General features: G+C 66.4%; 58 protein-coding genes (2 of these 58 only partly in view). 21 read left to right on the top strand and 37 right to left on the bottom strand.

Annotation, left to right across the window (positions count from 1 at the left end; translation table 11 throughout):
* The 4 genes in view from ACAM55_RS16780 to ACAM55_RS16765 are tightly spaced (at most 45 nt apart) and all read right to left on the bottom strand, a layout consistent with a single transcriptional unit that may run on beyond the window.
* On the bottom strand, positions 1–18 hold the 5' end (the start) of the coding sequence (locus ACAM55_RS16780; RefSeq protein ID WP_369652635.1) for a UxaA family hydrolase. The gene continues 1,530 nt to the left of window position 1, outside the view; the window shows 18 of its 1,548 coding nt (coding positions 1–18); its start codon is at positions 16–18; its stop codon lies beyond the left edge, outside the window.
* Between the two features lie 14 nt (positions 19–32).
* On the bottom strand, positions 33–1,205 hold the full coding sequence (locus tag ACAM55_RS16775; protein ID WP_369652634.1) for an L-rhamnonate dehydratase: 1,173 nt from the start codon (positions 1,203–1,205) through the stop codon (positions 33–35).
* Between the two features lie 45 nt (positions 1,206–1,250).
* The gene (locus ACAM55_RS16770; protein ID WP_369652633.1) at positions 1,251–2,300 is read right to left on the bottom strand and encodes a 4-hydroxythreonine-4-phosphate dehydrogenase PdxA; all 1,050 of its coding nucleotides are present in this window, start codon (positions 2,298–2,300) and stop codon (positions 1,251–1,253) included.
* A gap of 10 nt (positions 2,301–2,310) precedes the next feature.
* A complete protein-coding gene (locus tag ACAM55_RS16765) occupies positions 2,311–3,252 on the bottom strand; it encodes a Bug family tripartite tricarboxylate transporter substrate binding protein (RefSeq protein ID WP_369656415.1) in 942 nt (313 codons plus the stop codon).
* A 134-nt stretch (positions 3,253–3,386) separates the two neighbouring features.
* Here ACAM55_RS16765 and ACAM55_RS16760 point away from each other — a divergent pair, with 134 nt between their 5' ends.
* The 8 genes from ACAM55_RS16760 to ligD all read left to right on the top strand — a co-directional run bounded on the left by ACAM55_RS16760 (position 3,387) and on the right by ligD (position 12,677).
* A complete protein-coding gene (locus ACAM55_RS16760) occupies positions 3,387–4,340 on the top strand; it encodes a LysR family transcriptional regulator (protein WP_369652632.1) in 954 nt (317 codons plus the stop codon).
* A gap of 113 nt (positions 4,341–4,453) precedes the next feature.
* The gene (locus ACAM55_RS16755; RefSeq protein WP_369652631.1) at positions 4,454–4,633 is read left to right on the top strand and encodes a DUF3606 domain-containing protein; all 180 of its coding nucleotides are present in this window, start codon (positions 4,454–4,456) and stop codon (positions 4,631–4,633) included.
* 42 nt (positions 4,634–4,675) lie between these two features.
* Positions 4,676–5,602 carry a cation diffusion facilitator family transporter gene (locus tag ACAM55_RS16750; RefSeq protein WP_369652630.1) on the top strand — a complete coding sequence of 309 codons (927 nt, stop codon included), beginning with the start codon at positions 4,676–4,678 and terminating at the stop codon, positions 5,600–5,602.
* Positions 5,603–5,699: 97 nt separating this feature from the next.
* Positions 5,700–5,882, top strand: a complete 183-nt coding sequence (locus tag ACAM55_RS16745) for a hypothetical protein (RefSeq protein ID WP_369652629.1) — start codon at positions 5,700–5,702, stop codon at positions 5,880–5,882.
* Between the two features lie 183 nt (positions 5,883–6,065).
* A complete protein-coding gene (locus ACAM55_RS16740; protein WP_369652628.1) occupies positions 6,066–7,565 on the top strand; it encodes an ATPase domain-containing protein in 1,500 nt (499 codons plus the stop codon).
* Positions 7,562–9,112 carry an ATP-binding protein gene (locus ACAM55_RS16735; RefSeq protein ID WP_369652627.1) on the top strand — a complete coding sequence of 517 codons (1,551 nt, stop codon included), beginning with the start codon at positions 7,562–7,564 and terminating at the stop codon, positions 9,110–9,112. Before ACAM55_RS16740 ends, ACAM55_RS16735 begins: the two co-directional genes overlap by 4 nt.
* Positions 9,109–10,125, top strand: coding sequence for a lysylphosphatidylglycerol synthase domain-containing protein (locus ACAM55_RS16730; RefSeq protein WP_369652626.1), 1,017 nt, complete (start codon positions 9,109–9,111; stop codon positions 10,123–10,125). The genes ACAM55_RS16735 and ACAM55_RS16730 overlap by 4 nt, the downstream gene beginning before the upstream one ends.
* Complete coding sequence (ligD, locus tag ACAM55_RS16725) at positions 10,104–12,677, top strand: DNA ligase D (protein WP_369652625.1); 2,574 nt, start codon at positions 10,104–10,106, stop codon at positions 12,675–12,677. Before ACAM55_RS16730 ends, ligD begins: the two co-directional genes overlap by 22 nt.
* 40 nt (positions 12,678–12,717) lie before the next feature.
* Here ligD and ACAM55_RS16720 read toward each other — a convergent pair whose 3' ends face one another.
* The 5 genes from ACAM55_RS16720 to ACAM55_RS16700 all read right to left on the bottom strand — a co-directional run bounded on the left by ACAM55_RS16720 (position 12,718) and on the right by ACAM55_RS16700 (position 16,450).
* Complete coding sequence (locus ACAM55_RS16720; RefSeq protein WP_369652624.1) at positions 12,718–12,960, bottom strand: hypothetical protein; 243 nt, start codon at positions 12,958–12,960, stop codon at positions 12,718–12,720.
* Positions 12,961–13,188: 228 nt separating this feature from the next.
* Positions 13,189–13,710: a dihydrofolate reductase gene (locus ACAM55_RS16715; protein ID WP_369652623.1), complete on the bottom strand. Its 522-nt coding sequence runs from the start codon at positions 13,708–13,710 to the stop codon at positions 13,189–13,191.
* Positions 13,711–13,727: 17 nt separating this feature from the next.
* Positions 13,728–14,570 (bottom strand): thymidylate synthase, encoded by an 843-nt coding sequence (locus ACAM55_RS16710; protein ID WP_369652622.1) that lies wholly within the window; start codon positions 14,568–14,570, stop codon positions 13,728–13,730.
* Between the two features lie 48 nt (positions 14,571–14,618).
* Complete coding sequence (locus ACAM55_RS16705) at positions 14,619–16,046, bottom strand: FAD-binding oxidoreductase (protein ID WP_369652621.1); 1,428 nt, start codon at positions 16,044–16,046, stop codon at positions 14,619–14,621.
* A complete protein-coding gene (locus ACAM55_RS16700) occupies positions 16,043–16,450 on the bottom strand; it encodes a DUF2069 domain-containing protein (RefSeq protein ID WP_369652620.1) in 408 nt (135 codons plus the stop codon). The genes ACAM55_RS16705 and ACAM55_RS16700 overlap by 4 nt, the downstream gene beginning before the upstream one ends.
* A gap of 64 nt (positions 16,451–16,514) precedes the next feature.
* Here ACAM55_RS16700 and ACAM55_RS16695 point away from each other — a divergent pair, with 64 nt between their 5' ends.
* Positions 16,515–17,726: a YihY family inner membrane protein gene (locus ACAM55_RS16695; protein ID WP_369652619.1), complete on the top strand. Its 1,212-nt coding sequence runs from the start codon at positions 16,515–16,517 to the stop codon at positions 17,724–17,726.
* Between the two features lie 6 nt (positions 17,727–17,732).
* On the opposite strand, the gene ACAM55_RS16690 is transcribed toward ACAM55_RS16695, so the two are convergent.
* Positions 17,733–18,071, bottom strand: a complete 339-nt coding sequence (locus ACAM55_RS16690) for an Mpo1-like protein (protein ID WP_369652618.1) — start codon at positions 18,069–18,071, stop codon at positions 17,733–17,735.
* A 101-nt stretch (positions 18,072–18,172) separates the two neighbouring features.
* Here ACAM55_RS16690 and ACAM55_RS16685 point away from each other — a divergent pair, with 101 nt between their 5' ends.
* Together ACAM55_RS16685 and ACAM55_RS16680 are read left to right on the top strand one after the other, a co-directional pair.
* Positions 18,173–18,556, top strand: coding sequence for a thioredoxin family protein (locus tag ACAM55_RS16685; RefSeq protein WP_369652617.1), 384 nt, complete (start codon positions 18,173–18,175; stop codon positions 18,554–18,556).
* Between the two features lie 13 nt (positions 18,557–18,569).
* Positions 18,570–19,235 carry an NAD-dependent epimerase/dehydratase family protein gene (locus tag ACAM55_RS16680; protein ID WP_369652616.1) on the top strand — a complete coding sequence of 222 codons (666 nt, stop codon included), beginning with the start codon at positions 18,570–18,572 and terminating at the stop codon, positions 19,233–19,235.
* A 3-nt stretch (positions 19,236–19,238) separates the two neighbouring features.
* Here the strand turns inward: ACAM55_RS16680 and ACAM55_RS16675 are convergent, their stop codons facing one another.
* Positions 19,239–20,186, bottom strand: a complete 948-nt coding sequence (locus tag ACAM55_RS16675; protein WP_369652615.1) for a LysR family transcriptional regulator — start codon at positions 20,184–20,186, stop codon at positions 19,239–19,241.
* A 110-nt stretch (positions 20,187–20,296) separates the two neighbouring features.
* Here ACAM55_RS16675 and ACAM55_RS16670 point away from each other — a divergent pair, with 110 nt between their 5' ends.
* Positions 20,297–21,727, top strand: coding sequence for a M20 family metallopeptidase (locus ACAM55_RS16670; protein ID WP_369652614.1), 1,431 nt, complete (start codon positions 20,297–20,299; stop codon positions 21,725–21,727).
* 8 nt (positions 21,728–21,735) lie between these two features.
* Positions 21,736–22,725, top strand: a complete 990-nt coding sequence (locus tag ACAM55_RS16665; protein WP_369652613.1) for a Bug family tripartite tricarboxylate transporter substrate binding protein — start codon at positions 21,736–21,738, stop codon at positions 22,723–22,725.
* Between the two features lies 1 nt (position 22,726).
* Here the strand turns inward: ACAM55_RS16665 and ACAM55_RS16660 are convergent, their stop codons facing one another.
* Both ACAM55_RS16660 and ACAM55_RS16655 read right to left on the bottom strand, forming a co-directional pair.
* A complete protein-coding gene (locus ACAM55_RS16660) occupies positions 22,727–23,533 on the bottom strand; it encodes an alpha/beta fold hydrolase (protein WP_369652612.1) in 807 nt (268 codons plus the stop codon).
* 1 nt (position 23,534) lies between these two features.
* The gene (locus ACAM55_RS16655; protein ID WP_369652611.1) at positions 23,535–24,845 is read right to left on the bottom strand and encodes an O-acetylhomoserine aminocarboxypropyltransferase; all 1,311 of its coding nucleotides are present in this window, start codon (positions 24,843–24,845) and stop codon (positions 23,535–23,537) included.
* A 142-nt stretch (positions 24,846–24,987) separates the two neighbouring features.
* Between ACAM55_RS16655 and ACAM55_RS16650 the strand changes: the two genes are divergently transcribed.
* The gene (locus ACAM55_RS16650; RefSeq protein WP_055799807.1) at positions 24,988–25,428 is read left to right on the top strand and encodes a CBS domain-containing protein; all 441 of its coding nucleotides are present in this window, start codon (positions 24,988–24,990) and stop codon (positions 25,426–25,428) included.
* A 135-nt stretch (positions 25,429–25,563) separates the two neighbouring features.
* On the opposite strand, the gene ACAM55_RS16645 is transcribed toward ACAM55_RS16650, so the two are convergent.
* Together ACAM55_RS16645 and ACAM55_RS16640 are read right to left on the bottom strand one after the other, a co-directional pair.
* Complete coding sequence (locus ACAM55_RS16645) at positions 25,564–26,544, bottom strand: Bug family tripartite tricarboxylate transporter substrate binding protein (RefSeq protein ID WP_369652610.1); 981 nt, start codon at positions 26,542–26,544, stop codon at positions 25,564–25,566.
* Entirely contained in the window at positions 26,541–27,644 is a 1,104-nt protein-coding gene (locus ACAM55_RS16640; protein ID WP_369652609.1) for an adenosine deaminase, read from the bottom strand. The genes ACAM55_RS16645 and ACAM55_RS16640 overlap by 4 nt, the downstream gene beginning before the upstream one ends.
* 84 nt (positions 27,645–27,728) lie before the next feature.
* Here ACAM55_RS16640 and ACAM55_RS16635 point away from each other — a divergent pair, with 84 nt between their 5' ends.
* Positions 27,729–28,685 (top strand): LysR family transcriptional regulator, encoded by a 957-nt coding sequence (locus ACAM55_RS16635; RefSeq protein WP_369652608.1) that lies wholly within the window; start codon positions 27,729–27,731, stop codon positions 28,683–28,685.
* Between the two features lie 15 nt (positions 28,686–28,700).
* Here the strand turns inward: ACAM55_RS16635 and ACAM55_RS16630 are convergent, their stop codons facing one another.
* Entirely contained in the window at positions 28,701–29,918 is a 1,218-nt protein-coding gene (locus ACAM55_RS16630; RefSeq protein ID WP_369652607.1) for a polyhydroxyalkanoate depolymerase, read from the bottom strand.
* 98 nt (positions 29,919–30,016) lie between these two features.
* Here ACAM55_RS16630 and ACAM55_RS16625 point away from each other — a divergent pair, with 98 nt between their 5' ends.
* Positions 30,017–30,673 (top strand): glutathione S-transferase, encoded by a 657-nt coding sequence (locus ACAM55_RS16625; RefSeq protein ID WP_369652606.1) that lies wholly within the window; start codon positions 30,017–30,019, stop codon positions 30,671–30,673.
* 17 nt (positions 30,674–30,690) lie between these two features.
* Here the strand turns inward: ACAM55_RS16625 and ACAM55_RS16620 are convergent, their stop codons facing one another.
* From ACAM55_RS16620 to ACAM55_RS16595, 6 genes are read right to left on the bottom strand one after another with little or no spacing between them, the layout of a single operon-like run.
* Positions 30,691–31,038 (bottom strand): DOPA 4,5-dioxygenase family protein, encoded by a 348-nt coding sequence (locus tag ACAM55_RS16620; protein ID WP_369652605.1) that lies wholly within the window; start codon positions 31,036–31,038, stop codon positions 30,691–30,693.
* Positions 31,039–31,045: 7 nt separating this feature from the next.
* On the bottom strand, positions 31,046–31,666 hold the full coding sequence (locus ACAM55_RS16615) for a DUF4166 domain-containing protein (protein ID WP_369652604.1): 621 nt from the start codon (positions 31,664–31,666) through the stop codon (positions 31,046–31,048).
* Positions 31,663–32,709, bottom strand: a complete 1,047-nt coding sequence (locus tag ACAM55_RS16610) for an SRPBCC domain-containing protein (RefSeq protein ID WP_369652603.1) — start codon at positions 32,707–32,709, stop codon at positions 31,663–31,665. Before ACAM55_RS16610 ends, ACAM55_RS16615 begins: the two co-directional genes overlap by 4 nt.
* A gap of 50 nt (positions 32,710–32,759) precedes the next feature.
* Positions 32,760–33,722, bottom strand: coding sequence for a cyclopropane-fatty-acyl-phospholipid synthase family protein (locus ACAM55_RS16605; RefSeq protein ID WP_369652602.1), 963 nt, complete (start codon positions 33,720–33,722; stop codon positions 32,760–32,762).
* Between the two features lie 13 nt (positions 33,723–33,735).
* The gene (locus ACAM55_RS16600) at positions 33,736–34,161 is read right to left on the bottom strand and encodes a thiol-disulfide oxidoreductase DCC family protein (protein WP_369652601.1); all 426 of its coding nucleotides are present in this window, start codon (positions 34,159–34,161) and stop codon (positions 33,736–33,738) included.
* Between the two features lie 55 nt (positions 34,162–34,216).
* Positions 34,217–34,819, bottom strand: coding sequence for a GbsR/MarR family transcriptional regulator (locus ACAM55_RS16595; RefSeq protein WP_369652600.1), 603 nt, complete (start codon positions 34,817–34,819; stop codon positions 34,217–34,219).
* 121 nt (positions 34,820–34,940) lie between these two features.
* Here ACAM55_RS16595 and ACAM55_RS16590 point away from each other — a divergent pair, with 121 nt between their 5' ends.
* Both ACAM55_RS16590 and ACAM55_RS16585 read left to right on the top strand, forming a co-directional pair.
* A complete protein-coding gene (locus tag ACAM55_RS16590; RefSeq protein ID WP_369652599.1) occupies positions 34,941–36,035 on the top strand; it encodes a PA0069 family radical SAM protein in 1,095 nt (364 codons plus the stop codon).
* Between the two features lie 147 nt (positions 36,036–36,182).
* The gene (locus ACAM55_RS16585; protein ID WP_369652598.1) at positions 36,183–36,689 is read left to right on the top strand and encodes a gluconokinase; all 507 of its coding nucleotides are present in this window, start codon (positions 36,183–36,185) and stop codon (positions 36,687–36,689) included.
* Between the two features lie 19 nt (positions 36,690–36,708).
* On the opposite strand, the gene gnd is transcribed toward ACAM55_RS16585, so the two are convergent.
* Entirely contained in the window at positions 36,709–38,133 is a 1,425-nt protein-coding gene (gene gnd, locus ACAM55_RS16580) for a decarboxylating NADP(+)-dependent phosphogluconate dehydrogenase (protein WP_369652597.1), read from the bottom strand.
* 119 nt (positions 38,134–38,252) lie between these two features.
* Here gnd and ACAM55_RS16575 point away from each other — a divergent pair, with 119 nt between their 5' ends.
* Positions 38,253–39,239, top strand: coding sequence for a helix-turn-helix domain-containing protein (locus tag ACAM55_RS16575; protein ID WP_369652596.1), 987 nt, complete (start codon positions 38,253–38,255; stop codon positions 39,237–39,239).
* 120 nt (positions 39,240–39,359) lie between these two features.
* Positions 39,360–40,088 carry an alpha/beta fold hydrolase gene (locus tag ACAM55_RS16570; protein WP_369652595.1) on the top strand — a complete coding sequence of 243 codons (729 nt, stop codon included), beginning with the start codon at positions 39,360–39,362 and terminating at the stop codon, positions 40,086–40,088.
* An 8-nt stretch (positions 40,089–40,096) separates the two neighbouring features.
* Here ACAM55_RS16570 and ACAM55_RS16565 read toward each other — a convergent pair whose 3' ends face one another.
* Genes ACAM55_RS16565 through ACAM55_RS16520 form a run of 10 tightly spaced genes read right to left on the bottom strand, consistent with a single transcriptional unit; the run spans position 40,097 to position 47,224 of the window.
* Positions 40,097–40,705, bottom strand: a complete 609-nt coding sequence (locus ACAM55_RS16565; protein WP_369652594.1) for a 3'-5' exonuclease — start codon at positions 40,703–40,705, stop codon at positions 40,097–40,099.
* The gene (locus tag ACAM55_RS16560) at positions 40,702–41,085 is read right to left on the bottom strand and encodes a TfoX/Sxy family protein (RefSeq protein ID WP_369652593.1); all 384 of its coding nucleotides are present in this window, start codon (positions 41,083–41,085) and stop codon (positions 40,702–40,704) included. The genes ACAM55_RS16565 and ACAM55_RS16560 overlap by 4 nt, the downstream gene beginning before the upstream one ends.
* Before the next feature lie 12 nt (positions 41,086–41,097).
* A complete protein-coding gene (locus tag ACAM55_RS16555; protein ID WP_369652592.1) occupies positions 41,098–41,487 on the bottom strand; it encodes a VOC family protein in 390 nt (129 codons plus the stop codon).
* A gap of 23 nt (positions 41,488–41,510) precedes the next feature.
* Positions 41,511–42,014, bottom strand: coding sequence for a GNAT family N-acetyltransferase (locus ACAM55_RS16550; protein WP_369652591.1), 504 nt, complete (start codon positions 42,012–42,014; stop codon positions 41,511–41,513).
* Between the two features lie 36 nt (positions 42,015–42,050).
* On the bottom strand, positions 42,051–42,926 hold the full coding sequence (fghA, locus tag ACAM55_RS16545) for an S-formylglutathione hydrolase (RefSeq protein WP_369652590.1): 876 nt from the start codon (positions 42,924–42,926) through the stop codon (positions 42,051–42,053).
* Entirely contained in the window at positions 42,923–43,846 is a 924-nt protein-coding gene (locus ACAM55_RS16540) for an alpha/beta fold hydrolase (protein WP_369652589.1), read from the bottom strand. Before ACAM55_RS16540 ends, fghA begins: the two co-directional genes overlap by 4 nt.
* Before the next feature lie 22 nt (positions 43,847–43,868).
* Positions 43,869–44,975, bottom strand: a complete 1,107-nt coding sequence (locus ACAM55_RS16535) for an S-(hydroxymethyl)glutathione dehydrogenase/class III alcohol dehydrogenase (RefSeq protein ID WP_369652588.1) — start codon at positions 44,973–44,975, stop codon at positions 43,869–43,871.
* Positions 44,976–45,027: 52 nt separating this feature from the next.
* Positions 45,028–45,666: a glutathione S-transferase family protein gene (locus ACAM55_RS16530; RefSeq protein WP_369652587.1), complete on the bottom strand. Its 639-nt coding sequence runs from the start codon at positions 45,664–45,666 to the stop codon at positions 45,028–45,030.
* A complete protein-coding gene (locus ACAM55_RS16525) occupies positions 45,663–46,526 on the bottom strand; it encodes an aromatic ring-hydroxylating dioxygenase subunit alpha (protein WP_369652586.1) in 864 nt (287 codons plus the stop codon). Before ACAM55_RS16525 ends, ACAM55_RS16530 begins: the two co-directional genes overlap by 4 nt.
* A 17-nt stretch (positions 46,527–46,543) precedes the next feature.
* Positions 46,544–47,224: a Rieske 2Fe-2S domain-containing protein gene (locus ACAM55_RS16520; RefSeq protein ID WP_369652585.1), complete on the bottom strand. Its 681-nt coding sequence runs from the start codon at positions 47,222–47,224 to the stop codon at positions 46,544–46,546.
* 74 nt (positions 47,225–47,298) lie between these two features.
* On the opposite strand from ACAM55_RS16520, the gene aroQ reads away from it, so the two are divergent.
* Entirely contained in the window at positions 47,299–47,739 is a 441-nt protein-coding gene (aroQ, locus tag ACAM55_RS16515; RefSeq protein WP_369652584.1) for a type II 3-dehydroquinate dehydratase, read from the top strand.
* Positions 47,740–47,748: 9 nt separating this feature from the next.
* Here the strand turns inward: aroQ and ACAM55_RS16510 are convergent, their stop codons facing one another.
* The 4 genes from ACAM55_RS16510 to dnaJ form a co-directional block, all read right to left on the bottom strand.
* A complete protein-coding gene (locus ACAM55_RS16510; protein ID WP_369652583.1) occupies positions 47,749–49,284 on the bottom strand; it encodes a SpoVR family protein in 1,536 nt (511 codons plus the stop codon).
* On the bottom strand, positions 49,281–50,573 hold the full coding sequence (locus ACAM55_RS16505; RefSeq protein ID WP_369652582.1) for a YeaH/YhbH family protein: 1,293 nt from the start codon (positions 50,571–50,573) through the stop codon (positions 49,281–49,283). Before ACAM55_RS16505 ends, ACAM55_RS16510 begins: the two co-directional genes overlap by 4 nt.
* Positions 50,574–50,621: 48 nt before the next feature.
* Positions 50,622–52,544, bottom strand: coding sequence for a PrkA family serine protein kinase (locus ACAM55_RS16500; protein ID WP_369652581.1), 1,923 nt, complete (start codon positions 52,542–52,544; stop codon positions 50,622–50,624).
* 727 nt (positions 52,545–53,271) lie between these two features.
* A protein-coding gene (gene dnaJ / locus ACAM55_RS16495; RefSeq protein WP_369652580.1) for a molecular chaperone DnaJ crosses the window boundary here: on the bottom strand, positions 53,272–53,408 show its 3' end. 1,000 nt of this gene lie beyond the right edge of the window; 137 of the gene's 1,137 nt are visible here — the last part of the coding sequence; its start codon lies off the right edge, out of view; its stop codon occupies positions 53,272–53,274.

The following is a 53,408-nucleotide window of genomic DNA, read 5'->3' as shown; positions in this document are numbered from 1 at the left end:
GGGCGGTGGCGATGGCATGGCGGGATGCACCGTCACTCGACGATGTTGAAGTCCTTGAGGTGCTCGGTCTTCAGCGTGAGACCCAGGCCCGGCTTGTGGTCGTCCAGCTGCAGGAAGCCGTTCTCGGCCACCGGCTCGCCGTCGAAGATGTAATAGAACAGCTCGTTGCCCACTTCCACGTCGTGCATCGGAAAGTACTCGCTCATCGGCGAGGCCAGCGTGCTCATCGTCAGGTGGTAGTTGTGCATCTGGCCCGCATGCGGAATGACCGGCACGCTGTAGGCCTCGCACAGCGCGTTGATCTTGTGCGCCGCGGTGATGCCGCCGACGCGGTTGGTGTCGTACTGCACCACCGACACCGCCTTGCGGTCCAGCAGCTGCTTGAATCCGTAGAGCGAGAACTCGTGCTCGCCGCCCGAGATCGGAATGCTGCTCAGCTGGTTCAGCTCGGCATAGCCGTCGATGTCGTCGGCGATCACCGGCTCTTCGAGCCAGCGCGGCTGGAACTTCTCGAGCTTGGGCAGCATGCGCTTGGCGTACTCGAGGTTCCAGCCCATGTAGCACTCGAGCATCAGGTCGTTGTCGTAGCCGATGACTTCGCGCACCGCCTCCACCGACTTGAGGTTTTCCGCCACGCCCTTCTGCAGGTGCGCCGGACCGTAGCCGAAGCGCATCTTGAACGCGGTGAAGCCCTGGTCGAGGAACTTCTGCGCCTCGGCCTGCATTTCCGCGAGGTCGGTGCGATACAGCTTCGAGTAGTAGCAGGGAATCTTTTCCTTGGTGCGGCCGCCGAGCAGCTTGAACACCGGCTTGTTGACCGACTTGCCCAGGATGTCCCAGATCGCGAGATCGACCGCCGAGATGGCGGCCATCGTCACGCCCTTGCGGCCCCAGGCGTGCGTGGCGCGGTACATGCGCTGCCACAGGTACTCGTAGTCCCACGGGTCCTGCCCGATGACCAGCGGCGCCAGGTACTGGTCGATGATGGCCTTGGCGATGGCCGGTGCGAGCGCCACGTTGCCCAGGCCCACGATGCCGTCGTCGGTCTCGATCTCGACCACGGTCCACGAATGGAAGCGGAAGGTGCTCATGGTTTCCTGCGGCGCATACAGCAGGTCCATCGCGTTGGAGCAGAAGTTGCCCTGCGGCGGAACGGTCTTGCCCTTCCATTCGAAGACTCGGGCGCGAACGGATTTGATCTTCATCTTCTCGGTCTTTCTAAGCTAAGAGGTAGGTGTTGAATGTGCAGCTCAGGCCGCGACCGCGGCCTTGCCGAGGAGGCGCGCGGCGCCCATGCGGCTGGCGATCCGGAAGGCCTGCCACATGGCCTCGGCGTTGGCCTTGCCCTTGCCCGCGATGTCGTAGGCGGTGCCGTGCGCAGGCGTGGTGATCGGAATCGGCAGTCCGCCCTGCACCGTGACTCCGTGGCTGAAACCCAGGAGCTTGATCGCGATCTGGCCCTGGTCGTGATACATGGTCACGATTGCCTGGTACTCGCCGGCCTGGGCCTTGAGAAAGATGGTGTCGGCCGGGAACGGGCCATGGAAGGGCGCGTCGGTGGGCCAGCTGCGCGCCTGCAGGCCCTTGACGGCCGGCTCGATGATGTCGATCTCTTCGCGCCCGCACACGCCACCGTCGCCGCCGTGCGGATTGAAGGCCGCGATCGCGACCTTGGGCTGCGCCACGCCGTTGGCGAGCAGCGAGCGGTAGATCAGCTCGGCCGCCTGCTCGATGCGATCCACGCTCAGGTAGCCGGCCACGTCCTTCAGCGGCACGTGCGACGAGATGCGCGAGGTCCAGAGTTCGCCGAGCGTGTTGAACTCGCAGAAATAGCCGGTCACGCCCAGGTGCTCCGCAAAGTGGTGCAGCTCGTCTTCGTGCTGCATGCCGCCGATCTTCATGGCCTGCTTGTTGAGTGGCGCGAAGCAGATCGCATCGACCTCGCCGGCGAGCGTCGCGTCCATGCACTGGTCGAGCACCTGCAGCACCGCGCGCCCGCCCGGCGCCGCGGCCTGGCCGCGCTGCACCAGCGCCGGATCGATGCTCTGCACCGCCAGGAAGGCCGGGCGAGCAGTGCTTGCGCGGCCCCGCACTTCGGCCAACGCTTTCACCTCGTCGGTGCCCACCGAGACGCCTGCGATGCGCTGGCCGTCTTCCCATAACCAGCGGTCGCCGATCAGCACGACGTTCGCGTCCGCGGTGGCCTTGGGCCGGGCCAGCAGCCGCGCGATCAGTTCGGCGCCGATGCCGGCGGGATCGCCCAGGGTGAGGGCGACGACGGGAAGGGATTGCATGTTCATCGAGATATGCCTAGTCCAGCTTGATGTGGTTCTTCTTGATGACCTCTCCAAAGCGCCTGTATTCGGCGGCATGGAATTGCGCGAACTGCGCCTGGGTCATCGGCGTGATCTCGGCGCCGATGGCGTCGAGGCGGGTCTTGGTTTCGGGCATCGCAAGCACCTGGTTCACGGCATCGTGCACCGTGTCCTGCACGGCCTTGGGTGTTGCTGCGGGCATGTAGATGCCGTACCAGGCGCTCATCTCGATGTTCGGCACGCCGGCCTCGGCCAGTGTCGGCACATTGGGTAGTTGCGGATTGCGCTTTTGCGTGGTCACGGCGAGCGCGCGGACCTTGTTGTTCCGGATCTGCCCGATCACCGAAGGCATGGTGTCGAAACTCAGCTGCACCTGGCCGCCGACGAGGTCGATCAACGCCGGACCGCTGCCCTTGTACGGCACGTGGACGAGTTCAACGCCGGCCGCGTCCTTGAACATCTCGGCCGCGATGTGCTGCGTGCTGCCCGCGCCGCTGGTGGCGTAGTTGAGTTTGCCCGGCTCCTGCTTCGCCAGTTTGACCAGCCCCTGCACGGAATCGGCCGGCACGCTGTTGCTCACCACCAGCACATTGGGCACTGCGCCGACGAAAGCCACCGGCACGAGGTCGCGGTTGCTGTCGTAGTTGAGCTTGAGCAGGTGCGGCGCAATCGCATGGGCCGTGACCACGCCCATCACCATCGTGTGGCCGTCGGTGGACTTGGCCGCGGCGTCGGCCGCGAGCGTGTTCGACGCGCCGGGCCGGTTGTCGACCACGACGGGCTGCTTGAGCAAGGGCCCGAGCCGGTCGGCCACCGCGCGGGCCATGGCATCGGTGCCGCCGCCCGGCGCCGAACCGACAAGGATCTTGATTGGGCGTGTGGGCCAATCCTGGGCCTGTGCGGCACCGGCGCCAAGCGCCAGCAGTCCTGCGGCCATGGCGGCCGTGAGCGTTCTTTTCATCTGCTTGTCTCCAGCGGTTTTTCGGGAATCGTTGGCGCCAATCGTAGGCAGGCGATTGATCCCCGTAAACTGAAAGCTCTTGATCGATCGATAACCGGAGGTGATCAAACATGGGCTCCATCGACAAGCAGGACACCACGCCCCAACTGCTGAACCGGCTGCGCATGCGGCAGATCGCCCTCATCCTGGCGATCGAGGACCGCCGCACCCTGCGCGCGGCGGCGGGGCAGCTGGGCTTGACCCAGCCGGCGGCCACCAAGATGCTCCATGAACTCGAAAGCGCACTCGGCCAGTCCCTGTTCGACCGCGTCGGCCGCGGCCTGCAGCTCAACCCGGCCGGCGAGCGCGTGACCGGCTACTTCCGCAGCATCCGCGGCAGCATGGAGGCACTGAACCGCGAGCTCGGCGAACTGCGGCTCGGCAGCGCCGGCAAGTTCTCCGTCGGCAGCATCATGGCGGCCTCACCCGGACACCTGACCGAAGCGCTGCTCGGCCTGAAGGCGCTGTTCCCGTTGCTGTCGGTGGAGATCGCGGTCGACACCAGCGACCGCCTGCTGGCGCAATTGCGCGAGGGCGTGCTCGAAGTGGTCATCGGCCGGCTGGTCAGCCAGCCGGGCTTCGACTGTGTGTTCCGGGCGATCGAGGACGAGGGGCTCGCCGTGGTGGTCGGCAACGACCATCCGCTGGCGCGCAAGCGCAAGGTGGAGTTCGAGATGCTGCTGGACTACCCGTGGATACTGCAGCCGGCCGGCAGCCCGATGCGCGACGTGATCGAGCACGAGTTTCGCGATCATCATGCGTCGCTGCCCAAGGGGCTGATCGAGACGGGCTCCATTCTCACCACCATCAATCTGATCCGCCGTTCGCAAATGATCGCGGTGGTCCCCGAGGCGATGGCGCGCCGGGACGCCGAGCACGGGCTGCTTCACATCGTGCGCTACCGCATCCGCCAGAAGCTCGAAGCCTATGGCAGCCTGGTGCGCAAGGACCGCCCTCTGACCAAACCCGCGGAGCATTTTCTCGAACTGGTGCACGCCAGGCCGAAGGCGGCCCGCGCGGAGTAGCCGCAGGTTGGGAGCGCGTGTAGAAATTGTCCTGCATCGACCATCGCATCCGTCCGGCCTGGCGACGCTTTCCGCCGGCCAAACTGCCGTCTCCCCACCACTTGGAGACCCCGATGCCGGAAGACATGGAGATCCGCATTCCGCAAAACGATGAGCGAGTCGACATCACCGACCTGAAAGAGGTCGACTACTGGACGAAGTGGTTCGGCGTCAGCGAGGCGCGGCTGCGCATGGCCGTCGCGTCCGCCGGCACCATCAAGGACGATCTGCGGACCTACCTTGGCCTTCCCTGAAGCTCAAGGCAAGCGGGGAGTGGCCGCCGGCCGCACTCGCTGATGGCCGAATCGAAGCTTCCAATCTACGGTGCCATTGGGGCCAATGTGGCCATTGCCGCGACCAAGTTCGTGGTGGCCGGCATCACCGGCAGTTCGGCCATGCTGTCGGAAGGCATTCATTCGGCGGTCGACACCTTCAACGGTGTCCTGCTGCTGGTGGGCATCCGGCTGAGCCACCGGCCTCCGACCGTCGAACATCCTTTCGGCCACGGCAAGGAGTTGTACTTCTGGAGCCTGATCGTCGCGGTGCTCATCTTCGGCCTCGGCGGGGGAGTATCTTTCTACGAAGGCATCCAGCACATCCGCCATCCGGAGCCGATGCGGGACCCGACCTGGAACTACGTGGTGCTGGGCCTGGCCGCGCTGTTCGAGGGCGCGAGTTTTCTGGTTGCGCTGCGGCAATTCCGTGCCCAGTCGCGCGGCGCGCCTTTCTGGCGCGCGCTCGAGCAGAGCAAGGACCCTACCACCTACACCGTGCTTGCCGAGGACTCGGCCGCGTTGCTGGGGCTGGCCGTGGCCGCGTTGGGCATCTACTTCAGCCACCGGTTCGACCTGCCGGCGCTCGACGGCGCTGCTTCGGTGGCAATCGGGCTTCTGCTGGCCGGCGTGGCGGTGCTGCTGATCAGCCAGGCGCGCGGGCTGCTCATCGGCGAAGGCATCCGGCCCGAGACCGCGCGGGCGATCCGGAATCTGGCCATGGAGCAGCCCAGCGTCCGCGATGTCGGCCGCGTGCTGTCGATGTACATCGGCCCCGACGAGGTGCTGGCCATCGTCGACGTGAATTTCAAGGAGGGCACGGCCACCGGCGATGCGGCCGATGCCATCTCCGCGATCGAACAGCAGGTGCGCGCGCGGTTTCCGAAAATCAGGCGGCTCTTCATCGAGGCGAGCGAGGCGCCGGTCGACGCGGCGGTGCAGGCCATTTAGCGACCGTCGGCCTTCGCTGACCATGACACCCGCCTTTGCCTGAGCGCGGCGCCGCGGCGCTCGCACCACCATCGGGGCTCCTTCAGGAGATTGCCCCATGAACACACCCTCACCCTCGCCGCGCCCGAAGCGTTCTCCCGACGAACCGGAAATCACCCAGGAAGAATCCGTGCCCACGGACGGAACCGACCCCGAGGGCGAGGAAATGATGAAGAAGGTCGAGAACAAGAAGCTCGAGGATCGCGGCGATGCCGAGCGCAAGACGTCCGACAAGTCCTGATCCGCAACTCGGCGCGGTGGCTTTGTCTTCTCGCGAAGAACGGCGATTCCCTACAACCGCCGGCGCGACGCCTTGATAGAACCCTCGGGTGGCAGTGGCTGCCCAGCCTGCGGAGCGCTTTCGCCGCAGTGTGCAAGCAGAACGGCGCGGAAAAATCGTCTGTCCGTACGTACGGAGGAAGAAATGAAACTCGACGGCGCGGCCGGATCGGCCAAGCAGGAAAGCTTGATGCAGGTGGGCGTGCCGGGGCTCGACGATGTTCTTGGCGGCGGCCTCACGTCCAACCGCCTCTACCTCATCGAAGGTACGCCCGGCGCCGGCAAGACCACCATCGCGCTTCAATTCCTGATCGAAGGGGCGAAGCGGGGCGAATCGGTGCTGTATGTCACCCTCTCGGAAACGGCACGTGAACTGCGGGGCGTGGCGCATTCCCATGGGTGGGACTTGAGCGGCATCGAAGTGCGCGAGATGCTTCCGACGGAAGCCGCGCTCGAACCCGACGAGCAGTACACGATGTTCCATCCTTCCGAAGTCGAACTCAGCGAGACGACGCTGAAGATCCTCTCGGACGTCGACGTGCTCAAGCCTTCGCGGGTGGTGTTCGATTCGCTCTCCGAACTGCGCCTCCTGGCGGGGAGTTCCCTGCGCTACAGGCGCCAGATCCTGGCGCTCAAGCAATTCTTTGCGGGCCGCCAATGCACGGTGCTGCTGCTCGACGACATGACCGCCATGAAGCACGACCTGCAGGTGCAGAGCATTGCCCACGCCGTCCTGCGCCTGGAACAGATCAGTTCCGACTACGGCGCCGCGCGGCGCCGGCTGGTCGTCACCAAATACCGGGGCCAGCAGTTTCGGGGTGGCTATCACGACTATCGCATCGAGCGTGGCGGGCTGCGCGTGTTCCCCCGGCTGGTAGCGGCCGAACATGCGTCGGAGTTGTCGCAAGCGCGAATTCCGAGCGGCCTCGATTCACTCGATGCCTTGTTGGGCGGCGGCATCGAGAGGGGCACGAGCACGCTGTTCGTCGGTGCGCCGGGCACCGGCAAATCGACAGTCGCGGTCCAATTCGCGCTGGCCGCGGCGCAGCGCGGCGAATGCGCGGCCCTCTTCATCTTCGATGAGAGCATTCATACGCTGCGCACGCGTTGCGAAAGCATGGGCATGGATCTGGCGCCGCACATCGAAGCCGGCCGCATCAGGGTGCGGCAGGTCGACCCTGCCGAACTGTCTCCGGGCGAGTTCGTGCACCTGATCCGGCTGGCGGTGGTCGAATCCGGTGCGGCGGTGGTGGTGATCGACAGCCTCAATGGCTATCTCAACGCCATGCCCGACGAGCGCTTCCTGATTGCGCAGCTCCACGAGCTGCTTTCCTATCTGGGGCAAGCCGGAGTCGCCACGCTGCTGGTGGGTGCGCAGCATGGCCTCATCGGCATGCAGATGCAGACGCCCGTGGACGCGAGCTACCTGGCGGACGCCGTGGTGCTGCTGCGCTACTTCGAGCTCGAGGGCGAAGTACGCCAGGCGATCTCGGTGCTGAAGAAACGCGGCGGCGCGCACGAGCGGACCATCCGCGATTTTTCCATGACCTCCACGGGCCTGCACGTGGGCGAGCCGCTGCGCAATTTCAGAGGCATCCTGACGGGCATCCCAATTCCCATCGACGGAGTGCAGCCCGCATCGTGAGTTCGCTACCCGCATCCGTCGAGCAGCGCATCCTGTTGCGCACCGCGACCTCCAGGGATGCTTTCATGGCGAGCGCCGTACTGGCACGCGCGCAAGTCACCGCGCATACCTGCGCCAACCTGTGCGAACTGGTGCGTGGGCTTCAGGAAGGCGCGGGCGCCATCATGCTGGCGGAAGAGGTGCTGGCCGATCCGGCCGCGGCCGCGTTGACCGAGGCACTGGGAAAGCAGCCCCCCTGGTCCGACCTGCCGGTGCTCATTCTGGCCCGCCAGGGGGCCGACTCGCCCGTCATCGCCACGGCCATGGACCGGCTCGCGAACGTCACGGTGATCGAACGCCCGATGCGCGTGGCGTCGCTCATCAGCACGGTTCGCACGGCGCTGCGGGCGCGCAACCGGCAGTATGAGCTGCGCGACCTGCTCGATGGTCTGCGCGAGTCGGACCAGCGCAAGACCGAGTTCCTTGCCACACTGGCGCACGAACTTCGCAACCCGCTCGCCCCGATGAGCACCGCGCTGACCCTTTTGATGCGAAAGCCGCACGAGCCCGCGGAGGCCCAGCGCTACTACGAGCTCATGGGCCGGCAGATCGAGCACATGGTGCGGCTCGTGAACGACCTGATGGAGGTCTCGCGCATCACGCGCGGAAAGATCGAACTGCGCATGGAAGCCGTCGCGCTCGAGGCGGTGATCAAGGACGCCATCGAGCTGAGCCGGCCGTTGCTCGAAGGCGGACACCACACATTGAGCGTGGACCTGTGCAGCCAGCCGCTGGTGGTGCGGGGCGATGGTGTTCGCCTGACGCAGGTCTTTTCGAATCTGCTCAACAACGCCGCAAAGTACACGGCCCCCGGTGGAAAGATCCGCATCGTTCTTCGCGAAGAAGGGCGCAGCGCCGCGGTCGAAGTGTGGGACAACGGCACGGGCATCGCACCCGAGATGCTGAAGTCGATCTTCGAAATGTTCGTCCAGGTCAGCGGCACCTCCAAGGCAGCGCAAGGAGGGCTGGGCATCGGGCTGACCCTGGTCAAGAGCCTGGTCGAACTCCATGGCGGCAGCGTCGAGGCAAAGAGCGATGGGCTCGGCCGGGGCGCGATGTTCTGCGTGCGCCTGCCGCTCACGCGGCTCGAGGCGGGCCTGCCGCAGGCATCATTGCCGGCCATTCGCGGCTGGCCGGCTTCGTTGCCGGGCACGGTGCTGATCGTCGACGACAACCGGGATGCGGCCGATGCGCTCGGCGATCTGCTGCGCTCGCTCGGCGCATCGACCCGCGTGGCTTACGGCGGCGATGCCGCACTGCGCATGATCGCCGACGGCCCGCCGCCCGGGCTTGCGATTCTGGACATCGGCATGCCGGGCATGGATGGCTGCGAACTGGCGGTCAGGCTGCGCGCCAACCCCGATCTTTCCGGACTGATCCTCGTCGCATTGACCGGCTGGGGACAGCGCGGCGACAGGGAGCGCATCGCAAGGGCGGGCTTCGACCATCACCTGCTCAAGCCGCTCGACCTGGCGGCGCTGATCTCGATTCTGCGGGACCATTCATGAACCACGATGCGTCCACGCTCTCGGCGGCCGCCCGCTCGGCCCACAGGCCTTCGCTCTGGCGGCGCTGCCGCCGATGGGTGCTTCCGCTGGTGGGGCTCGCGGTGCTCGGCCTGCTGCTGTCGCATGCGCACAAGGTCGACTGGGCGGGCGCATGGGAGGCGCTCCAGCGCTATCCCGCAACGCTGCTGCTGGGGGTGCTGGGGATTGCAACCGCGAGCCATGCGCTCTACGGCTGCTACGACCTGATCGGCCGGCGGCACACGCGCCATCGGGTGCCGCGCTGGCGCACCTGGGCCATTGCCGTCACGAGCTATGCCGTCAATCTCAACCTGGGTTCGCTGGTCGGCGGCATCGCGCTGCGCGCGCGGCTCTACGCGCGTGCCGGCCTCGATGAAACAGTGGTGGCGCAGATCGTGGGTGTCAGCCTCGCGACCAACTGGCTCGGCTACGGGCTCCTGGCCGGCGGCCTGTTCGCGGCCGGCGTCATCACGCCGCCGCGCCAGGCGAGCATAGGGGCAGACGCACTGCGCGCCCTGGGCGTGGTGATGATCTTTTTCGCGGCGGCCTACGTGATGGCCTGCGCTTTTTCACGCGGGCGGCAATGGCAGATTCGAGGGCGACGGCTGAGGCTGCCTTCCGCGAAGCTCGCGCTCGTGCAGCTCACGCTCTCCACCGCCAACTGGGCGCTGATGGGCTGCGCCATGTACCTGCTGCTCGGCCGCCAGGTGCCGTATGCAACCACGCTCAGCGTCCTGCTGGCCGCGGCCATCGTCGGCGTCATCACGCCGATTCCGGCCGGGCTCGGCGTTTTGGAGGCCGTGTACCTGGCGCTGCTCTCGGGCAGCGTGCGCCAGGGGGCGCTGATGGGCGCCGTGCTGGCCTACCGCGCGCTTTACTACCTGCTGCCGCTGGGCGGGGGCATCGTGCTCTACCTGCTTCTCGAACGCCATGCGGCAAGCCATCCGCAGGGCGGCGCGGAGGCCGACACACCGTGGCGCGCGCAAACCCGCTGAAGCGCTACAAGGAGAAGCGCAACTTCGGCGTCACGCCCGAGCCGGAGGAAGGAGGCGCATCGGCGCCGGGCGCGCTGCAGTTCGTGGTGCAGAAACACTGGGCGACCCGCCTGCACTACGACTTTCGCATCGAGCTCGACGGCGCCATGAAAAGCTGGGCAGTGCCCAAGGGGCCGAGCTACGACACGCACGACAAGCGAATGGCCGTGCACGTCGAGGACCATCCCATCTCCTACAACCAGTTCGAGGGCGAGATACCGCCCAAACAGTATGGCGCCGGCAAGGTGATCATCTGGGACAAGGGCACCTGGACCCCGATCGGCGATGCGCGCAAGGGCTACAAGGAAGGGCACCTGAAGTTCGAACTGCACGGCTACAAGCTGCGCGGCAAATGGGCGCTGGTTCGCATGCACGGCAACAAGAAGGAAGACAAGCAGGATGCATGGCTCCTGATCAAGGAGCACGACGGCTACGCCCGCTCCGCGTCCGAGTTCAGCGTGATCGACCAGTTCCCGGACAGCGTGGCCAAGCTGCCGATGCCCGAGCCGGTTGCCGCGGCGCCTGCTGCTGCGGCCTCATCGGCAAAGCGCGGCAAGGCAGCCGGCCGGGGCATGCCCGCCGGTGCGGTGAAGGCCGCCATGCCGGCCAGGCTCTCGCCGCTGCTCGCCACGCTGGTCGATGGCCCGCCGCCCGATCCGCAGAACTGGATCTACGAAATCAAGTTCGACGGCTACAGGCTGCTCGCCCGCGTCGATGCCAAAGGCGTGCAGCTCTTCACGCGCAACGGCCACGACTGGAGCGGCCGCATGCCGCACCTGGTGCACGCCATCGAACGCATGAAGCTCAAGCCGGGCTGGCTGGATGGCGAGGTGGTGGTGCTCAACGAATCCGGCGGCACCGACTTCCAGGCGCTGCAGAACGCGTTCGACACCGACAGGACGCGCAGCATCGTCTATTTTCTTTTCGACCTGCCGTACTACGGCGGCTTCGATCTCACCCGCGTGCCGCTGGTCGGGCGCCGCGCGCTGCTCGAGACGCTGCTTGCCAAGGCGCCGCCGGAAATCCGCTTCAGCGACGTCTTCGACGCGCCGCCAGAGGACATCGTCGCCTCGGCATGCAAGATCGGGCTCGAGGGCGTCATCGGCAAGCGAAAGAACAGCAGCTATGCGTCGCGGCGCTCGCCCGACTGGATCAAGCTCAAGTGTTCTTTGCGACAGGAGTTCGTCATCGGCGGCTATACCGATCCCAAGGGCTCGCGGGTGGGCATCGGGGCCCTGCTGATCGGCGTGCACGACGGGAAGGGGGACCTCATCTACGCCGGTGCGGTGGGCGCTGGCTTCAGTGGTCGCGCGCTGGTCGACATGCTCGAGAGGCTGAAGCCGCTCGGCATCGAGAAGCGGCCATTCAAGAACCCCACCGAGAACGACCGCCGCGCGCACTGGGTCAAGCCGGTGCTGCTGGCCGAGGTCACTTTTTCCGAATGGACCAAGGATGGCCATGTGCGCCACCCGGTGTTTCACAGCGTGCGCACCGACAAGCCGGCCAAGGCCATCGTCCGCGAGAAGCCGGTTCACCAGAAGGGTGCGGACCGCGAACCCGAACCCGAACCCGAAGCCGAGGCCGAGCCCGCAGTCGCCGCCACGATGCCCGCCAACTTCAAGGTCTCGCACGCCGATCGCGTCGTCGATCCGTCCACCGGCATCACGAAGGTGGAGGTGGTGCGTTTCTACGGACTGGTCGCGCCGCTGATGATGGAGCACCTGAAGGGGCGGCCCGTGTCGTTCGTGCGCGCGCCGCAGGGCATCAAGGGGCAGCTCTTCTTCCAGAAGCATCTCGACGAGGGGCAGATGGCGGGCGTGCGTCAACTCGATCCGGCGCTGTGGCCGGAGCACCCCGAACTGATCGAAGTGGCAGGCCCGCTCGGCCTCTTGAGCGCGGCGCAGATGAACGTCATCGAGTTCCATACCTGGAACGGCGTGAAGACGCTCATCGGAAAACCCGACCGCATGACCTTCGACCTCGATCCGGGCGAGGGCGTCGGCTGGCCCATCGTGCAACAAGCGGCCGAGCTGATGCGCGTGGTGCTCGATGAACTCGGCCTGACTTCTTTCTGCAAGACCAGCGGGGGCAAGGGCCTTCATGTGGTGGTGCCGCTGAAGCGGCAGTACGACTGGGACACCGTGAAGGATTTTTCGCAGGCCATCGTGCGGCACATGGCCCGCACCTTGCCGCAGATGTTCGTGGCCAAGAGCGGGCCGAGCAACCGCGTCGGCCGCATCTTCATCGACTACCTGCGCAATGGTTTCGGCGCGACCACCGTCTGCGCGTGGTCGGTGCGGGCTCGGCCTGGAATGGGCGTGTCGGTCCCGGTGGAGTGGCAGGAGGTTCCCACGCTCGCGAGCGGCGCGCAGTGGACCCTTCGAAACATCCATGCCCGACTCGATCGGGGCAACGAGCCGTGGGCCGGCTATGCGAAGGCGGCGAAGAGTCCGGGCGCCGCAATGAAGATGCTGGGGTTCGAAGCAGCCAGTGCGCGTACACGCAAACGCTGACGCCGCGCCCTGATCGAAGGGCTTGGCGATGTGCCGAAGCTCAGAGTTCGATGAAGGCCGAGGTGGCTTTGTTCAGCGCCAGCTTGCCCTTGGCGGTGATCGATTCCACCTGGGCGAGATGACGGATCGCACGATCGTCGGGCGCGTGGCTGGTGGAGGGGGGAATGAACGCGGTCACCAGCTCGGCGGCCCGCAGCACGCGCAGCCTGTCGATGTCGGCTGGCGTGTGGACGACGTATGGCAATCTCTGCTCGGCGAGGACCCGAAGAAACTCCATGGACATGAGCCGTCTCCTTGTCTAGATATGGACGAGCATTTTGCGGAAAAATCCGCGGTTCTGCCTAGTCCCTTCAGCCCGCATTACTTTTGCATGTGTACCGAAGTGTTCCTCGATCGAGGCCGCCGGAAACGAAGGTGCCGGTTTTCAGATCAGGCCGGTTGCGGTGTCTCCGCTGGTTACCGGTATCGGCATGCCGTTGGTGCGATAGTGGGCGCTACGCCGCGTTACCGCTCATGCATTCGATGACCCGATGCGTTCGTAGGTCACGAAGCTGTAATTCAAGCCTTCCCTGGCCGAGACGTGCGATTCACGATCCGTTTCACGCCACGCGGAGGGGTGGAGTTGGGGCGCATGCGCATCGCCTTCGTAGTCGCGCGCGATCTCGGTGACGACGGCCTGCTGTGCCAGCGGCTCGGCTTCGGCATAGATCTGCGCGCCGCCGATGATCCATACATCGGGCACTTGCGATTCTTCGCACAGCGAGAGCGCCTCCTGCAGGCTGCCCGCGCGCTGCGCGCCGTCGGCATTCCAATCGTCCTGTCGCGTGACGACGATGTTCCGCCGGCCCGGCAGCGGCCGGAACCGCGGCGGCAGCGAGTCCCAGGTCTTGCGGCCCATGATGACCGGTGCGCCGCCGGTCGTTTGCTTGAAGTGCGCCAGGTCTTCGGGCAGGTGCCAGGGCATGGTGCCGTTGGCCCCGATCACGCCGTTGGCGGCGCGGGCAAAGATGAGGTTGATGCGCGGTGTCGTCATGAGGCCGAATGGTCTGCTCACACCGCCACGGGCGCCTTGATGGCCTCGTGGTGCTTGTAGTCGAGCACTTCGAAGTCTTCGTACTGGTAGTCGAAGATCGAGGCCGGCTTGCGCTTGATGTGGAGCGTGGGATACGGGTAGGGCGCACGGCTCAGTTGCAGCGCCACCTGTTCGGCGTGGTTGCTGTAGATGTGGCAGTCGCCGCCAGTCCAGATGAAGTCGCCGACGTCGAGATCGCACTGCTGCGCCATCATGTGCGTGAGCAGCGCATAGCTCGCGATGTTGAAGGGCACGCCAAGGAAGATGTCGGCGCTGCGCTGGTAGAGCTGGCAGCTGAGCTTGCCGCGCTCGCCCGGCGCCTGCGGCGGCGCCACGTAGAACTGGAAGAACGCATGGCAGGGCATGAGCGCCATCTTCGAGAGCTCAGCCACGTTCCATGCACTGACGATGATGCGGCGCGAATCGGGGTTGGTCTTCAGGGTCTTGATGACTTCGGAGATCTGGTCGACGTGGCCGCCGTCGGGCGTGGGCCAGCTGCGCCATTGCACGCCGTACACGGGGCCCAGGTCGCCGTCCTCGCGCGCCCATTCGTCCCAGATGGTGACGCCGCGCTCCTTGAGCCAGTTGTTGTTGCTGGAGCCGGTCAAGAACCACAGCAGCTCCTGGATGATGGACCGCAGGTGCACCTTCTTCGTGGTCACCAGCGGAAAGCCTTCGTTCAGGTCGAAACGCATCTGGTGGCCGAACACGCTCTTGGTGCCCGTGCCCGTGCGGTCGCTCTTGTGGACGCCATGGGTGTCCACATGGCGCATGAAGTCTTCGTACTGGGAGCGGATGGGGCGCACGGGCGTGGATGTCATGGAAGGGTTCGCGTCTGGCTCGGTGGGGGTGATTCGAATTTTAAGTTCCTAGACCCGGATCACACGGCCCGGGTTGAGGATGTTCTTGGGATCGAGCCCGCGCTTGATCGCGCGCATCATTTCCAGCGCCACCGGCGACTTGTGCTTCTCGAGCTTGTCGACCTTGAGCGACCCCACGCCGTGCTCGGCCGAGAACGAGCCGCCGAACTTCTCGACCGCGTCGTACACCAGCGTGTTGATGCGCTCTTCCTCGTTCTTCAGGAAGGCCTTGGTGTCGATGTTCTCGGGCGCCTGCACGTTGTAGTGCAGGTTGCCGTCGCCCAGGTGGCCGAAGTTCACCAGCCGCACACCGGCGATCTCGCGCGCCAGCAGGGCATCGGTTTCCGCCACGAAGGCCGGAATGCGCGACACGGGAATCGAGATGTCGTGCTTGATGTTCAGGCCCTCTTCGGCCTGTGCGAGCGGAATGCTCTCGCGGATATGCCAGAGCTGGTGCGCCTGCGCGAGGTTCTCGGCCACCACCGCATCGGTTACGCAGCCGTCTTCGAAGGCGGTTTCGAGCAGCGCCTCGAAGCGTGCGCGCGCATGGTCTTCGGATTCGCTGTCGGAGTTCTCGAGCAGCACGCAGTACGGCACGGCTTCATCGCCGATGAAGGGCACGCGCAGTTGCGGCATGTGCTTGTCGACCAGGCTCAGCGCAAACCTGCCCATCACCTCGAAGCCGGTGAGGCCCGAGCCCAGCTGCTTGTGGGCGAGGCCCAGCAGCGTCACCGCGTGATCGAGCGAGGGCACCGCGGCCCAGGCCGTGAGCTGCGCCGCGGGCAGCGGGTAGAGCTTCATCGTCGCCGCGGTGATGATGCCCAGCGTGCCTTCGCTGCCGATCATCAGGTCGCGCAGGTCGTAGCCGGTGTTGTCCTTGCGCAGGCCGCTGGTGCCTTCCCAGATCTCGCCCTGCGGCGTGACCACTTCGAGGCCCAGGCACAGCTCGCGCGTATTGCCGTAGCGGACCACCTGCGTGCCGCCGGCGTTGGTGGCCAGGTTGCCGCCGATGGTGCAGCTGCCTTCGGCCGCAAGGCTCAGCGGAAACAGGTAGCCCTGCTTCTCGGCCGTCTCCTGCAGGGTCTGCAGGATGCAGCCGGCCTCCACGGTCATCGTGAGGTTGGCGGCATCGACGCTTCGAATCGCGTTCAGCCGCTGCAGGCTCAGCACCACCTGCGTGCCGCTGTCGTCGGGAATGGAGCCCACGGCCAGGCCGGTGTTGCCGCCTTGCGGCACGATGGCCGTGCCGGCCGCGGCGCAGGCCTTGACCACGTCGGCCACCTGGCGCGCATTGGCGGGCCGCACCACGGCCAGCGATTTGCCGCGCGCGCGCTTGCGCCAGTCTTGTTCGTAGGCGGTGAGATCGCCTTCGTTCAGCACGTGCTGTGCACCCACGATGGCGCGCAGCTGGTCGATCAGGGGAGAAGAAGTCGTCATTGGGTGGAAGCCTCCAGTTGGCGGGCCGCCTTGGCATTGCGCAGGCGCAGCCGGACGTGCAATGCGCAGGCCGTGAAGAGCGCGAGGCACAGCAGCACCTCGATGAGCGCGAGCACCTGGCCCACGCCGTTGGTGTCGCTCCAGGCGCGCACCACGCCCTCGGTGAAATAGAGCCAGATCATCAGGCTGACCCAGCGGTAGGTGTACATGCGGTTCTTGTAGAGCCCCGCAAGCGGAATGACAAGCGGCAGCACCTTGAGCGCCAGCAGCGAGCCGCCCGGCCGCAGCGGCGCCAGCCACAGCTCCCAGGCCAGGCCCAGCACGATGAGTCCGGCGAGGCTGCCCACGGCAAGCCATCGGGTGGCGCTGACGGAAGAAGAGGCGTGCGGTGTGAAGGTTTGCATGGATTGAACACCGCGGAACTGGCGACACGAAGCGTGCGAAGACGAGAAGAGGGTTCGGGTTCTTATGATACCGGCCATGAATCGTCGTCAGCTCTGGAGGGATCTTTCGCGCTTTCCGTGGGGCAACACCGCCGCGGTGCTGGGCGAGCGTTTCCGGGAAGACCGGCTCGGCCTGACGGCCAGCAGCCTCACCTTCACCACCACCATCGCCATGGTGCCGTTCTTCACGGTGGCGCTGGCGCTTTTTACCGTGTTCCCGATGTTCGCCAAGCTGCAGGGGCGGCTGCAGCGCTGGCTCATCGAGAGCCTGATTCCCGACAACATCGCACGCCAGGTGCTGGGCTACCTGAACCAGTTCTCGAGCAAGGCCGGCGGCCTGGGCATCGCGGGCCTGGTGGTGCTCCTGATCACCGCCATTGCGCTGATCCTCACCATCGACAAGACCCTCAACAACATCTGGCGCGTGCGTTCGCCCCGGCCTTTTGCGCAGCGCGTGCTGATCTACTGGGCCGCCATCACGCTCGGCCCGCTGATCCTGGCGGTGAGCCTCTCGACCACCTCATACGTGTTCGCCGCGTCGCGCGACGTGGTGGGCGGAAGCATCCTCAAGCTGTTCTTCGACACCTTCGAGATCGTGCTGCTCGCGGGCGGCATGGCCTCGCTCTACCACTACGTGCCGAACACCAACGTGCGCTGGTCGCACGCCTGGGCCGGCGGCATCTTCGTGGCGGCCGCCATCGAAATTGCCAAGCGCGTGCTGGGTTACTACCTGAGCCTGGTGCCGACCTATTCGGTGCTCTACGGCGCCTTTGCCACGGTGCCGATCCTGCTCGTGTGGATCTACGTGGCCTGGGTCATCGTGCTGCTCGGCGCAGTCATCGCGGCCTACCTGCCGAGCCTCTTGACCGGCGTTGCGCGCCGCGGCGGCCGGGCCGGATGGCCGCTGCAGCTGGCCATGGAAGTGCTGCAGCACCTGGCGCGGGCGCGCGCCACGCCGGCCAAGGGCATGGGCGCCGCCGAACTCGTCACGCGCATGCGGATCGACACCCTGCAGCTGGTGCCGGTGCTCGAAACACTGGTGGCGCTCGACTGGATCGCGCCGCTTGCCGAAGAGACCGCCGACGAGGACCCGCGCTACGTGCTGCTGGCGGACCCCTCCACGCCCATCGAGCCGCTTCTCAGGGAGCTGTTGATGCCGCGCGCCGAGCCGCTCGAAGACCTGTGGCAAAAAGGCCCGCTGCATTCGCTGCGTCTGGGTGACGTGCTATTGATCTAATAGCGGTCAGATCTTCACTCTGCCCAACCAGATGTCGCGGTACATCGCCCAGTCGCCCATGAAACTGTAGAGCGGCCGCTTGAACGACGCGGGCCTGTTCTTCTCGAAGCCGAAGTGTCCGATCCAGGCAAAGCCGTAACCCGCGACCAGCCCGGCCAGGAGCCAGAGCGGGTTGAGCGTGACGATCAGCGCCACCAGGCACAGCAGCGAAATCGTCGATCCGACGAAGTGCAGGCGCCGGCAGGTGCGGTTGGCGTGCTCGGTCAGGTAGAACGGATAGAACTCCGCGAAGCTCTTGAAACGGCGCGGATCGACGGCAGATTCCGGGGCAGTCGTGGTGTTCATCGTGCGAGCCTCCTGAGCGCCGGGAGCGCTTTGTCCATAATAGCCACGACCTTCCCGCCGGACCATCCCGGCTCCGTATTCACACCTTCACCGCATCAGCTTTGAGCGCTCTTCCCGCCGCCCCCGAATCTGCCGAGCCGGCCCGCGATGCGCCGTGGGTCGTGTGCCTGTGCGCCGAATGGTGTGGCACCTGCCGCGACTACCGGCCGCTGCTCGAGCAGGTGGCGCGGGCGCATCCGCAATTCCGCTTTGCCTGGGTCGATATCGAAGACCACGCCGAGATTGCCGATGCCTTCGACGTCGAGACCTTTCCGACGCTGTTGATTGCCGGCGCCGACGGCACCCGCTTTCTGGGCCCGCTGCTGCCGCATGCCGAGACGCTGTCGCGCATGCTCGGCGCGCTGCAGCCGCCACAGCCTTCCAGCCTCGACGTCGACCTGCTGCTGGCGGTGCTCGAGAAGCGTCCCGCCGAATTCGCGGTCTGACCGCGCCCTGCCCATGAACATCCTGATCTTTGGCGCCACCGGCATGGTGGGGCAGGGCGTGCTGCGCGAATGCCTGCTCGCGCCCGACGTGGACCGCGTCGTCGCGGTCGGCCGCAATGCCACCGGGCAGCAGCACCCGAAGCTGCAGGAGGTGGTGATCAAAGACATGTACGACTACAGCGCCTTCGAGCCTCAATTGCAGGGCTTCGATGCCTGCTTCTTCTGCCTCGGCGTGTCGTCGGTCGGCATGAAAGAGGCCGACTACAAGCGCATCACCTACGAACTCACGATGGCCGCGGCCACGGTGCTCGCGCGGCTCAATCCGGAAATGACCTTCACCTATGTGACGGGAGCCGGCACCGACAGCAGCGAGCGCGGCAGCAGCATGTGGGCGCGCGTGAAGGGCGCCACCGAAAACGCCTTGCTGAAGCTGCCGTTCAAGGCCGCCTACATGTTCCGTCCCGGCATGATCCAGCCGATGCACGGCGTGCGTTCGAAGACGCCGCTCTACCAGGCCGCGATCATGGTGCTCAAGCCGGTGCTGGGACTCGCGTACCGGCTGTGGCCCGACAAGGTGACGACGACCGAGAAGGTGGGCCGGGCGATGTTGGCCGTGGCGCGGCACGGTGCGCCGAAGGTGCTGCTCGACCCGGCGGACATCAACGCCCTGGGCCGCTGAAGCTCACGCCGCGGGTGCACTGGAGCGCGCGTGGCCCAGCTTGCGCCGGCCCGCGCTGGCAATGGCATGCACCAGGTGTTGTACGAACTCTTGTGCCAGCGGCGTGAGCGTGCGGCCTTCGAGCGCCAGCACCTGCAGCTGCCGCTGCTGCAGCGGCGCCTCGGCAAACGGGCGTGCCACCACCGTGCCCGCATCGATGAGGTGCGTGACCGTGAGATGTCCCGAAAGCATCACGTCCGGCGTACGCAGGAGCGGCAGCAGCACCGATGAAAAGTTGCTGACGAAGATCGCGCGGTACTGCAGGCCCTGCAGGCTGCACGCCTGGTCGAACAGCTGCCGCGCCGTCACGCCCTTGTCGCCCACGGCGAGCGGATAGCGCACCGCGTCCGCCACCGACACCACGCGTTGCCGCGCCAGCGGATGGTCGGGGCGCAGCACCGCGAATACCGGCGCATTGGCCGAGTGCTCGATCTTCAGCCCGGGCTCCGGGGCCACAACGTATTTCAGGGCGATGTCGGCCTCGCCGCGCGCGAGCAGCGCGCTTGCGCCGTCGGGCGAGCCCACGTGGAGTTCGAGCTGCGTGCCCGGGTGCGCCGACTCGAAGCTGCGCATGACCTGCGGCATGAAGTGCGCCGCAAACCCTTCGGTGCACGCCATGCGGATGCGGTGCGCGCTGCGGCCGCCGAGGTCGCGCACCTGCTCGATGACCTGCTCGATGTCGAGCTGCGCATTGCGCAAATGCGCCGCGAGCCGCTCGCCGGCCGCGGTGAGCGCCATGCCCCTGGCGTGGCGCTCGAACAGGGGCGTGCCCAGGCTGTCTTCGAGCTTGGCGATCTGGCGACTGACCGCCGATGAGGCCACGAACAGCCGCGCGGCCGCCTGGCTGACCGAGCCGCTGCGCGCCACCTCCAGGAAATGGCGCATCGGAATGCTGAGGAGCGGTGGTGTCATGGGAGTCGAGCCTTGCCTAGAAGGCAATGGTAGCTTGCGAAAATGATGCTGGAAGCATCGCCCTTCAGGCCTTTTACTTGCTGCACCCGATGGAAACAGGAAATCCCCTCATGCAACGTACCGAAAGCCTTGCCGCTGCCGCCGCCTATTTCGACGACGGCGGCTTCTTTGCCGACCTGCAGCGGCGCGTCGCCTTTCGCACCGAGAGCGATACCGGCGCCGCCACGCCCGCGCTCGGCGCCTACCTGCGCGACGAGCTGGTGCCGCCGCTGGCCGCACTGGGTTTCGCATGCGAAATCGTCGAAAACCCCGTGGCCGGCGGCGGCCCCTTCCTGATTGCGCGCCGCATCGAAGATCCTGCACTGCCCACCGTGCTGAGCTATGGCCACGGCGACGTGGTGAGCGGGCAGGACGCGCAGTGGGAGGAAGGCCTCGGGCCCTGGGTCCTCACCGTGCGCGGCGACCGCTGGTACGGGCGCGGCACGGCCGACAACAAGGGCCAGCACACCATTGCGCTCGGCGGGCTGGCGGCCACGCTGCGCGCGCGGGGCGGGCGCCTGGGCTACAACATCACCTGGCTCATCGAGACCGGCGAAGAGGCCGCGTCGCCGGGCCTTCACGCGGTGTGCGAGCAGCAGCGCGACCGGCTGCGCGCCGACCTGTTCATCGCCAGCGACGGACCGCGCGTGAGCGCCGCGCGGCCCACGCTGTTCCTCGGCTCGCGCGGCGCCGTCAATTTCAGCCTGCGGCTGCGCGCCCGGGCGCGGGGCTACCACTCGGGCAACTGGGGCGGCGTGCTTGCCAATCCGGCCACGGTGCTGAGCCATGCCGTGGCGTCGCTGGTGGATGCGCGCGGGCGCGTCCTGGTCGAGGCCTTGCGGCCGCCGCCGATTCCCGAGGGCGTGCGCGACGCGCTGGCCGATATCGCCATCGGCGGCGGCGCCGACGATCCCGCGCTCGACGAAGGCTGGGGCGAGCCGGGCCTGACTCCGGCCGAGCGGCTGGTGGCGTGGAACACCATCGAGGTGCTCGCGCTCGGCGCGGGTTCGCCGCAGCGTCCGGTCAATGCGATCCCGTCCGAGGCGGTGGCGCATTGCCAACTGCGCTTCGTGGTCGGAACGCCGTGGCGCGGCCTGGCGAAGATCGTGCGCGCGCATCTCGACGCGCACGGCTTCGGCCACGTCGAAGTGCAGGTGACTCTGGAGGGCGCCGCGACGCGGCTCGACGTGGAGAACCCGTGGGTCGACTGGGCCCGGCGCTCCATCGAAAAGAGCAGCAGCCAGCGCGTCGACCTGCTGCCCAACCTCGCGGGCTCGCTGCCCAACGACGTCTTCGCCGACGTGCTGGGCCTGCCCACGCTGTGGGTGCCGCATTCATACCCGGCGTGCGCGCAGCACGCGCCGAACGAACACCTGCTGGCGCCGCTGGCGCGCGAAGGCCTGCAGATCATGGCGGGCCTTTATTGGGACCTGGGCGAGCCGGGGCTCGCACCGTGGGCTGCCGGGCGGCTTCCGGCATCCGTTTCATCTTCCTTCTCCTGACTCGCACCATGAACCTCGCCATCTCCCGTCGCCGCTTCGGCCTGTTGCTTTCCGCTTCCGCTGCCCTGGCTGCGCAGGCGCCCGCGTTTGCCCAAGGCGCCTGGCCCGATCGACCCATCAGGCTGGTCGTGCCCTTTCCACCGGGCGGCGGCACCGATCTCGTGGCACGGGCAATGGGGCAGACGCTGTCCGAGCATCTGGGCCAGCCCATCGTGATCGACAACAAGCCCGGCGCCTCCACCATCATCGGCACCGACGCTGTCGCCAAGGCTGCGCCGGACGGCTACACGCTGCTGCTGTCGGGCTCGACGAGCTTCAGCGTGAACCCGGCCCTGCGCGCGAAGCTGCCGTACGACATGCTGCGCGACCTCGCGCCCATCGCCATCGTGGCGCGCACGCCGCTGGTGCTGGTGGTGGGCAAGGGCACGCCGTGGCACTCGGTGCCGGAGCTCGTCGCGGCGGCCAAGGCCAGGCCGAAGAGCATCCGCTATGCCACCTTCGGCTCGGGCTCGGCCCCTCACCTGGCTGGCGAACTGTTCGCGCTGGCCGCGGGCGTCCAGCTCCAGGACATCCCGTACAAGGGCAGCAGCCAGAGTTCGATGGCGGTGATCGGCGGCGAGATCGAGGTCGTCATCGACACCGTGGCTTCCGTGGCGCCGCATGTGCGCTCGGGCAAGCTGCGCGCGCTCGGCATCGTGGGCGTGACGCGTTCCGGCATGCTGCCCGAGGTGCGCACGCTGGCCGAACAGGGGCTGCCCGATGCCACCTTCGATGGGTGGTACGGCTTCGCCGCGCCGGCCCGCACCCCGGCGCCGGTGATCGACAAGCTCGCCCGCACGGTCGTCGTGGCCATGGGCAACCCGGCGCTGCAGGCGCAACTGCGCGCGCAGGGCATGGAGCCGGTGGCTATCGGCGCGGCGGCATTCCGCAAGCAGATGGAGGGCGAGATCTCGCGCTACCGTGCGCTCGCGCACCGCGCGGGGATCGTGGCGGAGTAGTTCAGGCCGTCATGAAGTCGCGCAGCGCGAACAGCACTTCGTCGGGTGCCTCGCTCATCAGTGCATGGCCGGCGTGCACCGTCACCACCTTGGCGTTGCGGGCCTTGCCCACCAGCGCCTTGGTCGCGCGCGGCGGCGTCATCTGGTCGGCATCGCCGAGCAGGAACAGCACAGGGCATTGCACGGCCTCGATCGCCTTCTCGCCGTTGGCGTAGTCGTTGCAGGCCTTGAAGCCGATGTGGAACACGTTGGCGTCGCGGTTGCTCGCGAGCACACGGCGCATCAGCGCGCGCGAGCTGCCGTAGAGCCAGGTGCCGGGGCCGAGCGAGGAGGGCGGCGGCGCGAGCAGCGAATGCGAGAAGGTGTTGACCATCGCGATGGCGCGTTGCGGATCGTTGAGCGCACCATCGAGCAGCGCGGGCGACACGGTCATCGGGTAGGCCGTGCCCACCAATGCGAGGTGGGTCACCCGTTCGGGCGCGCGTGAAGCGGCTTCGAGCGCAATCAGGGAGCCGAAGCTGTGGCCCACGAGCGCAGCCTTCTGCACACCGGCCGCGTCGAGCAGCGCGATGACGAACTGCGCCGCGTCTTCCACGCTGGCGGGTGGCGGGCCTTCGCTCTTGCAGTGGCCGGGCAGGTCGACCGCGAGCACGTTCCAGCCGTGGTTGGCGAACCAGCGGCTTTGCAGGATCCACACGCTGTGGTCGTTGAGCACGCCGTGGATGAAGACGACCGTGGGCTTGGCCGAATCGAAGGACTTGCCGCCTGCATAGCAATAGGTGGTGTGGCCGTTGACGGTGTAGTTCATGTCAGGCCCCCGCCTTTTCCGCAGCCTTCAGCGCACGCTTCAGATCGTCGATCAGGTCGGCCGGGTCTTCCAGCCCGATCGAAAGCCGGATCGTCCCCTGCGAAATGCCCGCACCCGCGAGCGCCTCGTCGGTCATGCGAAAGTGCGTGGTGCTGGCCGGGTGGATCACCAGGCTGCGGCAATCGCCCACATTGGCCAGGTGGCTGAAGAGCTTCAGCGCCTCGATGAAAGCCTTGCCTTGCGCGCGGCTGCCCTTGATGTCGAAGCTGAACACCGCGCCGGCGCCGCGCGCGCCGTGGCGCAACAGCTTCTGCGCCAATGCATGGCTCGGATGCGATTCGATCAGCGGGTGGCCCACGCGCGACACGAAGGGGTGGCTCACAAGAAACTCGACCACCTTCTGGGTGTTGTCGATGTGCCGTTCCATGCGCAGCGGCAGCGTCTCGATCCCCTGCAAGATCAGCCAGGCCGTGTGCGGGCTCATCGACGCGCCAAAGTCGCGCAGCCCCTCGCGCCGGGCGCGCAGCAAGAATGCACCGACCGTGCTTTCCTCGCTGAAGACCATGTTGTGGAAGCCGTCATAGGCCTGCGTGAGCTCGGCGAACTTGCCCGATCTCTCCCAGTCGAAGCTGCCGCCGTCGACCACCACGCCGCCAATCACGGTGCCATGGCCCGAGAGGAACTTGGTCGCCGAGTGGTAGACCAGGTCGGCGCCGTGGTCGAACGGCTTGATCAGGTAGGGCGAGGTGAGCGTGGAATCGACCAGCAGCGGCACGCCCGCCGCGTGCGCGATATCGCTCACCGCCGGAATGTCGAGCACGTCGAGCCCGGGGTTGCCCACGGTTTCGCCGAACAGCAGCTTGGTTTCGGGCCGGATCGCGGCGCGCCAGCCATCGAGGTCGCCGGGCTTCACGAACGTGGTTTCGATGCCGAAGCGCCGCATCGTGTAGTGCAGCAGGTTCTGCGAGCCGCCGTAGAGCGCGGTGCTCGCCACGATGTGGGAGCCGGCGCCCATGAGCGTGGCGATCGACAGGTGCAGCGCGGCCTGGCCGCTGGCGGTGGCAATGGCGCCGATGCCGCCTTCGAGCGCCGAAACGCGCTGTTCGAGCACCGCGTTGGTCGGGTTGCTGATGCGCGAGTAGACATGGCCCGCGCGCTCGAGGTTGAAGAGCGCCGCCGCGTGGTCGCTCGACTCGAAGACGAAAGAGGTGGTGAGATGGATCGGCACCGCCCGCGCGCCGGTAGCGGGGTCGGGCGCGGCGCCGGCGTGCAGCGCAAGGGTGTCGAATCCGGGGTCGGAATAGCCGGGCATGAGGACCTTTCTGGGTTCGTTCGCAATGCCCCGTTACGTCTGCTAATCATGCGCGCGCATCATGGGCGTGGGAGTCGGCGCCGATTGTGGGCTATATTCAAATCGGCACGCCGCCGAGAACGATTTCCGAGAGGAGCACCAGATGAAAGTCAGCGACATCCTTCGCGTCAAGGGCAACACGCTCTTCACTATCACGCCCGACGACCTGCTGGCCGAAGCCGTCAACACCATGGCGGAAAAGGACATTGGCTCCCTGGTGGTCATGGAACACGGCGACCTGGTCGGCATGCTCACCTTCCGGGAAGTGATCCTGGCCATCGTCGACAACGGCGGCCAGGTAGGCGGCACGCTGGTGCGCAAGGCCATGGACGACGCGCCCGTGACCTGCACGCTCGAAACCGACCTCGACGAGATCCGCCGCATCATGCTGGAGCGCCACGCGCGCTACATGCCCGTGATGGACAAGCGCATGCTGATGGGCGTGATCAGCTTCTACGACGTGGCCAAGGCGGTGGTCGACAGCCAGAACTTCGAGAACAAGATGCTGAAAGCCTACATCCGCGATTGGCCAGAAGAGCAATAAGCTCGCCCCCAGTCTTCGCGCACTTCGTGTCGCTGCGCCAGCCCCTACCGGGGGCAACACCAGAGGCCCGGCAAAGCCGGTTCCTCGGTGTTTCACGAAGGAGCCTGGCTGCGCCGGCCGCTCGGTTCGGGCGGTTTATTCCTTGATATTGGCCGACTGGACGATCTTCTGATTCCGGGCGTATTCGGCTTGGACGAACTGGCCGAATTGCTCTGGCGTGCCACTGCCTGGCAGGGCGCCTTGCTCGTTGAGCTTGCTGCGCACCTGCTCTTCAGCGAGCACGGCGTTCAGCTCCTGGTTGAGGCGGGCGACGATGGCGGGCGGAGTCTTGGCAGGGGCGAAGATGCCGGTCCAGCTCACCATGTCGTAGCCCTTGAGGCCGGGCATTTCGTTGAACGCGGGCACGTTGGGCAGGGCGGCGAGGCGCTGGCTGCCGGTGATGCCGAGCGCCTTCAGGCGGTTGCCGTTCACGTGCGGAATGGCGCTGGTGCTGACCAGCATCGCCAGGTCGACCTGGTTGCCGATCACGTCGGTGGCAATCTGGGCACCGCCGCGGTAGGGCACGTGGGTCACGAAGATGCCGCTGCGCTGCTTGAGAAGCTCCATGGCCAGCTGCAACACCGTGCCCACGCCCGAGGTGGCGTAGTTGTAGGCGCCGGGCTTGGCCTTGGCGAGCTTCACGAAGTCGGCATAGGTCTGGGCCTCGAGGCCGGGCCGTGCCACCAGCACCATCGGCGCGGTGTTGAGCATGCCGACCGGGGCCAGGTCCCTGAGCGGATCGAACTTGAAGGCCGAGGGGTTGACCAGCCGCCCGATGGCGATGGCGCTGTCGGGCCCCACCACCAGCGTGTAGCCGTCCGGCGCCGCGTTCACGGCCTTGGCCACGCCGATGGCGCCGCCCGCGCCGCTCACGTTCTCGATGACGACCGACTGCTTCAGCCGTTCGCCCAGCCGGGTGGCGACGAGGCGGGCGTTGACGTCCACGCTGCCGCCCGCAGTGTAGGGAACGATCAGCGTGATCGGCCTCGCGGTGGGCCATGCGCCCTGCGCGAGCACGATGGCGGGCAAGGCCGAACAGAGGGTTGCGGCAAGAAGAAGGCGGCGGGATTTGTTCATGGCGTGGGTCGTTCCTGGTGGGCGGGATGCGGTTCTTGCGCAAGGCGCGCACGCAGCGCGTCGAACTCGCGGCTCCACTGCGTGCGCCACGCGCGGCGCTGCGTATCGTCGATCCACGCGCCATCGAGCCCGTTGTGCATGAAGCCGCGCAGGTCGTCCAGCCCGAAGCCGAAGTCGCGCGCCATCATCAGCCATGCCTGCGTGGGCGTGACCTTGTGCAGCGTCGGATCGTCGGTGTTGGGGTGGATGCGCAGGCCCAGGCCGGGCATGCGGCGAATGGGGTGGTCGAGCGCCCAGCGCTCGGGCGGCAGCGTTCGCAGGTAGTACGAGTTGGTGGGCACCACGGTAAAGATCACGCCGCGCTCGGCGCACTGGCGCGCGAAGTCGGGCTGGTCGACCACCGTGTAGCCGTGGTCGATGCGGTCAACCTGCAGCATGTCGAGCGCGGTGCGCACGTTGGTCCATGGCATGCCGAACTCGCCCGCGTGCGCGGTGGCCTTGAGCCCCGCGCGCCGCGCCTCGGCGTAGGCCTCTGCGAACAGTTCGGGCGGCCGGTCGACCTCGCGATAGTCGATGCCGATGCCGATCACCTCGTCGCAGCGGTGGGCCTTGACCCACTCCACCATCTCCACGGCGGCCCCGGGGCTCGCCTCGCGGTCGATGGCGGCAATGAGCCGGCCCGCGATGCCGAACTCCTGCTGCGCGTCATGGATCGCGCGGACGATCGCGCTTTGCGCCATCGGATAGGAAATGCCGGAGCCGTGCACGGTGCCGGTCGGGTTCCAGAAGAACTCGGCGTAGCGCACGTTGTGGGCCGCCGCGTCTTCCAGGTATTCGCGGGTCAGCTGGTACAGGTCGCCGGGGTTGCGCACCAGCTGCGCGTCGAGCGCGCGCAGCACACGCAGCACGCCGACCGGTTTTTCCCCGCGCGTATAGAAGCCCTCGATTTCCTCGGCCGCGAGCGGCGAACCGGCGCGACAGTTGAGTTGCTTGAAGGTTTCGTGGCGCACCGTGCCGAACAGGTGGCAGTGCAGCTCCACCTTCGGAATCCCATGCAGCATGGATTCCAGCGTGAGGGGCGGCAAGGCAGGGCTGGTCATGCCGGTCAGTCTAGGGTTCGGAGCACCATAAGAAAAATTTTGAATTTCTATAATTTGATTCACTGAATCGATAACGGGATCGCCATGGCCTCCTTGCCGCTTCGGGCGCTCACCTTGCGCCAGCTTCAGTTCTTCTCGGTGCTGGTGGAAGAAGGGCACTTCGGCCGCGCGGCACGCCGGCTGGCCATCACCCAGCCGGCGCTGAGCAATGCCATCAAGCAGATGGAGAAACTGCTCGGCGCCGAGCTGCTGACCCGCTCCACCCATCGCCTGCAGCTCACGTCCGTGGGTGCCGAGGTGCTTGCGCGCACCGATTTCCTGGTCAACACCTTCGAGGTGGCCTTGCGCGACATCGAAAGCACCGTGCAACGCGGGCGGGCTTTCGTGCGCGTGGGCGTGATCCCGTCGGCCAGCGCGCGCGTGACGGCCGCGGCCAGCGAGTTTCTGGAGGCCGACGATCGCGAGGTCGAGATCGCCTGGCGCGACGCGCCCTCCACCATCTTGCTGGCCGAGCTGCGCAGCGGCCAGCTCGACATGGCGGTGGCTGCGATCACCGAGCCGCCGGGTGGGCTGGACTGCATCGACCTGTTCCGCGATCCGCTGGTGCTGGTGGTGCGCCGCGACCATGCGCTGGCCGCGGCCGGAGACGCGAGCTGGGAGGCCATCGGCAAGGAGCGGCTGGTGCTGTTCGAGAGCGGCAGCATGCCGGCACTCGGCAACCCGGCGCGCGCGCAATTCGAACAGGGGGCCGAGCCCTACCGCGTGAGCTATTCCGAAACGCTTTATGCGCTGGTGCGCAGCGGGCAGGCGCTGGGGTTGATGCCGCGGCTCTACACCTCGTCGCTGCGCGACCCCGAGCTGGTGGTGCTGCCGCTGCTGAAGCCGCGCGTCGAGCGGCGCGTGGTACTGGCCTACCTGCCGGGGCCGATGCGCAACGTGGTGGCGCAGGAGCTCATTGCGTTCCTGCGCGAGCGGCTTCCGCAGGCCGGCGAGGCCGCGGTGCGGCGTGTGGCGGCCAAGGGAAAGCGCAGCCGGCGCTGAAGCCGGCCGGCCGGTTCAGTACAGCTCGGCGGCGGCGTGGATGGTTTCGCGCACGCGCGGATAGATCTGTGCGTTCCACTTGCTGCCGCTGAAAACGCCGTAGTGCCCCACGCCGGCCTGCAGGTGATGAACCTTGAGGTACGGCCGGATGCCGGTGCAGAGGTCTTGCGCCGCCACCGTCTGGCCGACCGAGCAGATGTCGTCGCGCTCGCCTTCCACCGTGAGCAGCGCGGTGCGGCGGATGGCAGCGGGGTTTACCGTGCGGTCGCCCACGGTGAGCACGCCGCGCGGCAGGTCGTAGGTCTGGAACACGCGCTCCACGGTTTCCAGGTAGAACTCGGCCGGCAGGTCGTTCACCGCCAGGTATTCGTCATAGAAGGCGCCGATGGTGCGGGCCTTCTCGACGTCGCCTTCGACCAGGTAATGGACCATGTCCTGGAACTGCTTCTTGTGGCGCTCGGGGTTCATGCTCATGAAGGCCGAGAGCTGCAGGAAGCCGGGGTACACGCGCCGCATCATGCCGGCATGCGGCCACGGCACGTGGCTGATGAGGTTGCGGCGAAACCATTCGATGGGCTTGCTGGTCGCGAGCACGTTGACGCCGGTGGGGTTGATGCGGCAATCGACCGGGCCGGCCATCAGCGTGAGGCTGCGCGGCGTGGCGGGGTTGTCGTCTTCGGCCATCAGCGCCGTGGCGGCCAGCGCGGCCACGCAGGGCTGGCAGACCGCGACCATGTGCACGCCCGGGCCGATGGCTTCGAGGAACCGGATGACCTGCAGCGTGTAGTCGTCGAGGCTGAAGCCGCCATGCCACAGCGGCACGTCGCGCGCGTTGTGCCAGTCGGTCAGGTACACGTCGTGGTCGCGCAGCAGGGTACGCACGGTTTCGCGCAGCAGCGTCGCGAAATGGCCCGACAGTGGTGCGACCAGCAGCACGGGCGGATGCACGGCCTGCGTGTCCTTGCGGAAATGCAACAGCGTTCCGAAGGGCGAGACCAGCGCCTTCTCTTCGTGCACCGCGGTTTCCACGCCGTCGACCGGCACGCTGGCGATGGCGTAGTCGGGGCGCGAATGGGTCAGCCGCATGCGCGAAAACACGTCGAGCTGCGCGGCCATGCGCCGCAACATGGTGCGTTCGGTGCCCTCTTTCCAGAGCGCCTGGCCGAGGTACTGGGCTGCGAGCCGGGAGGGCGAGAGCAGGTCGGCTTGGTTCTGGTAGGCCCGATACAACATGAAAGTAGTACAGGCAAGTTGCGGGCCAAGCGGTGGCACAGGCCTTGCACGGCCATGGGAGCCAACCGGCAGCAAGCAGTCCGTCCAGGAGATCCACGATGGCCAAACCCGTTCTCACGATCAGCAGCAGGAACTACGGCGCCTGGGCATTGCGGGGCTGGCTGATGTGCAGGCTGGCCGGGCTCGACTTCAGCGAGAAGATCATTCCGCCCGACGACCCGGCCATGAAGGCCGAGATGCTGCTGCTCTCCTCGTCGATGCTGGTGCCCTCGCTGCAGCACGGCAACGTCAAGGTGTGGGACACGCTGGCCATCGGCGAATACCTGAACGAGATCAAGCCCAAGGGCGCGCTGCTGCCGGCCGACATCCAGGCCCGCGCGCACTGCCGCGCCATCTGCGGCGAGATGCATTCGGGCTTCGCTTCGATGCGCGGCGCATTGCCGATGAACATCAAGGCCCGGTTCCGCGGCTTCAAGATCTGGTCGCGCGCGCAGGCCGACATCGACCGCATCGTCGCCATCTGGCGCGAATGCCTGAAGACCTACGGCGGCCCCTTTCTCTTCGGCAAGCAGCCGGGCATGGCCGATGCCATGTATGCGCCGGTGGTCACGCGCTTCCTGAGCTACGACGTGCCGCTGGACAGCGTCTGCGCCGCGTACTGCAAGCGCGTGATGGACTTGCCCGCCATGCAGGAGTGGGTGGCCGCCGCGAAGGAAGAGCCCGAGGAAATCGACGAGCTCGATGCGGAGTTCTGACTCTCGTGGAGTGCCGGTCAGCGCCGGAACATCCGCAGGTCGAGCGGGCTTTCTTCGCCAAGCCACATGGCATGCGCCGTGTGGTCGGCAAAGTCGTCGCCCGTGACGCCGTGCACGAAGATGTCGAGGCCGTCGCGATGGGCCTCGAGCCATTCGATCACCTGGTCGAACTCGGCGGCGTCGAAGGCCAGCTGGCAGCTCCAGTGCGTGTGCGGGCCGACCAGCCGCTCGTGCACCCGGCCGACCACCACCATCAGCTCCCGGCCTGCCTGCTCGCACAGCTGCCTTGCCTGCGCCACCGTGGCGGGGCCGAAGTAGACGTGGGCGTGGTATTGCGGATAGAGGTTCTCGGGGCGGCGCGGCATGATGCGGTCATTGTGAACCCAACCGGAAGCGGCCGCTGTAGCGGAACACGTCGCCGAACCAGCGATGGCGCAACACCATCTTCATGGTGAAGCGGTCGGCATCGTCCGGGTCGGGCCGCTCCTCGACGTAGGCGGTTCCCATCAACAGGCCGAGCGGCAGCGGCAGGTGCAGCCGGCCAAGGCGCCAGACGTAGCCCAGGTCGCGAAACACCAGCGCGCCTTCTTCCGCGCTCACCGCCAGGCGCATGCCGAGGCCGAAGCGCACGTATTCGATCACCTCGCCCCCGCCCGCGGGCGCCTGTGCCATGTGCGAGCGAAAGTGGAAGGGCGCGCGGCCCTCGAAGCTGAAGACGCGGTCCCAGTACAGGAGCGCGTTGCCGGGCCGGCAGCGGTAGTGCACTTCGATGGGCACGCCGGTGCCGGTGTAGGGAACGAGCGCACCGAACAGGCGGCCGAAGGGCATCAGCACCCGCGCCCAGGGCGCATGGTGCACCTCGTCCATCGTGCCGCGCACGCAGACGTGGGCATTCGAGAACGGCGCCATCGTGTAGTGCCGTCGGATCACGTCGCCCAGCTGTTCCCAGCCCGGGCCGAGCGCCTGCTGGAAGACGGGGCGCATGTCTTTCATGCGGCCGCCGCGGCGGTCTCGCTGCGCGCCTTGTAGAAGCGCAGGATGTGCTCGGAGAAGTCGCCCAGCAGAAACTGCGCCACGCGGTCGGCATACCAGTTGAAGCGCGTGCTCACGCGCCAGGAGACGTCGATGCGAAGCTCCGTGCCGCCGTCGCGCGGCGTGAGTGTGTAGGCCGAATCGCGCAGGTCGAAATAGTGGCCGCCGATGACCACGTGGTCGTCCAGCGCGCCGGCGGGGAAAGAGTCCGGCGAAAAGCGGTAGCGCCAGCTCACGCGCTGCAGCGGCTGCCACTCGGTGATGACCTCCTCGAAGTGCACGTCCTTCTGCCACTGCACCTTGCGCACGCGGCCTTCGGCGGTGTCTTCGGTCAGGGCGCCCACCGGCATCGGCACGCCGATGCGATAGGCCCAGGCATCGCCGACTTCGCTCGGCCGGATGTCACGCACTTCGTTGAGTTCATGCCACACGCGCTCGGCAGGCGCGGCGATGAAGAGCGTGCGCGAGGTGTTCGAGATCTGTTCCGGGTTGGGCCAGTGCGGCTCGACCGCACCCAGTGCCAGCGGCAGCACCGCGAAGCCGTAGAGCGCAGGCCTCGGCCAGTTGGTGATGCGGCAGACAATGCCCATTGCGAGGCCGCCTAGGCTGCCCATCACGCCGAACAAAGGCACGATGACGACGGCGCAGACCATCCCCTCGATGAACACCAGCAGCGTGCCGACGACGAACAGCGCGGTCGAGACCCACGGCGCCCAGATGTAGTAGCCCCAGCTGCGCCGCTCGATGCGCTCGGCCATGTAGACCGTGACGGCGCCGCACACCGCGGGCGCAAGATAGATGAAGGAGCCGAGCATGGCCGAGAAGCGCTGGCCCGGCAGGCCGCTGAAGGCGATGCGCAGCACCAGGGCTGCCGCGGCGCCGACGAGCAGCGGCCAGAACCATGCGAAGGGCATTGGGCGTGCGGGCATGTCGCGTACCTGCGCGGCATCGGCCTCGATGGGTGCCAGTTTCAGAGGGCCGGCTTCGGCGGGTTCGGTGCTCATGGAAGTTCTTCTCCTCGTGTGTTGTGTTTTGTGTCGGATTCGACAGGCGTTCAGCCGCTGCGCTTCGCAGTCACCATGCAGTAGTCGAAGTCGCGCCAGAAAAGGCCCAGCGCCAGCGCGCAATAACTGGCCACGATGTGCTTGCGGCGCCAGGGGCTCAGCCTGCCGCGCGCCTTCCAGAGTTCGGCCAGCGCAAAGCGCGTGGCAAGCGCCGGAATGTGCAGCGCACTGGGCGCCACGCGCCAGCGCAGCGACCGAACCTCGATTTCTTCGAATCCGTTATGACGCAGCGCCTCGACGAAATCGCCGCGCACGGCAAGCGTGGGCACGGCCCAGCTGTCGGCCCACAGGCGGTGCAGCCAACCGGCAAGCCGGCCCGGCCGGTGCCGCAGCAGGAAGCCGTCGACCACCGCCAGCCGCGCACCCGGCTTCAGCAGGCGGGCCGCCTCGCGTACGAAATCGGCCTTGGCCGTGCCGCTGGCGTAGCAGGCGCTTTCCACGGCCCAGGCGCCATCGGCCTTTGCGGTGGGCAGGCCGGTGCGCGTGTAGTCGGCTTCGATGTGCGCCATGCGGTCGGCCACGCCGGCACCCGCGTCGAGCCGCACGGAAATGCTGTTCTGCACCGGCACGTTGGTGACGGTGACGGCATATAGCAAAGGGTCGTCTCCCACCAGCGTGCGCGCGGTAGCGCCGGCGCCGCAGCCGAGGTCGATCACGCATCGGCGCCGCGGCGCCTCCTGGGTGGCCGGGGACTCGTCGAGCTTCAGCGCGCGGCCGACCGCGCGGTTCATTTCCACCAGCATGCCTTCGCGCCGCAGCGGGTTCAGCCCGAGCCGCCAGAAGCCGAAGTGCATGTTGTAGCTGGGGCTCCATGCGCGGTAGTCGTCCGCCACCTCGGTGAAATAGTTCTGCGTGTCGGCCTTGGTGATGGGCAGCGCGGCTTCGGGCGAGGGCGCTTCGGACGCACCGGCCGTTCGAGGCATGCGGAAATCGGGCTGGAAGACATTCGGCATGAGAACTCCTTTTTCAGATCCGGCAGTTGCCGCCCGCGCAGGTGCGGGACGACCGCGCCGCCTTGCCGGCGAGCACGGCCACCAGCCAGCGCGGCAGCCGGTAGCGGTTGCGCGCCAGCACGGCATAGGCGCGGTCGGCGAGCGGCGCGACCCACGGCAGGTCGAGCAGGAAGCTGCCACTCGGCAACCCGACGGCGTCGCGGCAAGCCCGGATGGCTGGAACGCCGACGAACACCTGGCCTGCCGCGTCGACCACGTGGATGGCCGTCATCAACGCCTCGCGCGGCGCCGGTCCCGCATCGAACCCGGCGGGCGAGCAGTCGACGAGTTCCAGCCGGGCCGCTGAATCCCGCGCCTTCATTGCGCTCATTTCCGCCGTGCAGAGGATGCAAGTGGCGTCGAAGTACACGGTGAGCGGGTAGGCGGCGGTGCTGTGCATGTTGGTTTTCGTTGTTTCTGTCAAAACAGAAATAATCAGGCAAAAAAAAGAGAACTCAGATCATGGGCAGGCTGGCGTGATGAGCGTCGGGGTCGTCGTCGTCCTTCTTCGCGGCCGGAGTCGTGGGCGCCGGGGCATCCCCGCGAACGAACTTCTGCACGCTGGCGCCGAGTGTCAGCACCTTGTCGAGGGTGCCCGGCGAGAGCCGCAGCATCTCGTCGGCCCAGGTGGCGAGCTTGCTCATCAGGTCCATGGTGGAGCGGATGCGGTCTTGCGCGTCGGCGGGCTCCTTCAGGAAATCGGGGCTGGAGACGATCTCGCGCAGCACGCGGATGGTGGGGTCGAACTCGCGCTCCTTGCGCTCCCGCACCACGGTGCGGAACAGCTCCCACACGTCGACGCTGGTTTCGAAATAGTCGCGCCGGTCGCCCAGGATGTGGGTGACGCGCACCAGGTTCCACGCCTGCAGTTCCTTCAGGCTGTTGCTCACGTTGGAGCGGGCCACGCCGAGCGTCTCGGAGAGTTCTTCCGCATGCATGGGCTTGCCGCGTGCGAAAAGCAGCGCATGGATTTGCGAGACCGTGCGGTTGACGCCCCACATCGAGCCCATTTCTCCCCAGTGGAGAACGAACTTGCGTTGGATGTCGGTGAGTTCCATGCCTTGAAGTCTAGGATTTTAGAAATTTCTGTCAAGAGAGAAATGAAAATTCCGTTTGCTTGGCGGGCCGTCCAAGAGTACTGTACAAATAATCAGTATTGGAGCGAAAAAAGGATCTGCCATGCCCACTGCTCACATCCCCCTCCACGCCATCAAGGGCCGCGGCGCGGCCACGCGGCTGGCGCACCGTTTCTCGCGCGACGAGCGCAATGCCTTCGACGACGGCTGGGGCACGCTCGAAGAAGGCGCGGCCGAAGCCGAAGAGCTGCCGCCGCTCGCGACCGAAGTGCGGTTCGAGGACGTGAAGTCGGTGCTCAATGAAAACGACTCGCCCGACATTTCGTTCGACCGGTCGCTGAACCCGTACCGCGGCTGCGAGCACGGCTGCATTTATTGCTTTGCCCGGCCCACGCACAGCTATCTGAATCTCTCGCCGGGGCTTGACTTCGAAACCAAGCTCATCGCCAAGCGCAACATCGTGGAGGTGCTGCGCACCGAACTCGGCCGCAGGAGCTACAGGCCCAGCCACGTCGCCATCGGCACGGCCACCGACTGCTACCAACCGATCGAACGCGAGCTGCGGCTCACCCGTTCGGTGATCGAGCTGCTGAAGGAAACGCGCCATCCATTTGCGCTGGTCACCAAATCGAGCGCGGTGGAGCGCGACCTCGACCTGATCGCGCCCATGGCCGCCGAGCACCTGGCCGCCGTGTACATCACCGTGACCACGCTCGACGGCGAGCTGGCCCGCAAGCTGGAGCCGCGCGCCGCGGCGCCGCATCGGCGGCTGCGCACCATACGCACCCTGGCAGAGGCAGGCGTGCCGGTGGGCGTGAGCGTGGCGCCGCAGATTCCCTTCGTCAACGAAGACATGGAGCAGGTGCTCGAAGCCGCATGGGAGGCCGGTGCGCGCAGTGCCTTCTACACCGTCATCCGCCTGCCCTGGGAGGTGGCGCCGCTCTTCAAGGAATGGCTCGAGCTGCACTATCCGCAGCGCGCGGACCGCATCATGGCGCGCATCCACGAGATGCGCGGCGGCAAGGACTACGACGCCGACTTTGCCACGCGCATGAAGGGCTCCGGGCTCTGGGCCGACCTGATCCGCCAGCGCTTCGAGAAGGCGGCGAACCGCATCGGCTTCAACCGCGAGCGCATTGCGCTCGACCTCAGCGCGTTCCGGCCACCTGGCGCAGCGGGGCAGGGCAACCTGTTCTAGGGCCGGTCGATGCCGATGCCGTTCGCCACCGGAACTCCCTGCTTCCGGCGGATAAAGTTTTGCATCATGAAGAAGTCGATTTGGAAGTAGATTCAAGTTCGGCCGATGCACGGGGAATGCCCCGTGGTTGCGCCAAAAAAGGTATCTATGAACGGGGTATGGCTGGTCGTGATGGGGGTTTCGGGCTGCGGCAAATCGAGCCTGGGGGCTGCGCTGGCGGTCGGATTCGGGCTGCCGCTGATCGAGGGCGACGACTACCACCCGCCGGCCAACGTCGAGAAGATGAGCCGGGGCATCGCGCTGACCGATGCGGACCGCGCCGGCTGGCTCGCGACGCTGGGGCATACGTTGGCCGATGCGTCGCAGGGCGCGGTGCTGACCTGTTCGGCGCTCAAGCGCAGCTACCGGGACCAGCTGCGCGCGGGCGTGCCGGGACTGCGCTTCGTGTTCATGGAGATCGAGCGCGCCGAGGCCGAGCGCCGCGTGGCCGCGCGGGCCGGCGCGGGCGAGCACATGTTTCCGGCGAGCCTGGTCGCCAACCAGTTCGCGACGCTCGAATCACCCGTCGGCGAGCCGGGCGTGCTCGCGGTCGATGCGACCGCGCCGTTGGGCCAGTTGGTCGCGCAGGTGAAGGCGTGGCTGCCGCCGGGCTGATCTGCAATGCGGCCCGGCGTCAGCCAATGACTTCAGGCCAATCGGTGTGGAAGAACTGGCCTTCGGGCTTGTCGGTGCGCTCGTACGTGTGGGCACCGAAGAAGTCGCGCTGCGCTTGCAGCAGGTTCGCCGGCAGGCGCTCGGTGCGGTAGCTGTCGTAGTAGGCGAGCGAGGCGCTGAACGCCGGCACCGGAATGCCGTTGCCGACCGCCAGCGCCACCACTTCGCGCCAGTTCTGCTGCGTGCGGTTGAGCAGGTCCTTGAAGAAGGGGTCGAGCATGAGGTTGCCGAGGGCCGGATCGGTGCGGTAGGCGTCGGTGATGCGGTTCAGGAAGCGCGCGCGGATGATGCAGCCGCCGCGCCAGATGGCCGCGATGCGGCCGAGATCGAGCTTCCACTCCTTCTTCTCGCCCATGGTCTGGATGAGGTCGAAGCCCTGCGTGTAGCTGATGACCTTCGACGCATAGAGCGCGTCGTGCACCTTGGCCACCAGCGCCTTCTTGTCGAGCGACAGTTCGATCTTCGGCCCCTGCAGCACCTTGCTTGCCGCCACGCGCGCTTTTTTCTGCGACGACAGCACGCGCGCCTCGACCGCGGCGTTGATGGTGCTGATGACCACCGCGTTCTCGGCCGCATTGAGGAGCGTCCACTGTCCCGTGCCCTTCTGGCCAGCCTTGTCGAGGATGAGGTCGACGATCGGCCGGCCCGTTTCCGGGTCTTTCTGCTCCAGCGCCTTGGCGGTGATCTGGATCAGGTAGCTCTGCAGCTCGCCCTCGTTCCATTCGTTGAAGATGGCGGCCATCTCGTCGGTGGTGAAGCCGGCCGCCTTGAACAGGCTGTAGGCCTCGCAGATCAGCTGCATGTCGCCGTACTCGATGCCGTTGTGCACCATCTTCACGTAGTGGCCTGCGCCGCCGGGGCCGATGTGGATCACGCAGGGCTCGCCGTCCACCTTGGCCGCAATGCTCTCGAAAATCGGCTTCATCACTTCCCAGGTGGAAAGCGGTCCGCCCGGCATGATCGATGGACCCTTGCGCGCGCCTTCTTCGCCGCCCGAGACGCCCGCGCCGATGAAGCGCAGGCCCTTGGCTTGGAGGTAGGCGTCGCGGCGTTCGGTGTCGGTGTAGAGGCTGTTGCCGCCGTCGATGACGATGTCGTCCTTGTCGAGCAGGGGAATCAGCTGCTCGATGACCTGGTCGACCGGTGCGCCGGCCTTCACCATGATCTGGATCTTGCGCGGCCTGGCGAGGCTCTGCACAAACTCCTCGAGCGTCCTGGCGCCCACCAGCTTCTTGCCGGGGTTGGCGGCCACGAAGGCTTCGGTGGTGGCTTCGGTGCGGTTGTACACGCTGACCTGGAAGCCGCGGCTTTCCACGTTCAGCACCAGGTTCTGGCCCATCACGGCCAGGCCGATCAATCCGAAATCGCTTTTGTCGTTGCTCATGGCCCTTCTTTCGTCTGCGGTAAATGTGATGGGGATTGTGCCGGGGGTGCCCCGGGGCTGCCATCGAAGGGCGTCTATACCCGCTTGGCAAGCGCGCGCGGCTTGGGTATGTTGGCGCGATGAACGGAAATGCCTCGCCCGCGATCGCCGCTCCCGTGATCCACACCTGGTCCACCGACGCCGTGCCGCCGCCGCAGCGGCTGGACTACTGGATCGGCGCCGTCTGCGAAGGCTTTCTCGAAATGGACGTGACCAGTCCCCTTGCCGGCAGCTTCGGCGCCACGCTCGAATCCGCGCCGCTCGGCGCCATTGGGGTGAACCGGGTGCGCGGCAGTGCGCAGGATGTGTACCGCACGCCCAGGGCCATTGCCCACAGCCGGAGCAACTACTACTACCTGCTGTGCAAGACCGATTCGCCCTGGGTCGCCGTGCAGGACAACCGCTCGGCGCGCATGCTGCCGGGCGACCTGGTGTTGGTCGACTCCCGGCGCTGCTACGAATTGCATCTGCTCCAGTCCGCCGACACGCTGTCGCTCGAACTGCCCACCGCATGGGTCGAGTCGTGGCTTCCGGATGCAGGCGACCAGGTGGCGCGGCGCATCGACGGGCAATCGGGCTGGGGCTGTGTGCTGAGCGGCTTTGCCCAGCAGCTTTCGCCGCAGGGCGCGTTGAAGCCGCCGCTGCCTGCGGCATTGCTGACCGACCATCTCGGGGGGCTGCTCGCGCTCGCCGCTGGCACCGCGGCCGATGCGGGTGGGCCGGCCGCGAGCGAAGGCGCCCGTGCGGCGCTGCGCCGCCGCGTGCTCGACGCCACGCGCGAACGGCATGCCGAACCAGGCCTGACGGCTGCCAGCGTGGCGCGCGGACTGGGCATCTCGGAGCGCAGCCTGCACCGCAGCCTGGGCGACGGGGCGACCACCTTCGCGGCCGCGCTGACCGGCTTTCGCATGCAGGTGGCGCGGCGCATGCTCGGCGACCCTCGCTTCGATCGGCTGGGCATCGCGGAAATCGGTTTTCGTGTCGGGTTTACCGACGCATCGCATTTCGTTCGCCAATGCCGCCGGCATCTCGGGCTGACTCCTGGCACCTTACGCCGCCAGCGCTGAGAAAGGCGGGGCGCACGGCGGGCGTCAATCGGCCACGAGGCTGGCAGACAGCGGCCATTCGCGCCGCATCGTGTTTCCTAAAGTCGTCTTTATTCAACGACGACGAAGAAGGAGATACGCATGTCCGACACCTATGTTCTGATCCATGGCGCCTGGCACACCGGCGGCGAGATGGAGGCCGTGGCAGCCGGCCTGCGCGCGACCGGCCACGTGGTGCATTGCCCCACGCTCGCGGGCAACCGGGCGGGCGACGATCGGTCGCGCATCGGCCTCGATGAAGCGATCGACTCGGCCGTCCGCTTCATCGAAGAGAACGAACTGGCCGAGGTTCGCCTGGTGGGCCACAGCTACGGCGGCATGGTGATTTCGGGCGTGGCGGACCGCATCGCGCAGCGGCTCAGGCGCCTGGTCTACGTCAACGCCTTCGTACCGCTCGATGGCGAATCGCTCAACGACATGGCGCCGCCGCACTACGTCGCGATGTTCGACGCCGTGGCCGCGGCCAACGGCAATGCGGTGAGCCTGCCGTTCGAAGTCTGGCGCGAGGCTTTCATCAACGACGCCGACCTGCCGCTGGCGCAGGCCAGCTACGAGCGGCTGAACCCGCATCCCTACCGCACCTTCACCGACACGATCCGGCTGCGTGAGCCGCTGGCGGCATTGCAGCTCGGCAAGTCTTATGTCAACTGCCAGCAGGACACGGCCATGCCGCACAGCCTGCCGTGGCATCCGCGCCTGTCGGAGCGGCTCGGGCTCTTCAGACTGGTGGAGTGCCCCGGCAGCCACGAGATGTTCTTCTCGAACCCGAAGCGGCTCGCGCAGGCGATCCTGGAGGCGGGGCGGGATTAGGAGCTGGCTCAGCCGGCGAAGAGCGCATCGAAAACGCGGATCGACGCATAGGCGTCGTTGGCCGCATAGCGGATCTGCGCTTCCGTCAGTTGCCTGTTGGCCCAGTTCGAGGTGGTGGCCTTGCGCGACTTGACGAAGCGCCGGTTGAACACCAGCGCCACGGCCGCCTTCACGCCCACCGACTTGCGGTAGCCGCGGCGGCGGAACTCGCTGTCGATGTCGAACACCGCCTTGGGTTCGATGTTGAGGCGGTTGCGGATCAGCGTGAGGTCGGTCGAAAGGCCGAAGCCGACCTTCCTGAGCTCGGTGGAAGCAATCAGCATGGCCACCACCGGATTGCATTCGGTGCGGTGCAACTGAAAGAGCCAGGCGGTTTCGCGCGTGGAGAACTGCACCACGTGCGGGCCGCCGGACACTTCGTTCTTTGCGAAGGTGGGCTTCGATTCGGTGTCGAAGCCGGCAACACCGGCGGCCAGCAGCGCAGCGGCGGCGCGCTCGGCCTCGGCCAGCGTGGAAACGACCACGATGTCTTTCAGTCCCAGGCCTTCGAAGGCTTCGAGCAGCGCGATCTGCTCGCGCTCGGGAAGGGGCGGCAAAGCGAGTGTGTCGTCGCTCAAGGGGAGGCTGCTTTCTTTGTCTTCACTGGGGCTTTCTTTGCGGTTTTCTTTTTGGGCGGCTGGCCCGAACGCAGGGCCGCCTCGTAGGCGCGGCGGCCCCAGAGCGCGGCTTCTTCGCGGTCTTCGAAAAGATCGGCGGGCGCTTGCCGGTACGACATCGGCATCGCCTTGCCGTTGCGCTCGTAGGTGAAGGGCGGCAGGTTCTGCTTGTCGAAATGCTCGGCGCTGGTGGCGTCCGACTTGAGGTAGAGCGTGTCCTTGAGGACGATCGCGATCATCCGTCCCTCGTGAAAGATGCCGTGGCCTCCGAACATGCGGCGCGCCTCGATGCGGCCGAAGCGCTCGAAAATCTCGTGCAGGCTTTCGACGAATTCACTCATCGCGGACCCGGCTCATGCGGTGATCTCGATGCGGTTGCCGTCCGGGTCGAGCACCACGCTTTCGTAGTAGCCGTCGCCGGTGCGGCGAGGCCCGTCGAGCAGCGGGTAGCCGTCGGCCTTCAGGCGCTGCGTGAGCGCGTCCACCGCCGCATCGGAACCCACGCTGATGGCCAGGTGTGTCCAGCCCATGCGCTGCGCGCCGGGTTCGGCGGGCACGGGGGAGAGCGTGCGGGTGGTCATGGCTTCGATCCGGGCACCGTCGCCCAGGCTGAGGAAGCAGGAGGCAAAGCCCTTGGCCGGATTGACATAGCCCGCGCCGGCCGTGGCGCCGAAGTAGTCGATGTAGAAGCGCTTGCAGCGTTCGAGGTCGGTGGTCCAGAGAGCGATGTGATCGATGCGCATGGGGAAACAGAAGGCAAGAGCGCTCAGCCGATACGCCGCGACTGTCGTGTCGGGCTCGATGGATACCAATGGTAGGCGACCCGTTCGCGTCCGCTGGAGGGGTGCCGGTCGACAGCGCCGCGCACCAGGCCGTAGCGTTCGTAGAAGCGCTGCGCCGCGGTGTTGCTGGTGGCCACGTGCAGTTTCCAGCCGAACGGCATGCGCACGCCGGCTTCGTCGAGCAGCGCCTGCCCGAGACCCTGGTTGCGCAGATGGGGTTCGACAAAGAGCTGTGCCACGTATTCGCGGCGCGCCAGCAGCACCATGAAAGCGAGGACCTGGCCCTCGCGCTCGGCCAGCACCACGTCGGCCGGCGGCACGAATTCGGTTTGCACGCGCCGCAGCCAGTGTGTGATGGGCTCGATGACGGTGGCCCGGCGGTTGGCCGCGATCCAGGCCCGGCGCCAGATGCCGGCGAGCACCAGGTTCTCTTCGGCGGCGCCGTCGCGGGAGCGCAAATGGAAGGCAGGAATCTGTGCTGCGGACATGCGCTCCATGATACGGCGCCCGTACCCCGAGGTCGATCAGCCGTTCAGCGTCTGTGCGTGGTGCGCGACGTGGTCCGCCATGAAAGTCTGGATGAAGTAGTAGCCGTGGTCGTAGCCCGCATGCCGGCGCAGCGTGACTGGCTGGCTGGCGGCAAAGCAGGCGGCCTCGAAGGCCTCCGGGTAGAGCTGCTCGGCAAGGAATTTGTCGGAGAGGCCCTGGTCGATCAGGATGCCCTGGGGGTAGGGCGCGGCGATCTGCGATTTCATCAGTGCGCTGGCGTCGTGCGCAAGCCACTGCGCCCGGTCGCCGCCCGGCCCGCCCAGGTAGCCGCTGAACGCCTTTTCGCCCCAGGGGCATTGCGTGGGCGCGCAGATGGGGGCAAACGCCGACAGCGACTTGAAGCGCCCGGGGTGCCGCAGCGCGAGCGTGAGCGCGCCGTGGCCGCCCATCGAATGGCCGCAGATGCCCAGGCGCTGGTCGTCGATGGCGAAGTGCCGCGCAACGAAGGGCAGCAGCTCGTGCACGATCCAGCTTTCCATGCGCCAGTGGGCGGACCAGGGCGCCTCGGTAGCGTCCAGGTAGAAACCTGCGCCAATGCCGAAATCCCAGTTGGCGGTGGCGCCAGGCAGGCTTTCGACGGCGCTCCCGCGCGGGCTGGTGTCGGGTGCGATCAGCGCCAGGCCCAGGCTGGCGGCCATGCGCTGCGCGCCGGCTTTCACTGCGAAGGTTTCCTCATTGCAGGTCAGCCCCGCCAGGTAGAGCAGGGCCGGTACGCGCTCGTTCGCGGCTTGCGGCGGCAGGTAGACCGAGAAGCGCATCGGCAGGCCGATTTCGTGCGAGGCGTGCTCGTGGAAGCTCTGCACGCCGCCGAAGGCATGGTGCTCGGAAAGGGTCTTGAGAAAGTCGGTCATCGGGCAGTGTTGTTGTGGCGTGCGGGCACGAGTTCGAGCACGGCGTCGGCAAAGATGCGCGGCGCCTCCTGGGGCATGTTGTGGCCGACGCCGGGCACCAGGCGGTGCGAGCGCGGCCCGCTGAAGCGGTGTGCATGGGCCGAGGCGTCGGCGGGCGGGCGCACCCCGTCGTCAATGCCGTCGAAGGTGATGCTGGGCACGGCGATCGCCGGTTGCGCGGCCAGGCGGCGCTCGATGTAGGCGTAGGCCGGGTCGCCCGCAACGAGCCCGAAGCGATGCCGGTACGAGTGGATCACCACGTCGACGAAGTCGGGATTGTCGAAGGCGGCGGCGCTGCGCTCGAACGTGGCGTCGTCGAACTTCCACGTGGGCGACCAGAGCTGCCACAGCAGACGGGTGAGCGCCTTGCGGTCCTTCGCCAGCCCGGCGCGGCCGCGCTCGCTGTGAAAGTAATACTGGTACCAGAGGCTGTGCTCGTTCGCGGGCGTGTCGGGCGCCATCGCCTTCGCGATGTCCTGGATGTTGTAGCTGTTGAACGAGACCAGTCCCGCGCAGCGCTCGGGCCACAGTGCCGCCACCACGCAGGCGGCGCGCCCGCCCCAGTCGTAGCCCGCGAGCACCGCGCGCGGAATGGCGAGGGCATCGAGCAGCGCGAGCAGGTCGGCGCCGAGGGCCGCCTGTTCGCCGGAGCGCGGCGTGGCGTCGCTCAGGAAGCGCGTGGCGCCGTAGCCCCGCAGGTAGGGCACGATGACGCGGCAGCCCTGGCCGGCGAGCATTGGCGCCACTTCGGCGTAGGTGTGGATGTCGTAGGGAAAGCCGTGCATCAGCAGCACGGGCGGGCCGTCCGCCGGGCCGGCTTCGAAGTACGCAACTTCCAGAACGCCCGCTTCGATCTTGCGCAAGGGTTCCATGCGGTTCATGGCGGGCGTTCTCTTCAGGGGGTCAGTACAGAACCACGCCGCGGATGGATTCGCCGCGCTTCATGAGGTCGAAGCCCTTGTTGATGTCTTCGAGCGGCATGGTGTGCGTGATCAGGTCGTCGATGTTGATCTTGCCTTCCATGTACCAGTCGACGATCTTGGGCACGTCGGTGCGGCCGCGCGCGCCGCCGAAGGCCGAGCCTTCCCACTTGCGGCCGGTGACCAGCTGGAACGGACGCGTGCTGATCTCGGCACCCGCCTCGGCCACGCCGATGATGATGCTGCGGCCCCAGCCCTTGTGCGTGCATTCGAGCGCCTGGCGCATCACCTTGGTGTTGCCGATGCACTCGAAGCTGTAGTCGGCGCCGCCGTCGGTCAGCTGCACGATGGCATCGACCACGTTCTCGGTGTCCTTCGGGTTGATGAAGTGCGTCATGCCGAACTTGCGCGCCATGGCCTCGCGCTCGGGGTTCAGGTCGACGCCGATGATCTTGTCGGCGCCCACCATCCTGGCGCCCTGGATCACGTTCAGGCCGATGCCGCCGAGGCCGAACACCACCACGTTGGCGCCGGCTTCCACCTTGGCGGTGAAGATCACGGCGCCGATGCCCGTGGTGACGCCGCAGCCGATGTAGCAGACCTTGTCGAACGGCGCGTCCTCGCGGATCTTGGCCAGCGAAATTTCAGGGGCGACCGTGTAATTGCTGAAGGTCGACGTCCCCATGTAGTGAAAGATCGGCTTGCCGTCCAGGCTGAAGCGGCTGGTGGCATCGGGCATCAGGCCCTTGCCCTGCGTGCCGCGGATCAGCTGGCACAGGTTGGTCTTGCGCGACAGGCAGAACTTGCACTGGCGGCATTCGGGCGTATAGAGCGGAATGACGTGGTCGCCCTTCTTGAGCGTGGTGACGCCGGGGCCCACGTCGACGACGATGCCCGCGCCTTCATGGCCGAGGATGGCGGGAAAGATGCCTTCGGGGTCGGCGCCCGAGAGCGTGTAGTAGTCGGTGTGGCAGATGCCGGTGGCCTTGATCTCGACCAGCACCTCGCCGAACTTCGGGCCCTCGAGGTCGACGGTTTCGATGGTGAGGGGGTCTCCGGATTTCCAGGCGACGGCAGCTTTGGTTTTCATGGGGCTTCAGGGCAAAGAGGGGATGAGACAGGCAAGGATACCCAGACCGCGTTCAGGCTGGACCCGCAGCAAAGATACCCGACATTCCGATGAACCCGGGCAGGTGGCGAAAGTCCCAGACCCAGCTTCGCAACGCCGGATATTCGTCCAGGGATATTCCACCTTCGCCGGCCAGCGCCACGTACGGGAAGCAGGCCAGGTCGGCCACGGTGGCGTGCGGCCCGGCCAGCCACTGGAGCCTGTCGCTCGCGCGCTCGGCCAGGTGGTCGTCGAGCATGCGAAAGACCACATGCGCGCCGCGCCGGCAGGCCTCGATGTCGAAATGCTCGTAGCCGAAAACATCGTGCAGCCGCGCCGCCGACGCGGTGCGGGTGATTTCGTCGGCGGTGGCGAACCACATCGCGATCTGGCCGCGCAACTGCGGGTCGCCCGGGTACCAGTGGCCATGGGTGTCGTGCTGGCTCGCGAGATAGACGAGGATGGCCTGCGCGTCGCGCAGCACGAAACCATCGTCGTCGATCACCGGAAGCTGCCCGAGCGGGTTGACCTGCGCCAGGAAGGCGGCCGACTTGTGCTCGCGGCCGGGATGGAAGTCGACCGGCACGCTCTGGTAGTCCACGCCGAGCCAGGCGAGCATCTGCCGCACCTTGAAGCAGTTGCCCGACAGCGCGTAGTCGTAGAGCCGGATCATGCGGCCTGCCTCACGCCGAAGCGCATCCCGCGCTCGCGCAGCCAGCGCCGGTAGGTGACGGACGATGTGTCGCCGCGTGTCGGCGTTTCGGCGCGGCCTTCGAGCGGCATGCGCTTGAAGGCGTGGTTCTCGAGGATCGGCTTGTCCTGCCCGAAGATCGTGTGCTGGAACGCGATGAGTTCGGCATCTGTCGACGTGTCGTCGTAGCAGGCAAGAAGCGTGTGGGCGATCACGTGCTCATCGTCCAGCGGTTGCAGGAACAGGCCGATGGCATCGAGCTTGCCGGCGCGGTGGCTCGACTTGTAGAGCATGGCGGTGAGCGGCTGCATCACCCGGTACTTGTAGAGCACCTCGCTGCCACTGTCGTGGGCCGCCGAGGCGCGCGGCTGCCAGAAGCGGCAATCGGTGGCCCAGATTTCTCCAGTGCCGGGTTCGATGCGCACCTGGTACGTGGCCACCTCGGTGTGCGGCACCTTGCCCAGCACGTCGGCGTGCACGAAGGGAAAGTGCGCCATGTCCAGAAAGTTCTCGATCACGCGCAGCCCCGACACGGCCACGCCGATGGCGCCGCAATCGACGATGCGGCGCCCGGCTTCGCCGTATTCCGGAAAGTCGAACAACGGCCGCGCGGGCGTGCCGCCGGGGCAGACCCAAAGATAACCATGGCGCGACTGGACGGCCAGCGCCTGCGAGCCCAGCCGGCATTGCGGCGTGCCGGCCGCATCACCCCAGAGCTGCAGCGTTTCGCCGAGCAGGCGTGCTGCGCGGGGCCTTGCTTCAGAGGTGCCGGCCAGCGCGGTGGCGGGGCCGGCGACCAGCCAGTCATCGAGCATGTTGGGGTCGTCGGTGATGAAGGACATGGGACTTTTTCTTTCGCTCAGGCGGCCGGCTGCCGTGCCTCGATCTCACCGCGCAGGCCGCGTGCGGCGACGTGCAGCGCCTTCATTGCTTCGGTGCCGGGCGCTGCATCGGTCCAGAGGTGGATGAAGGCCAACCCCGCTTGGGCATCGAGCACCAGCGCCGCGGTCGCGATATGGCCGAGCGCGCCGTGCAAGGCGGGCGATGCCGCATCCGGCATGAAACCCCGCGCGTCGAGCGCATTGCGCACACTGGCCGAATCGGCGCGCACGCTGAGCGTGCGACAGAACGACCAACCCGGGGGAACGGCATCGTCCCGCGGCGGAGGCGGCGGCTCCTCGGCTGCGAGATGGACCCACAGCATGCCGGCCGCATCGACCGCGCTGAACACCTTCGCGCAGACATTGCGCGGCGGTTGCATGTCGGGGTGCGCAGGAATGCGGGTGCACTGGCCGCTGCCCGCGGCGTACTGCCAGCCGTGGTAGGCGCAGGAGAGGCGGTCTTTCATCACGTGCCCCAGCGTGAAGCGCACGCTGCGGTGCGGGCAGCGGTTTTCCCATGCCTGCGGTGCGCCGTCGGCTGACCGCCAGAGCGCGAGCTCCTGGCCCTTTGCAAAGCCGGCGACGATGTTGGCGCCGGGGCGCAGCTCGGCCGAGCGAGCCACCGGGTGCCAGGTTGAAATGCTGCTGTCTGCGCTCATGATCGCGTTACCTTATCGCAAGTCATTGCGATGGCGCTCGCCGATAATGGCGGCTCGCTCCGACCGCCATCATCATGAAGAAAATACTCGTCCTCAACGGCCCCAATCTCAACCTGCTCGGCACGCGCGAGCCAGAGCAATACGGACGCGACACGCTGGCCGACGTCGAGCGCCTGTGCGCGGAGGCGGGTGCAAAGCACGGTGTCGAGATCGAATGCCGCCAGTCGAACCACGAAGGCATCCTGATCGACTGGATCCATGAAGCCGGACGCGAGGTGGCCGCAGGCAACATGCTCGGGGTGGTGATGAACCCGGGTGCCTACACCCACACCTCGATTGCGCTGCACGACGCCATCAAGGGCGCGAGCGTGCCGTTGATCGAGCTGCACATCTCGAACGTGCACGCGCGCGAGGAGTTTCGCCACCGCTCGTACATTTCGCCGGCGGCGCGCGGCATCATCGTGGGCCTGGGCGTGAAGGGCTACGCACTGGCCATTGCGGCCCTGGTGCCCTGAGCCTGCGGGTCAGTCAAACTGCTTTGGAGCCGCGGCCTTCCAACTGCGGCTGATATGTCCCTGGGCGTCGACGCTCTCCAGATGCACGTCGAAGCCCCACAGCCGCGCGACGTGCTTGAGCACTTCTTCCGCATCGTCGTGCAACGGCAGGTTGTTGCGCTGGGTGTGGCGCAGCGTCAGGGCGCGGTCGCCGCGCATGTTGACGTTCCACACCTGGATGTCGGGCTCCCTGCTGCCGATATCGTATTGGCGTGACAGCGATTCGCGCAGCACGTGATAGCCGCTGTCGTCGTGAATGGCGGACACCTCGAGCTCGGGTTCGCTCTGGTGGTCGCGGATCGCGAACAGCCTGAAATCACGCATGGTCTTCGGGCTCAGGAACTGGCCCACAAAACTCTCGTCCTTGAAGTTGCGCATGGCATAGTCGAGCGTCTTGACCCAGTCGGTGCCCGCGAAATCGGGAAACCAGCGGCGGTCTTCCTCAGTCGGGTTCTGGCAGATGCGCCGCAGCTCGGTGAACATCGAGAAGCCCAGCGCATAGGGGTTGATGCCGCTGTAGGCGCGATGCCCGACGGGCGGCTGAAAGATCACTCCGGTGTGCGAGCTGAGCCATTCCATCATGAAGCCGTCGGCAAGCTGGCCGCGGTCGTACATGGTGTTCAGCAGGGTGTAGTGCCAGAAGGTGGCCCAGCCCTCGTTCATGACCTGCGTCTGGCGCTGCGGATAGAAATACTGCGCGATCTTGCGCACGATGCGCACCACCTCGCGCTGCCACGGCTCCAGCAGCGCGGCATTCTTCTCGATGAAATAGAGCAGGTTCTCCTGCGGTTCCGACGGAAAGCGGCGGGACGGGTCTGACTCCGCGGCCTGCTCGCTCTTGCGCGGCAGCGTGCGCCAGAGATCGTTGACCTGCTGCTGCATGTAGCGCTCGCGCTCCGCGCGCTGCGCGCCTTCTCGCGCCAGCGAGCGCTTCTGCGGACGGCGATAGCGGTCGACGCCGTAGTTCATGAGCGCATGGCAGGAGTCGAGCAACTGCTCCACCGCGTCGAGTCCGTGGCGCTCCTCGCACTCGGCAATGTAGTGCCGCGCATAGACGAGGTAGTCGATGATCGAGGATGCGTCGGTCCACATCCGGAACAGGTAGTTGCCCTTGAAGAAGCTGTTGTGGCCGTAGGCCGCATGCGCGATCACCAGGGCCTGCATGGCCATGGTGTTTTCTTCCATCAGGTAGGCAATGCACGGGTCGGAGTTGATGACGATCTCGTAGGCCAGCCCCATGTGGCCGCGGCGATAGTTCTTCTCGGTGGTGATGAACTGCTTGCCGTACGACCAGTGGCGGTAGATCATGGGCATGCCAACGCTGGCATAGGCGTCCATCATCTGCTCGGCGGTAATCACCTCGAGCTGGTTCGGATACACATCGAGACCGAAGCCCCTGGCCGTTTTCGCGATCTCGGTGTGGTAGGTCTCGATGAGGTCGAAAGTCCAGTCGGAAGGGCTGGGCAGGCGCTCCAGGCGTTCCAGGGGAGGGTGCTCGGAAGTCATGCGGGCACTCCTTCCTTCTTGAAGAGGTCGCGGAACACGGGGTAGATATCCCGTGCGTCCGACACCTTGCGCATCGCGAAGTTGGGCTGTGTGCCTTCGAGCTGCGCGTACTCCTGCCACAGGTTCTGCTCGGTTTCCGCGACCTGCACGTAGGCGTAGTAGCGCACCACGGGCAGGATGCTGTCCACCAGCAGTTCGCGGCATCGGCCGCTGTCCTGGTGCCAGTTGTCGCCGTCGCTGGCTTGCGCGCCGTAGACGTTCCATTCGCCGCTCGGGTAGCGCGCCTTGATGATCTCGTCCATGAGCACCAGCGCGCTCGACACCACGGTGCCGCCGGTTTCCGTGGCGTGGAAGAACTCTTCCTCGGTCACTTCCTGCGCCTGCGTGTGGTGTCGCAGGAACACGAGGTCGATCCTCTCGTAGTGCCGCGTGAGGAACATGTACAGCAGCATGAAGAAGCGCTTGGCCATGTCCTTGCGCGCCTCGTCCATCGATCCCGACACGTCCATGAGACAGAACATCACGGCCTTGGCGCTGGGCACGGGTGTCTTCACGCGGTTGCGGTAGCGCAGGTCGATGGGGTCGATATAGGGCACATGCCGCATGGTGCGGCGCAACTCTTCGATCTGCTCTTCGGTTTCCCGGATTTCGTTCGCGACCAGGGCCTGGGTGGCCTGCGGGTGCGCCCTCAGGTGCAGCAGATGGGCTTCGAGGCGCTTCAGTTCCTTGCGCGGCTCGCCGCCGAGTGCAATGCGCCGTGCCAGGGCGCCGCGCATCGAGCGCACCACATGCAGGTTGTTGGGCGAACCGTCGCTCGTGAAGCCCGCCCGATGGCTCTTCCATTCGGGCACCTCGGCGATTTGCGTGCGAATGAGGTGCGGCAGTGCGAGGTCATCGAAGAAGACGCGCATGAATTCTTCGCGCGTGAGGCGGAACACGAAGTCGTCTTCGCCTTCGCCGCCATCCCCGGCCTCGCCGCTGCCCGAGCCGCCGCCGGCCTGGCCTTCGGGCCGCGCGATGCGATCGCCTTTCAGGTACTCCTGGTTGCCCGGATGCACGTACTCCCGATCGCCCCCGCGCGCATGCCCGAACACCGGTTCGGACACATCGTGGCGGGGCAGGGTCACGTCTTCGCCTTGCTCCAGTTCGCGGATGTTGCGGCCGCTGACGGCGCGCCGCACCGCTTCCTGGATCTGTCCCTTGTAGCGCCGGAGAAAGCGCTCACGGTTGCCAATGGACTTGTTCTTGCCCGATAGCCGGCGGTCGATGATCTGCTGCAGGATGGCCACGATGGTGTCTAAGCTCCTTGCAAAAAGAGGACGATTGAGGCGTCGTCGTTATGAACTCTTGCGCACCCGCAGGTACCACTCGCAGAGCAGGCGAACCTGCTTGGCCGTATAGCCTTTCTCGACCATGCGGGTCACGAAGTCCTCGTGCTTCTTCTGCTCGTCGGCGCTGCTCTTGGTGTTGAAGCTGATCACCGGAAGGAGTTCCTCGGTGTTGGAGAACATCTTCTTCTCGATCACCGCGCGCAGCTTCTCGTAGCTGGTCCAGGCGGGGTTGCGGCCGGCGTTGCCGGCGCGCGCGCGCAGCACGAAGTTGACGATCTCGTTGCGGAAGTCCTTTGGATTGCCGATGCCTGCAGGCCGCTCGATCTTCTCGAGTTCGGCGTTGAGCGAGGCGCGGTCGAACACTTCGCCTGTGTCCACGTCGCGGAACTCCTGGTCCTGGATCCAGTAGTCGGCGTAGGTCACGTAGCGATCGAAGATGTTCTGGCCGTATTCGCTGTAGCTCTCGAGGTAGGCGGTCTGGATCTCCTTGCCGATGAACTCGGCATAGCGCGGCGCCAGCAGCTCCTTGATGTAGCTGATGTACTTCTGCTCGGTTTCCGGCGGGAACTGCTCGCGCTCGATCTGTTGCTCGAGCACATACATCAGGTGCACCGGGTTGGCCGCCACCTCGGAGCTGTCGAAGTTGAACACCTTCGAGATGATCTTGAAGGCAAAGCGCGTGGACACGCCGCTCATGCCTTCGTCCACCCCGGCGTAGTCGCGGTATTCCTGGATCGACTTGGCCTTCGGGTCGGTGTCCTTCAGGTTCTCGCCGTCGTACACCTGCATCTTGCTGTAGATGCTGGAGTTCTCCGGCTCCTTCAGGCGCGTGAGCACCGAGAGCTGGGCCATCATGCGCATCGTTCCGGGCGCGCATGGCGCCTTGGAGAGCGAAGAGTTGCGCACCAGCTTCTCGTAGATCTTGATTTCTTCCGAGGCGCGCAGGCAGTAGGGCACCTTGACGATGTAGATCCGGTCGAGGAAAGCCTCGTTGTTCTTGTTGTTGCGGAAGGCCTTCCATTCGCTCTCGTTGCTGTGTGCCAGCACGATGCCGTCGAACGGAATGGCACCGAAGCCCTCGGTGCCCTTGAAGTTGCCTTCCTGCGTGGCCGTGAGCAGGGGGTGCAGCACCTTGATGGGTGCCTTGAACATTTCCACGAACTCCAGCAGGCCCTGGTTGGCCAGGCACAGGCCACCCGAATAGGCGTAGGCGTCGGGATCGTCCTGGGCATAGGTTTCGAGCTTGCGGATGTCGATCTTGCCGACCAGCGAAGAAATGTCCTGGTTGTTCTCGTCGCCCGGTTCGGTCTTGGCGACCGCGATCTGCCGCAGCACGGACGGATAGCGCTTGACGACCTTGAACTGGCGGATGTCGCCGCCGTACTCCTCGAGCCGCTTGACGGCCCAGGGCGAAAGAATGCGGTTGAGGTAGCGACGGGGGATGCCGTACTCCTTCTCGAGGATCTCGCCATCCTCGGCGGCGTCGAACAGGCCCAGCGGCGTTTCGTTGACCGGCGAACCCTGGATCGCATAGAACGGCACGTGCTCCATGAGCTGCTTCAGGCGCTCGGCGATCGAACTCTTGCCGCCGCCTACGGGACCGAGCAGGTAGAGGATCTGCTTCTTCTCCTCGAGCCCCTGGGCGGCATGCCTGAAGTACGACACCACCTGCTCGATGGCGTCCTCCATGCCGTAGAACTCCTTGAACGCCGGATAGATCTTGATGACCTTGTTCGCGAAGATTCGCGAAAGCCGGGAGTCGTTGCGCGTGTCGACCAGCTCGGGTTCGCCGATGGCCTTGAGCATCCGCTCGGAAGCAGTGGCATACGCTGTGGGATCGCGTTTGCAAATATCCAGGTAGTCCTGCAGCGACAGGACCTCCTCGCGGGTGCGCTCGTAACGGGCGGCAAAGTTGCTGATCACATCCATGGTCACGCCTCCATCAGGTCTGCGGGTTTATCGGCCCCGAAGGCCTGCAGCCCAACGCGTCGCAACTTTTTAAAGGTGTGCCCGCCCATGGCTGCAAGCCGTGGAAAACTCCCTTAATCACATCTTCACAAACAGCATAAAGCAAAGAGTGCACCCGGAAAATTCTTTGTTAAATCAGAACCACAGTGCCGAGTAAAGTTCCTGAGAAAAACCCGCACCATTTGGCAATTCCAGCTAAATTTCAGGGTTCGGCAATCGAACTTCGCGCGACCCCTCCGCCCAGTGAAAATACCTATGGCGATCGGCATATGCAGTCATTGCATCTTTTCCGGCGAAAGCACCTCCTAAAGAGCATCGAGCGGCTCAAAGCTGTTACACACCAATAACGCGCCGCATGCTGTTTGGGTTTATTGCTCAATCGAAAAAAATATAAAAGCAATCCCCGCGCCATCTTTTGATGGGCATGTCGCGCATGTGAGCGTGGGAAAGCGCGCCAAGGCGCGGTCAGCGTGATTCTGAGGAGGATGCGTCATGGTGCGCAGCACCGAACAAGGTCGGCAGGCACCGTTCGCGTGCGCGAAGGCGTGCAGCGCCGAAGCCGCGCCCTGAGGCCGCTCCTAACTGCTTGAAAAACCTGGGGAATCGGAGCCCGGCCGCTGATGGGCGCCGGGTGGAGCGAAGCAGCAGGGCGCAGCGAAGTGCGCCTGCCGCATTCGGGTGCGTCTTCTCAGCTGAAGAATTCCTTGGCCTTGTCGAACCATCCCTTGTCGGTCGGGCTGTGCTTGTCGCCGCCCTTCTTGAGGGAGTCGTCGAGCTCCTTCAGCAGCTTGCGCTGGTGCTCGGTGAGCTTGACCGGCGTTTCGA

This window comes from Variovorax sp. V213, assembly GCF_041154455.1.
Taxonomy (GTDB): domain Bacteria; phylum Pseudomonadota; class Gammaproteobacteria; order Burkholderiales; family Burkholderiaceae_C; genus Variovorax.
The sequence above is the reverse complement of the archived record's forward strand: the minus strand, read 5'-3'. Positions and strand labels throughout refer to the sequence as shown.

What these genes read in the sequence shown, in the direction of transcription:
- ACAM55_RS16720 (WP_369652624.1), bottom strand. Translation starts at nt 12,960, where the DNA reads ATGTCCATGGAGTTTCTTCGGGTCCTCGCCGAGCAGAGATTGCCATAC.
- ACAM55_RS16530 (WP_369652587.1), bottom strand. Translation starts at nt 45,666, where the DNA reads ATGATCCGGCTCTACGACTACGCGCTGTCGGGCAACTGCTTCAAGGTG.
- ACAM55_RS16765 (WP_369656415.1), bottom strand. Translation starts at nt 3,252, where the DNA reads ATGGCCGCAGGACTGCTGGCGCTTGGCGCCGGTGCCGCACAGGCCCAG.
- ACAM55_RS16745 (WP_369652629.1), top strand. Translation starts at nt 5,700, where the DNA reads ATGAACACACCCTCACCCTCGCCGCGCCCGAAGCGTTCTCCCGACGAA.
- ACAM55_RS16605 (WP_369652602.1), bottom strand. Translation starts at nt 33,722, where the DNA reads ATGCCGAATGTCTTCCAGCCCGATTTCCGCATGCCTCGAACGGCCGGT.
- ACAM55_RS16645 (WP_369652610.1), bottom strand. Translation starts at nt 26,544, where the DNA reads ATGAACAAATCCCGCCGCCTTCTTCTTGCCGCAACCCTCTGTTCGGCC.
- ACAM55_RS16755 (WP_369652631.1), top strand. Translation starts at nt 4,454, where the DNA reads ATGCCGGAAGACATGGAGATCCGCATTCCGCAAAACGATGAGCGAGTC.
- ACAM55_RS16510 (WP_369652583.1), bottom strand. Translation starts at nt 49,284, where the DNA reads ATGACTTCCGAGCACCCTCCCCTGGAACGCCTGGAGCGCCTGCCCAGC.
- ACAM55_RS16695 (WP_369652619.1), top strand. Translation starts at nt 16,515, where the DNA reads ATGATACCGGCCATGAATCGTCGTCAGCTCTGGAGGGATCTTTCGCGC.
- ACAM55_RS16680 (WP_369652616.1), top strand. Translation starts at nt 18,570, where the DNA reads ATGAACATCCTGATCTTTGGCGCCACCGGCATGGTGGGGCAGGGCGTG.
- ACAM55_RS16555 (WP_369652592.1), bottom strand. Translation starts at nt 41,487, where the DNA reads ATGCGCATCGATCACATCGCTCTCTGGACCACCGACCTCGAACGCTGC.
- ACAM55_RS16675 (WP_369652615.1), bottom strand. Translation starts at nt 20,186, where the DNA reads ATGACACCACCGCTCCTCAGCATTCCGATGCGCCATTTCCTGGAGGTG.
- ACAM55_RS16630 (WP_369652607.1), bottom strand. Translation starts at nt 29,918, where the DNA reads ATGTTGTATCGGGCCTACCAGAACCAAGCCGACCTGCTCTCGCCCTCC.
- fghA (WP_369652590.1), bottom strand. Translation starts at nt 42,926, where the DNA reads ATGACCGACTTTCTCAAGACCCTTTCCGAGCACCATGCCTTCGGCGGC.
- ACAM55_RS16550 (WP_369652591.1), bottom strand. Translation starts at nt 42,014, where the DNA reads ATGTCCGCAGCACAGATTCCTGCCTTCCATTTGCGCTCCCGCGACGGC.
- ACAM55_RS16655 (WP_369652611.1), bottom strand. Translation starts at nt 24,845, where the DNA reads ATGCCCGGCTATTCCGACCCCGGATTCGACACCCTTGCGCTGCACGCC.
- ACAM55_RS16700 (WP_369652620.1), bottom strand. Translation starts at nt 16,450, where the DNA reads ATGCAAACCTTCACACCGCACGCCTCTTCTTCCGTCAGCGCCACCCGA.
- ACAM55_RS16535 (WP_369652588.1), bottom strand. Translation starts at nt 44,975, where the DNA reads ATGAAAACCAAAGCTGCCGTCGCCTGGAAATCCGGAGACCCCCTCACC.
- ACAM55_RS16570 (WP_369652595.1), top strand. Translation starts at nt 39,360, where the DNA reads ATGTCCGACACCTATGTTCTGATCCATGGCGCCTGGCACACCGGCGGC.
- ACAM55_RS16775 (WP_369652634.1), bottom strand. Translation starts at nt 1,205, where the DNA reads ATGAAGATCAAATCCGTTCGCGCCCGAGTCTTCGAATGGAAGGGCAAG.
- gnd (WP_369652597.1), bottom strand. Translation starts at nt 38,133, where the DNA reads ATGAGCAACGACAAAAGCGATTTCGGATTGATCGGCCTGGCCGTGATG.
- ACAM55_RS16540 (WP_369652589.1), bottom strand. Translation starts at nt 43,846, where the DNA reads ATGAACCGCATGGAACCCTTGCGCAAGATCGAAGCGGGCGTTCTGGAA.
- aroQ (WP_369652584.1), top strand. Translation starts at nt 47,299, where the DNA reads ATGAAGAAAATACTCGTCCTCAACGGCCCCAATCTCAACCTGCTCGGC.
- ACAM55_RS16740 (WP_369652628.1), top strand. Translation starts at nt 6,066, where the DNA reads ATGAAACTCGACGGCGCGGCCGGATCGGCCAAGCAGGAAAGCTTGATG.
- ACAM55_RS16760 (WP_369652632.1), top strand. Translation starts at nt 3,387, where the DNA reads ATGGGCTCCATCGACAAGCAGGACACCACGCCCCAACTGCTGAACCGG.
- ACAM55_RS16585 (WP_369652598.1), top strand. Translation starts at nt 36,183, where the DNA reads ATGAACGGGGTATGGCTGGTCGTGATGGGGGTTTCGGGCTGCGGCAAA.
- ACAM55_RS16620 (WP_369652605.1), bottom strand. Translation starts at nt 31,038, where the DNA reads ATGCCGCGCCGCCCCGAGAACCTCTATCCGCAATACCACGCCCACGTC.
- ACAM55_RS16500 (WP_369652581.1), bottom strand. Translation starts at nt 52,544, where the DNA reads ATGGATGTGATCAGCAACTTTGCCGCCCGTTACGAGCGCACCCGCGAG.
- ACAM55_RS16635 (WP_369652608.1), top strand. Translation starts at nt 27,729, where the DNA reads ATGGCCTCCTTGCCGCTTCGGGCGCTCACCTTGCGCCAGCTTCAGTTC.
- ACAM55_RS16710 (WP_369652622.1), bottom strand. Translation starts at nt 14,570, where the DNA reads ATGACATCCACGCCCGTGCGCCCCATCCGCTCCCAGTACGAAGACTTC.
- ACAM55_RS16690 (WP_369652618.1), bottom strand. Translation starts at nt 18,071, where the DNA reads ATGAACACCACGACTGCCCCGGAATCTGCCGTCGATCCGCGCCGTTTC.
- ACAM55_RS16575 (WP_369652596.1), top strand. Translation starts at nt 38,253, where the DNA reads ATGAACGGAAATGCCTCGCCCGCGATCGCCGCTCCCGTGATCCACACC.
- ACAM55_RS16610 (WP_369652603.1), bottom strand. Translation starts at nt 32,709, where the DNA reads ATGAGCACCGAACCCGCCGAAGCCGGCCCTCTGAAACTGGCACCCATC.
- ACAM55_RS16560 (WP_369652593.1), bottom strand. Translation starts at nt 41,085, where the DNA reads ATGAGTGAATTCGTCGAAAGCCTGCACGAGATTTTCGAGCGCTTCGGC.
- ACAM55_RS16590 (WP_369652599.1), top strand. Translation starts at nt 34,941, where the DNA reads ATGCCCACTGCTCACATCCCCCTCCACGCCATCAAGGGCCGCGGCGCG.
- ACAM55_RS16650 (WP_055799807.1), top strand. Translation starts at nt 24,988, where the DNA reads ATGAAAGTCAGCGACATCCTTCGCGTCAAGGGCAACACGCTCTTCACT.
- ACAM55_RS16615 (WP_369652604.1), bottom strand. Translation starts at nt 31,666, where the DNA reads ATGAAAGACATGCGCCCCGTCTTCCAGCAGGCGCTCGGCCCGGGCTGG.
- ACAM55_RS16520 (WP_369652585.1), bottom strand. Translation starts at nt 47,224, where the DNA reads ATGAGCGCAGACAGCAGCATTTCAACCTGGCACCCGGTGGCTCGCTCG.
- ACAM55_RS16595 (WP_369652600.1), bottom strand. Translation starts at nt 34,819, where the DNA reads ATGGAACTCACCGACATCCAACGCAAGTTCGTTCTCCACTGGGGAGAA.
- ACAM55_RS16750 (WP_369652630.1), top strand. Translation starts at nt 4,676, where the DNA reads ATGGCCGAATCGAAGCTTCCAATCTACGGTGCCATTGGGGCCAATGTG.
- ACAM55_RS16525 (WP_369652586.1), bottom strand. Translation starts at nt 46,526, where the DNA reads ATGTCCTTCATCACCGACGACCCCAACATGCTCGATGACTGGCTGGTC.
- ACAM55_RS16625 (WP_369652606.1), top strand. Translation starts at nt 30,017, where the DNA reads ATGGCCAAACCCGTTCTCACGATCAGCAGCAGGAACTACGGCGCCTGG.
- ACAM55_RS16730 (WP_369652626.1), top strand. Translation starts at nt 9,109, where the DNA reads ATGAACCACGATGCGTCCACGCTCTCGGCGGCCGCCCGCTCGGCCCAC.
- ACAM55_RS16660 (WP_369652612.1), bottom strand. Translation starts at nt 23,533, where the DNA reads ATGAACTACACCGTCAACGGCCACACCACCTATTGCTATGCAGGCGGC.
- ACAM55_RS16600 (WP_369652601.1), bottom strand. Translation starts at nt 34,161, where the DNA reads ATGCACAGCACCGCCGCCTACCCGCTCACCGTGTACTTCGACGCCACT.
- ACAM55_RS16670 (WP_369652614.1), top strand. Translation starts at nt 20,297, where the DNA reads ATGCAACGTACCGAAAGCCTTGCCGCTGCCGCCGCCTATTTCGACGAC.
- ACAM55_RS16715 (WP_369652623.1), bottom strand. Translation starts at nt 13,710, where the DNA reads ATGACGACACCGCGCATCAACCTCATCTTTGCCCGCGCCGCCAACGGC.
- ACAM55_RS16665 (WP_369652613.1), top strand. Translation starts at nt 21,736, where the DNA reads ATGAACCTCGCCATCTCCCGTCGCCGCTTCGGCCTGTTGCTTTCCGCT.
- ACAM55_RS16770 (WP_369652633.1), bottom strand. Translation starts at nt 2,300, where the DNA reads ATGAACATGCAATCCCTTCCCGTCGTCGCCCTCACCCTGGGCGATCCC.
- ACAM55_RS16705 (WP_369652621.1), bottom strand. Translation starts at nt 16,046, where the DNA reads ATGACGACTTCTTCTCCCCTGATCGACCAGCTGCGCGCCATCGTGGGT.
- ACAM55_RS16640 (WP_369652609.1), bottom strand. Translation starts at nt 27,644, where the DNA reads ATGACCAGCCCTGCCTTGCCGCCCCTCACGCTGGAATCCATGCTGCAT.